54 protein-coding genes, 1 tRNA gene, 1 pseudogene and 1 riboswitch (1 of these 57 running past the window's edge) are annotated in these 56,963 nt (G+C 66.2%); of the genes and pseudogenes, 35 read left to right on the forward strand and 21 right to left on the reverse strand.

Annotated elements, in window-relative coordinates; all coding sequences use genetic code 11:
- Both JYA52_RS16195 and JYA52_RS16200 read right to left on the reverse strand, forming a co-directional pair.
- Nucleotides 1-754, reverse strand: a 754-nt coding sequence (locus tag JYA52_RS16195; protein ID WP_372433888.1) for a hypothetical protein, incomplete at its 3' end; no start/stop codon positions are given.
- A gap of 90 nt (nt 755-844) precedes the next feature.
- Entirely contained in the window at nt 845-1,945 is a 1,101-nt protein-coding gene (locus JYA52_RS16200; protein WP_205654198.1) for a hypothetical protein, read from the reverse strand.
- Between the two features lie 340 nt (nt 1,946-2,285).
- Between JYA52_RS16200 and JYA52_RS16205 the strand changes: the two genes are divergently transcribed.
- Entirely contained in the window at nt 2,286-2,789 is a 504-nt protein-coding gene (locus tag JYA52_RS16205; RefSeq protein ID WP_205654199.1) for a GNAT family N-acetyltransferase, read from the forward strand.
- A gap of 6 nt (nt 2,790-2,795) precedes the next feature.
- On the opposite strand, the gene JYA52_RS16210 is transcribed toward JYA52_RS16205, so the two are convergent.
- The 7 genes from JYA52_RS16210 to JYA52_RS16240 form a co-directional block, all read right to left on the reverse strand.
- Nucleotides 2,796-3,866: a Gfo/Idh/MocA family protein gene (locus tag JYA52_RS16210; protein WP_205654200.1), complete on the reverse strand. Its 1,071-nt coding sequence runs from the start codon at nt 3,864-3,866 to the stop codon at nt 2,796-2,798.
- 127 nt (nt 3,867-3,993) lie between these two features.
- Nucleotides 3,994-4,728, reverse strand: coding sequence for an ABC transporter ATP-binding protein (locus tag JYA52_RS16215; RefSeq protein WP_205654201.1), 735 nt, complete (start codon nt 4,726-4,728; stop codon nt 3,994-3,996).
- A gap of 2 nt (nt 4,729-4,730) precedes the next feature.
- Complete coding sequence (locus JYA52_RS16220) at nt 4,731-6,170, reverse strand: ABC transporter permease (protein ID WP_205654202.1); 1,440 nt, start codon at nt 6,168-6,170, stop codon at nt 4,731-4,733.
- Between the two features lie 360 nt (nt 6,171-6,530).
- Nucleotides 6,531-7,631 (reverse strand): substrate-binding domain-containing protein, encoded by a 1,101-nt coding sequence (locus JYA52_RS16225; RefSeq protein ID WP_205654203.1) that lies wholly within the window; start codon nt 7,629-7,631, stop codon nt 6,531-6,533.
- Between the two features lie 54 nt (nt 7,632-7,685).
- Nucleotides 7,686-8,963 (reverse strand): multiple monosaccharide ABC transporter permease, encoded by a 1,278-nt coding sequence (gene mmsB / locus JYA52_RS16230; RefSeq protein WP_205654204.1) that lies wholly within the window; start codon nt 8,961-8,963, stop codon nt 7,686-7,688.
- A 44-nt stretch (nt 8,964-9,007) separates the two neighbouring features.
- Nucleotides 9,008-10,567, reverse strand: a complete 1,560-nt coding sequence (gene mmsA / locus JYA52_RS16235; RefSeq protein WP_205654205.1) for a multiple monosaccharide ABC transporter ATP-binding protein — start codon at nt 10,565-10,567, stop codon at nt 9,008-9,010.
- A gap of 129 nt (nt 10,568-10,696) precedes the next feature.
- Nucleotides 10,697-11,887 carry an ROK family transcriptional regulator gene (locus JYA52_RS16240; protein WP_205654206.1) on the reverse strand — a complete coding sequence of 397 codons (1,191 nt, stop codon included), beginning with the start codon at nt 11,885-11,887 and terminating at the stop codon, nt 10,697-10,699.
- A gap of 209 nt (nt 11,888-12,096) precedes the next feature.
- Between JYA52_RS16240 and JYA52_RS16245 the strand changes: the two genes are divergently transcribed.
- The gene (locus tag JYA52_RS16245) at nt 12,097-12,924 is read left to right on the forward strand and encodes a nitrilase-related carbon-nitrogen hydrolase (RefSeq protein ID WP_205654521.1); all 828 of its coding nucleotides are present in this window, start codon (nt 12,097-12,099) and stop codon (nt 12,922-12,924) included.
- Here JYA52_RS16245 and JYA52_RS16250 read toward each other — a convergent pair.
- Together JYA52_RS16250 and alr are read right to left on the reverse strand one after the other, a co-directional pair.
- A complete protein-coding gene (locus tag JYA52_RS16250) occupies nt 12,921-14,546 on the reverse strand; it encodes a PucR family transcriptional regulator (RefSeq protein WP_205654207.1) in 1,626 nt (541 codons plus the stop codon). The genes JYA52_RS16245 and JYA52_RS16250 overlap by 4 nt on opposite strands.
- Nucleotides 14,536-15,768, reverse strand: a complete 1,233-nt coding sequence (gene alr / locus JYA52_RS16255; RefSeq protein WP_205654208.1) for an alanine racemase — start codon at nt 15,766-15,768, stop codon at nt 14,536-14,538. Before alr ends, JYA52_RS16250 begins: the two co-directional genes overlap by 11 nt.
- 101 nt (nt 15,769-15,869) lie before the next feature.
- Between alr and JYA52_RS16260 the strand changes: the two genes are divergently transcribed.
- Both JYA52_RS16260 and JYA52_RS16265 read left to right on the forward strand, forming a co-directional pair.
- Nucleotides 15,870-17,411, forward strand: coding sequence for an amino acid permease (locus JYA52_RS16260; protein ID WP_205654209.1), 1,542 nt, complete (start codon nt 15,870-15,872; stop codon nt 17,409-17,411).
- Entirely contained in the window at nt 17,408-19,153 is a 1,746-nt protein-coding gene (locus JYA52_RS16265) for a flavin monoamine oxidase family protein (protein ID WP_205654210.1), read from the forward strand. Before JYA52_RS16260 ends, JYA52_RS16265 begins: the two co-directional genes overlap by 4 nt.
- Nucleotide 19,154: 1 nt before the next feature.
- Here JYA52_RS16265 and JYA52_RS16270 read toward each other — a convergent pair whose 3' ends face one another.
- The 4 genes from JYA52_RS16270 to purU all read right to left on the reverse strand — a co-directional run bounded on the left by JYA52_RS16270 (nt 19,155) and on the right by purU (nt 21,717).
- Nucleotides 19,155-19,676: a gamma carbonic anhydrase family protein gene (locus JYA52_RS16270; RefSeq protein ID WP_205654211.1), complete on the reverse strand. Its 522-nt coding sequence runs from the start codon at nt 19,674-19,676 to the stop codon at nt 19,155-19,157.
- 31 nt (nt 19,677-19,707) lie between these two features.
- Nucleotides 19,708-20,067 carry a class I SAM-dependent methyltransferase gene (locus tag JYA52_RS16275; protein WP_205654212.1) on the reverse strand — a complete coding sequence of 120 codons (360 nt, stop codon included), beginning with the start codon at nt 20,065-20,067 and terminating at the stop codon, nt 19,708-19,710.
- A gap of 76 nt (nt 20,068-20,143) precedes the next feature.
- Complete coding sequence (locus JYA52_RS16280) at nt 20,144-20,824, reverse strand: class I SAM-dependent methyltransferase (RefSeq protein WP_205654213.1); 681 nt, start codon at nt 20,822-20,824, stop codon at nt 20,144-20,146.
- Between the two features lie 32 nt (nt 20,825-20,856).
- On the reverse strand, nt 20,857-21,717 hold the full coding sequence (gene purU, locus JYA52_RS16285; RefSeq protein ID WP_205654214.1) for a formyltetrahydrofolate deformylase: 861 nt from the start codon (nt 21,715-21,717) through the stop codon (nt 20,857-20,859).
- A gap of 42 nt (nt 21,718-21,759) precedes the next feature.
- Nucleotides 21,760-21,845, forward strand: a riboswitch (ZMP/ZTP riboswitch).
- Between the two features lie 172 nt (nt 21,846-22,017).
- Between purU and glyA the strand changes: the two genes are divergently transcribed.
- The 10 genes from glyA (at nt 22,018) to JYA52_RS16335 (ending at nt 31,444) form a co-directional block, all read left to right on the forward strand.
- Nucleotides 22,018-23,325, forward strand: a complete 1,308-nt coding sequence (glyA, locus tag JYA52_RS16290; RefSeq protein ID WP_205654215.1) for a serine hydroxymethyltransferase — start codon at nt 22,018-22,020, stop codon at nt 23,323-23,325.
- Between the two features lie 3 nt (nt 23,326-23,328).
- Nucleotides 23,329-24,231: a bifunctional methylenetetrahydrofolate dehydrogenase/methenyltetrahydrofolate cyclohydrolase gene (locus tag JYA52_RS16295; RefSeq protein ID WP_205654216.1), complete on the forward strand. Its 903-nt coding sequence runs from the start codon at nt 23,329-23,331 to the stop codon at nt 24,229-24,231.
- 190 nt (nt 24,232-24,421) lie between these two features.
- Complete coding sequence (locus JYA52_RS16300; protein WP_205654522.1) at nt 24,422-25,375, forward strand: ABC transporter ATP-binding protein; 954 nt, start codon at nt 24,422-24,424, stop codon at nt 25,373-25,375.
- A 22-nt stretch (nt 25,376-25,397) separates the two neighbouring features.
- Nucleotides 25,398-26,258: an ABC transporter permease gene (locus JYA52_RS16305; RefSeq protein WP_205654523.1), complete on the forward strand. Its 861-nt coding sequence runs from the start codon at nt 25,398-25,400 to the stop codon at nt 26,256-26,258.
- Nucleotides 26,255-27,088: an ABC transporter permease gene (locus JYA52_RS16310; protein WP_205654217.1), complete on the forward strand. Its 834-nt coding sequence runs from the start codon at nt 26,255-26,257 to the stop codon at nt 27,086-27,088. The genes JYA52_RS16305 and JYA52_RS16310 overlap by 4 nt, the downstream gene beginning before the upstream one ends.
- Before the next feature lie 105 nt (nt 27,089-27,193).
- Complete coding sequence (locus tag JYA52_RS16315) at nt 27,194-27,757, forward strand: hypothetical protein (protein WP_205654218.1); 564 nt, start codon at nt 27,194-27,196, stop codon at nt 27,755-27,757.
- A 10-nt stretch (nt 27,758-27,767) separates the two neighbouring features.
- On the forward strand, nt 27,768-28,601 hold the full coding sequence (locus JYA52_RS16320; protein ID WP_205654219.1) for an exodeoxyribonuclease III: 834 nt from the start codon (nt 27,768-27,770) through the stop codon (nt 28,599-28,601).
- Nucleotides 28,602-28,619: 18 nt separating this feature from the next.
- Entirely contained in the window at nt 28,620-29,729 is a 1,110-nt protein-coding gene (gene trpS, locus JYA52_RS16325) for a tryptophan--tRNA ligase (RefSeq protein WP_205654220.1), read from the forward strand.
- Nucleotides 29,730-29,733: 4 nt separating this feature from the next.
- Nucleotides 29,734-30,342: a 2'-5' RNA ligase family protein gene (locus tag JYA52_RS16330; RefSeq protein WP_205654221.1), complete on the forward strand. Its 609-nt coding sequence runs from the start codon at nt 29,734-29,736 to the stop codon at nt 30,340-30,342.
- A gap of 37 nt (nt 30,343-30,379) precedes the next feature.
- Nucleotides 30,380-31,444 (forward strand): YihY/virulence factor BrkB family protein, encoded by a 1,065-nt coding sequence (locus JYA52_RS16335; protein WP_307869425.1) that lies wholly within the window; start codon nt 30,380-30,382, stop codon nt 31,442-31,444.
- Here the strand turns inward: JYA52_RS16335 and JYA52_RS16340 are convergent.
- From JYA52_RS16340 to sdhC, 5 genes are all read right to left on the reverse strand, one after another.
- Nucleotides 31,401-32,171 carry an alpha/beta hydrolase family protein gene (locus JYA52_RS16340; protein ID WP_205654222.1) on the reverse strand — a complete coding sequence of 257 codons (771 nt, stop codon included), beginning with the start codon at nt 32,169-32,171 and terminating at the stop codon, nt 31,401-31,403. The two genes, JYA52_RS16335 and JYA52_RS16340, sit on opposite strands and share 44 nt — an antisense overlap.
- A 105-nt stretch (nt 32,172-32,276) precedes the next feature.
- On the reverse strand, nt 32,277-33,059 hold the full coding sequence (locus JYA52_RS16345) for a succinate dehydrogenase iron-sulfur subunit (protein ID WP_205654223.1): 783 nt from the start codon (nt 33,057-33,059) through the stop codon (nt 32,277-32,279).
- Between the two features lies 1 nt (nt 33,060).
- Entirely contained in the window at nt 33,061-34,860 is a 1,800-nt protein-coding gene (sdhA, locus tag JYA52_RS16350; protein ID WP_205654224.1) for a succinate dehydrogenase flavoprotein subunit, read from the reverse strand.
- A gap of 102 nt (nt 34,861-34,962) precedes the next feature.
- Nucleotides 34,963-35,463 (reverse strand): succinate dehydrogenase hydrophobic membrane anchor subunit, encoded by a 501-nt coding sequence (locus JYA52_RS16355; RefSeq protein WP_240460439.1) that lies wholly within the window; start codon nt 35,461-35,463, stop codon nt 34,963-34,965.
- 3 nt (nt 35,464-35,466) lie between these two features.
- Nucleotides 35,467-35,847, reverse strand: coding sequence for a succinate dehydrogenase, cytochrome b556 subunit (gene sdhC, locus JYA52_RS16360; RefSeq protein WP_082178227.1), 381 nt, complete (start codon nt 35,845-35,847; stop codon nt 35,467-35,469).
- 258 nt (nt 35,848-36,105) lie between these two features.
- Between sdhC and JYA52_RS16365 the strand changes: the two genes are divergently transcribed.
- From JYA52_RS16365 to JYA52_RS16465, 21 genes and pseudogenes are all read left to right on the forward strand, one after another.
- Nucleotides 36,106-37,239: a mannose-1-phosphate guanylyltransferase gene (locus tag JYA52_RS16365; RefSeq protein WP_205654225.1), complete on the forward strand. Its 1,134-nt coding sequence runs from the start codon at nt 36,106-36,108 to the stop codon at nt 37,237-37,239.
- Nucleotides 37,240-37,327: 88 nt separating this feature from the next.
- A complete protein-coding gene (locus tag JYA52_RS16370; RefSeq protein ID WP_205654226.1) occupies nt 37,328-38,548 on the forward strand; it encodes an amidohydrolase in 1,221 nt (406 codons plus the stop codon).
- A 133-nt stretch (nt 38,549-38,681) separates the two neighbouring features.
- Complete coding sequence (locus tag JYA52_RS16375; protein WP_205654227.1) at nt 38,682-39,116, forward strand: MarR family winged helix-turn-helix transcriptional regulator; 435 nt, start codon at nt 38,682-38,684, stop codon at nt 39,114-39,116.
- Nucleotides 39,117-39,153: 37 nt separating this feature from the next.
- The gene (locus tag JYA52_RS16380) at nt 39,154-39,585 is read left to right on the forward strand and encodes an organic hydroperoxide resistance protein (RefSeq protein ID WP_205654228.1); all 432 of its coding nucleotides are present in this window, start codon (nt 39,154-39,156) and stop codon (nt 39,583-39,585) included.
- Nucleotides 39,582-40,610: an NADP-dependent oxidoreductase gene (locus tag JYA52_RS16385; protein WP_205654229.1), complete on the forward strand. Its 1,029-nt coding sequence runs from the start codon at nt 39,582-39,584 to the stop codon at nt 40,608-40,610. The genes JYA52_RS16380 and JYA52_RS16385 overlap by 4 nt, the downstream gene beginning before the upstream one ends.
- Nucleotides 40,611-40,988: 378 nt before the next feature.
- A pseudogene (locus JYA52_RS16390) lies at nt 40,989-41,222 on the forward strand (ABC transporter permease); the annotation flags it as partial.
- Nucleotides 41,223-41,227: 5 nt separating this feature from the next.
- A complete protein-coding gene (locus JYA52_RS16395; RefSeq protein ID WP_205654230.1) occupies nt 41,228-41,665 on the forward strand; it encodes a cytidine deaminase in 438 nt (145 codons plus the stop codon).
- Nucleotides 41,662-42,984, forward strand: coding sequence for a thymidine phosphorylase (locus tag JYA52_RS16400; RefSeq protein ID WP_205654231.1), 1,323 nt, complete (start codon nt 41,662-41,664; stop codon nt 42,982-42,984). The genes JYA52_RS16395 and JYA52_RS16400 overlap by 4 nt, the downstream gene beginning before the upstream one ends.
- A gap of 4 nt (nt 42,985-42,988) precedes the next feature.
- Nucleotides 42,989-43,606, forward strand: coding sequence for a DedA family protein (locus tag JYA52_RS16405; protein ID WP_205654232.1), 618 nt, complete (start codon nt 42,989-42,991; stop codon nt 43,604-43,606).
- Between the two features lie 101 nt (nt 43,607-43,707).
- A complete protein-coding gene (locus JYA52_RS16410; RefSeq protein ID WP_307869403.1) occupies nt 43,708-44,448 on the forward strand; it encodes a DedA family protein in 741 nt (246 codons plus the stop codon).
- 64 nt (nt 44,449-44,512) lie between these two features.
- Nucleotides 44,513-45,661, forward strand: coding sequence for an adenosine deaminase (locus JYA52_RS16415; protein ID WP_205654233.1), 1,149 nt, complete (start codon nt 44,513-44,515; stop codon nt 45,659-45,661).
- 124 nt (nt 45,662-45,785) lie between these two features.
- A complete protein-coding gene (locus JYA52_RS16420; protein ID WP_205654526.1) occupies nt 45,786-46,421 on the forward strand; it encodes a MazG nucleotide pyrophosphohydrolase domain-containing protein in 636 nt (211 codons plus the stop codon).
- Nucleotides 46,422-46,543: 122 nt separating this feature from the next.
- Nucleotides 46,544-47,824 carry a phosphopyruvate hydratase gene (gene eno, locus JYA52_RS16425; protein WP_205654234.1) on the forward strand — a complete coding sequence of 427 codons (1,281 nt, stop codon included), beginning with the start codon at nt 46,544-46,546 and terminating at the stop codon, nt 47,822-47,824.
- 125 nt (nt 47,825-47,949) lie between these two features.
- Nucleotides 47,950-48,663, forward strand: coding sequence for an FtsB family cell division protein (locus JYA52_RS16430; RefSeq protein ID WP_205654235.1), 714 nt, complete (start codon nt 47,950-47,952; stop codon nt 48,661-48,663).
- A 74-nt stretch (nt 48,664-48,737) separates the two neighbouring features.
- Nucleotides 48,738-49,403, forward strand: coding sequence for a DUF501 domain-containing protein (locus JYA52_RS16435; RefSeq protein WP_205654236.1), 666 nt, complete (start codon nt 48,738-48,740; stop codon nt 49,401-49,403).
- Nucleotides 49,400-50,347, forward strand: coding sequence for a Ppx/GppA phosphatase family protein (locus JYA52_RS16440; protein WP_205654237.1), 948 nt, complete (start codon nt 49,400-49,402; stop codon nt 50,345-50,347). Before JYA52_RS16435 ends, JYA52_RS16440 begins: the two co-directional genes overlap by 4 nt.
- A gap of 33 nt (nt 50,348-50,380) precedes the next feature.
- The gene (locus JYA52_RS16445; RefSeq protein ID WP_205654238.1) at nt 50,381-51,781 is read left to right on the forward strand and encodes a S8 family serine peptidase; all 1,401 of its coding nucleotides are present in this window, start codon (nt 50,381-50,383) and stop codon (nt 51,779-51,781) included.
- A 34-nt stretch (nt 51,782-51,815) separates the two neighbouring features.
- Nucleotides 51,816-53,279, forward strand: a complete 1,464-nt coding sequence (locus JYA52_RS16450; RefSeq protein ID WP_205654239.1) for an NAD(P)/FAD-dependent oxidoreductase — start codon at nt 51,816-51,818, stop codon at nt 53,277-53,279.
- 177 nt (nt 53,280-53,456) lie between these two features.
- Nucleotides 53,457-54,455, forward strand: a complete 999-nt coding sequence (locus JYA52_RS16455) for an N-acetyltransferase (protein WP_307869405.1) — start codon at nt 53,457-53,459, stop codon at nt 54,453-54,455.
- Nucleotides 54,446-54,519: transfer RNA gene (locus tag JYA52_RS16460), tRNA-Leu, on the forward strand. Before JYA52_RS16455 ends, JYA52_RS16460 begins: the two co-directional genes overlap by 10 nt.
- 273 nt (nt 54,520-54,792) lie before the next feature.
- Nucleotides 54,793-56,139, forward strand: a complete 1,347-nt coding sequence (locus JYA52_RS16465) for an ABC transporter substrate-binding protein (RefSeq protein ID WP_205654240.1) — start codon at nt 54,793-54,795, stop codon at nt 56,137-56,139.
- Between the two features lie 193 nt (nt 56,140-56,332).
- Here JYA52_RS16465 and JYA52_RS16470 read toward each other — a convergent pair whose 3' ends face one another.
- On the reverse strand, nt 56,333-56,963 hold the 3' portion of the coding sequence (locus JYA52_RS16470; RefSeq protein ID WP_205654241.1) for an ABC transporter ATP-binding protein. It continues 146 nt past the right edge of the window; the window shows 631 of its 777 coding nt (coding positions 147-777); its start codon lies beyond the right edge, outside the window; the stop codon is at nt 56,333-56,335.

The following is a 56,963-nucleotide window of genomic DNA, read 5'->3' on the forward strand; positions in this document are numbered from 1 at the left end:
CTGCGGTGGTGCCGGCGCCTGTGGCGTTGCCGAGGTTGACGTCGACGACAGCATCCGCGGTCGTGCCGTTACCGGGGGCGGTTCCGGTACCGGTGTTGCCGAGGTTGACGTCGACGAGGGCGTCGGCGGTTGTGCCGTTGCCCGTGGCGGTTCCGGTTCCGGTGTTGCCGAGGTTCACGTCAACGACGGCATCTGCGGTGGTGCCGGCGCCTGTGGCCTTGCCGAGGTTGACGTCGACGACAGCATCCGCGGTCGTGCCGTTACCAGTGGCGGTTCCGGTACCGGTGTTGCCGAGGTTGACGTCGACGAGGGCGTTGGCGGTGGTGCCCGTACCTGTTGGGGCGGCTGCGGTGTTGCCGAGGTTGACGTCGACGAGGGCGTCGGCGGTGGTGCTGTTGCCGGTGTTGCCGAGGTTGACGTCGACGAGGGCGTCGGCGGTGGTGCCGGCGCCTGCGGTGTTGCCGAGGTTCACGTCAACGAGGGCGGCCGTGGTGGTGCCCGTACCTGTTGGGGCGGCTGCGGTGTTGCCGAGGTTGACCTCGGCGACGGCCGCAATTTCGGAAGACCCCGACGTCGTTGGACCACCCAGCAGGCCCAACGACGTCGAAGCAATGACGTCCGCCGAAACGGACTCGGATTCTACGGCCACAGTGCCGGTGACGGTTGTGTCCGCGTTGGCCGCTGTGGCGCCTAGGGCCAATAGACCTCCGGCAAAGAAGGTGCCTAGAAGGCCCCTGCGAAGTTTCTGATGCATTTTGATGTCTCCTGAACAGTTGTTGTCGGGCGCTCAAGGCGGCCCGAAATTGGCCGTATTTCTGCACAATGGATGGCAGAAGGGGCCCAACTAGTCAGGAGAGGAACCGGGGTCAATAGCCACCGGTGAGGGGAGATGCTGAAGCGGGCCACTGGCAGGCACAAGGCCCACGAGCGGAAGGTAGTCGAACGGACTGGTCAGCCAGGCGGCGGACAGGGAGGGCCCGCCGGGAGATTGGACGTTACCCGATCCGGAGCCTGCAGGCGGAGCCGGGTGCGGGGCTCCCGGCGGGTCCGCCTCGCCCTTGGAAGGCAGTCCTCCTCCCGCGGACATGCCGGGCGAGGACTGGGAAGCTCTGGCTGGGACTAATGAGGGCAGGGCAGCCGAATGCGGCGATGGCTTTAGGCCAGGGAGTCCAGCGGGTGCCGGAGCCAAGACGGGGGAGTGCCCCTTGGACACGCGGACGCTGTCGGCGCTGTCCGAGGAAGCCGATCCCGGGACTGCGGGGAGCGGCAGAACGACGTCGGGCACATGCGGCGTGGCGAGGTTCTCAACGACCTCCACCACAGGTGCAAGGGCCGGCGCCGCGAGCGGCGGCGTCTCTGAGAGTACATCGGTAATGGATTCGAGCGGCGCTTCCAACGCAGGTGCCGCATCCGCGACCGGCCGAACAACGGTTCCTGTGAGGGTCTCAGCAATGCCACCGACTGCTTTGTCCGCCAATGCGGTCACCGGGGCAGTCAGCTGCGTCGCAGTGCCGGCCGGGGGCACCTTGGCGGACGGCAGGGCGTCCGTGACTGCCTCCGCCGGGGCAGCGAGCTCATGCACCAGCGAGGGCAGGGCGTGCGGCGCGGCTACAGGAGCAGAACTCGCCGGCTCCGGCTGAGGCTGTGGAATGAGGGCAGAGGCGCGGGCCGGAACGGTCACAGCACCCGCATGTCTGGCAGGCACTGCGGCCACGGCATGAACGGCTTTCTGGACTCCAGGAGCAACGCTGGCAGTGCCGGCCTCGCTGTCGAGTGTCGAAGAAACCGTGGAAGCGATCCCGCCGAGCAGGGACTCCTGGCTGTGCTGGGTGCTTGCACCGGCGGCCGGGGCTGCAAAGGAAAGCCAAGCTACGGCTGCTGCACCAGCAATGAGAACCGGACGCAAGGGGCGGAGCGCGGACCAAGACAATGCAGTGCTGGCCATGCTCGACACCCCCCCGGCTTACGAACAATCTGACGATCTTTTACAGCGTATGCCTCGTTGAAAGGCAGAGTCCAGTGTTAGACGAATATAAATCCATCGAATCGACGGGGAGGTTTCCGCCGTCGTCGTAAAACTGACCAAAAGGAGTGGTGGTGAGGCCCGTCAGCGTTGCCCCCGGGCGGCACAGTCAGCCGTGTCGGCGTCCCCCAGCATGAGGATGCCCCGACTGACCTCTGCTCCAGGTTGGGCCCGAACATCACCCTTACCGGAACGGCGTCGGCCATCCCTGCGGTCAATCGCGGACCTGAGCCTTGGAGGACGCATCTGATTGACTGGGCGCATGATCAGGGAAGCAAGAACAGAAGACCTCCCGAAAATGCGCGACATCGAAGTCGCAGCCGGCGAAGCCTTCCGCACGCTCAACATGGGTGCCATCGCTGATGATGCGCCACCCAGCCTCGAAGCCTTGACTGTGTACCAGCAGGACGCCAGGGCATGGGTTGCCACCGATTCCGGTGACGAGGCGGTGGCTTACATTTTGATCGAGGTGGTGGAGCCGTTTGCCCATATCGAGCAGGTGACCGTCCACCCGCTTCATGCGCGGCAGGGTCTTGGCCGAAAACTCATCGACAAAGCCGCTCTCTGGGCGGCAGCTCGAGGACTGAAAGGGATGACCCTGACAACCTTCGAAAGAGTCCCCTGGAACGCGCCTTACTATGCCCGCCTGGGATTCCACCCGGTGCCGGAACACCAGTGGCCGGACGCTGTGCATCAGATCGTGCAGTCAGAGCGTGCACGTGGCCTGGACGACTGGCCACGAGTCGTCATAAAAAAGAACCTCTAAGGAGGGTCAGCGGGCATCGTTGGGGTAGGTGACCCCCAGTTGTGCCCGGACGCCGTCGAAAAGCCGCATGGTGTTCAACGAATCCTCCAGCGGCATGACCGGGCTTTCGGTCAGACCCTGCTGGATGCAGCGAGTCACCTCGCGAAGCTCGTAGGTGTAGCCCAGGCCTGCTACATCGAAGTGCTCTGTGCGGAGCGGTTCGCGCCCGATTCCGACAACGAGCTGCTTGGGGTTGTTAATGGAGCCCAGCGATTGAAGATAGCCCAGGCTTCCGGCCACGGTTGCGGCGCGGGGGCCGTAAGCCAGCAAAGACGAGGTCAGTTGTGCCTGCGCCCCGTGGTGATACTCCAGTGTTAATGCGTTCTGAGTGTCCACGCCGTCGTCATTAAGGGCCCCCGTGGCACTGACGGCCTGCGGGAACCCCAGGGTGCCCAGAGCCCACAGCAGGGGGTAGACGGTCAGGTCGAGGAGTGCACCGCCGCCGTCCTTGACGGCCCACAGGCGCGCGGTGGGGGAGTACGGTGCCGGGAAGCCGAGATCCGCGGTGACCCACTGTACGGTGCCGAGTTCGCCAGATCGAGCGATTTCAAAAGCCCGCTGCATGCTCGGAAGGAAGCGGCTCCAGACGGCTTCCATCAGGAACAGGTTCTTGTCGCGGGCGACGGCAATGAGCTCGGCGGCCTCCCGGGCATTGATGGTGAAGGCTTTTTCGCACAGGACGTGCTTTCCCGCGTTGAGGGCAGCCAGCACCATCTGGTGATGCTGGGCGTGAGGCGTAGCCACGTACACAACGTCCACCGCGTCGTCGGCGAGGAGTCGCTGGTAGCCTTGCTGGCCGTTGTCGTCCCCGTACGCCCGGGAGAAGGCGAATTCCGAGGCAAACGCGTCCGCTGCCGCCTGCTGGCGTGAACTGACGGCATACAGTTCGGCGTCACTGAGCAGTGCCAGATCCCGGGAGACCAGTGAGGCGATCCTGCCGGTGGCGATCACTCCCCAGCGCAACGCCGCACCGGTAGCGGCGCGGGGATCCTGGTTGGGCTGACTGAAAAGCCACGGCGTGGCGATGGGCAAAGTCATGACGCCATCCTCTCACCCGGCTGCGGGAGGGTTGCGGCAATTCGGGCGGGAACTGCGGGAGGGTTTGGGAGTGGGCGGCGGGAAGTGCGGGAGGGTTTGGCGCCGACCCGCACCTGCCCCCCCGCACCTACACCGCCGCGGTCCCGACCCCGGCCTCCACCCCTGCAGCCGCACCTGCGCGGTCACGGGCGGGTTCCTCGGTCAGCCTGCCTTGCTGCAGCCTGAAGCGGCGGTCGGTCTTGTTGGCGAGCTGGCGGTCGTGCGTGACCACAAGGATGGTGGTGTTGTGGTCCCTGCTGAGCGAGCTGAGGAGTTCGATGATGTGCTCGCCGGTCTGCTCGTCCAGGTTGCCGGTGGGCTCGTCAGCAAGGATCAGTTTGGGCTCGTTGGCCAGGGCCCGGGCGATGGCAACGCGCTGCTGCTCGCCGCCGGAGAGACGGTTGATGCGGCGGCCGTGCTTCTCCGGGTCGAGCTGCACCTGCTGGAGGAGCTCGCGTGCCCGCTGGTCGCGCATCGGCTTCCGCACGCCCGCGAACTCCATGGGCAGCATCACGTTGTCCAGCGCCGAGAGGTTGGGGATCAGGTTGAACTGCTGGAACACGAAGCCGATGTCCCGGCGCCGGTACTCCGTCAGCTTGCCGTCCGGCATCCCTGCCAGGCTGACGCCGTTGACGACGACGTCTCCGCTGGTGGGTTTGTCCAGGGCGCCGAGAAGGGACAACAGGGTGCTTTTGCCACTGCCGCTCTTCCCGACGATGGAGGCCAGCGTTCCCTCCTCCAGTTCGAAGCTGACGCCGTTGACCGGCTTGATGGTGCGGTCCCCGGTCTTGAACGTGCGGACGAGGTTCTTGACTTCAATCATGGCTATTCTCCTCGGAGGACTTCGATGGGACGGATACGGGCGGTGAGCAGGGCCGGAACCAGGGCTCCGATGATGGCGACGCCGAACACCGCGGCGATGCCGGCGGCGATCACGCCGGGGGAGGCGCTCGCCGTGACGGAGGTCAGCAGCTGGGAGGCGCCGCCCAACGGGCCGCCGCCGGGCAGGCCTGCGCCCCCGCCCGGGAAGCCCGTGCCGCCCGGAACGCCGGCGCCGCGGCCGGCAACCGCCGTCGTGCTGGTGTTTGAACTGACCAAAGCACTGGCGATTCCGCCGCTGGCAAAGGAAGCGATCGCGGCGCCCACCGCGCTGCCGAGCGCCACCAGAACCAGTGCTTCCAGGACGAACTGGAGCCCGATGGTGCGGTTGCGTGCACCGATCGCCTTCAGGACCCCGATCTCCCGGCGGCGCTCGCGGACCAGCATCACCATGATCAGCAGGATGATCAGGCCGGCGGTCCCGAGCGCGGCAACAAACGCAACGAAGGAGATGTTCTTGACGCTGTCCAGCGAGCTGACGGCCGTTTCGAGGTTGCGCTGGCCCTGCGTGACATCGGCCTTATCCGACCCGAGGGCTTCCTGCAGCGCAGATTTGGCAGCGTCCACGTTTTCCATGCTGTTGACGGTGACGATCATGGTGGAGAGTTCATCGGGCAGTTCCGCGAGCGCCTGCGCCGCCGGCAGGGTCACGTAGAGCGCGTTGTTGCCGAAGGCCGTGCCAGCGTCGAACAGTCCCACCACAGTGAACGTGGTGCTGTTGATGGTGAACGTTGACCCGACGGCGAGGTTGTTCTTCTCGGCGAGGGTGGTGCCCAGCAGCGCCTTGGTGGAGGAAACGGTGTAGTCGCCGAGACCGGTACCCTCCGTCAGCTCGAGCGCTTTGCCTGTACTGTCCACCTCAGCCCCGATGCCGGTCGCGGTGAGGGGAAGGCTCCGCACCGGCTGCGTGGTTCCCGTTGCACCGGTTGTTCCGGTCTCTTGGTTACGGTTGCCGAGCGTTCCGGCATCGACCGCGACGGTGAGGCTCGTGGTCAGCGTGGCTGACTGCCCGCCGGGACCGCCGAAACCGCCGCCCGGGCCGCCTGTCTGGCCTGCCGCCGTCTGGGCCGCTGCTTCGGTGGCGTTGCGCAGCCGCAGCGCTTTGGTTCCGACGACGGCGGTTACGTTGGGTACGCCGGCAGCCCTTGCGGCCTGTGCCGGGGTCAGCGGCTCGCCGCCGCCCTCAAAACCCTGGCCGCCGGCGGGGTTGACGGTAAGCACTGTCCCCACCGACGCATTCAGCTCCTGGACTTTGGCGCCCACGGCCTGGTTGGCCACAAGCATGGCCAGGGCCAGTCCGATTGCTACGGCAAGAACGGCCACGACGGCGGCCGATCTGACCTTGTTTCTGAAGGCATTGCCTACACTCCGGGCGAGGACGCTCACCTGTACTCCTTGAGATCATGTGCCGGCGGAATGGCCGGCTTCGGATCCCACTGTTGTCCGTGGCGCTGTGCGGAGGACCAGCCGAAGCTATGCATGCGCTGTGAAGCACTAACGTGCGAAAGGTGAGGGAGCGTCGGGTGGGGGCGTGTGAAAGGTGAGGGAGCGTCGGGTGGGGGCGTGCGAAAGGTGAGGGAGCGTCGGGTTGGGACGTGCGAAAGGTGAGGGAGCGTCGGGTTGGGACGTGCGAAAGGTGAGGGAGCGTCGGGTGGGGACGCCAAGAGCCCCGGCCCTCCCTCGCGGGGGAGCCGGGGCTCTTGGATGCAGCGTCTGGCTTTACTCTGGCCTTACACCGTCAGTGGGCTACTTGGTGATCGGTCCGAGGACCGGATCGTCCACGTACGCCGTCTTGACGTTCTCCTGGGTCACGATGACCGGCTCCAGCAGATAGGCCGGAACGGTCTTGACCTTGTTGTTGTAGGACTTGTCGTCGTTGATCTCAGGCTTCTTGCCGGCCTGGATGTCCTTGACCATGACGATCGCGTGCTCTACGAGCTTGCGGGTGTCCTTGTTGATGGTGGAGTACTGCTCGCCGGCCATGATGGACTTGACGGACTCAACCTCGGAGTCCTGGCCGGTGATGACGGGCAGCGGCTTGCCGGCACCCTTGACCGCGGTCAGGACAGCCCGGGCCAGCGTGTCATTCGGGGACAGCACGCCGTCCAGCGAAGCGCTGCCGTAGCTGCCGGTCAGCAGCGTGTCGGCGCGGCGCTGGGCGTTTTCTGCCTTCCAGCCCTGGGTGACGGCCTGTCCGAACGAGGTCTGGCCGGAAACCACCTTGAGGGTGCCGTCGTCGATCTTCGGCTGGAGCACGCTCATGGCGCCGTCGAAGAAGACCTTCGCGTTGGCGTCATCCGGGGAACCGGCGAAGAGCTCGATGTTGTACGGGCCCTGCGGCTTCTTCTTCTGCATGCCTTCGAGGAGTGCCTGGCCCTGCAGCTCACCCACCTTGAAGTTGTCGTAGGCCACGTAGTAGTCCACGTTCTCGGTGTTCAGCAGCAGGCGGTCATAGGCGATGATCGTCGCGCCGGCGTCCTTGGCCTGCTTGAGCTGGGTGCCCAGCTGTGCACCGTCGATCGCGCCGACGATGATGACCTTGGCGCCCTTGGTGATCATGGCACTGATCTGGTTCTGCTGCTCGGAGACGCCGCCGTTGGCGAACTGCACGTCGGGCTTGAAGCCGGCGTCCTTGAGCCCGTCGTTGAACAGCTTTTCCGCCAGGACCCAGTTCTCACTGGTCTTCTGCGGGAGCGCGACGCCGATCGAGGAGTCCTTGGGGAAAGCCTCGCCGCCTGCGGTGCCACCGCCCGTGGTGCCGGTGTCGGAACGGCCGCAGGCTGTCAGCGCCAGTGCCGCAATGGCAGCGACTGCTGCCGCCTTTCCTGCTTTACCAATCATTCGCATTGCTTGGTTCACTTTCTATAGGGGTGGGAAATGCGTCCGGGGAGCGGTCGGTGCTCAGGCTTCCCGGGCGATGGTTTCTTTGGTCGAGGTCACTTCATCGGGCTGAAGCGGTGCTCCGCCGCTGGGGCGGTTGAAGTTCTGGGTCAGCAGGCCGATGATGGACCGCTTGCCCTGGCTCTTGTTGTAGACGTCGAAGGCCACGGCGATCAGGAGGACCAGGCCCTTGATGATCTGGGTAAGGTCGGCGCCGACGCCGAGGAGCTGCAGGCCGTTGTTCAGCACGGCCATCACCAGGCCACCGACGATCGAACCGATCACGGTGCCCACGCCGCCGGTCACCGCCGCGCCGCCGATGAAGACAGCCGCAATGGCATCGAGTTCCCAGCCGACGCCGTCGAACGGGCCGGAGGCCGTGGAACGGCCAACGAAGATCATGCCGGCAAGGCCGGCCAGGATGGCCATGTTCATCATGACCAGGAAGTTGACCTTCTTGGACTGCACACCGGAGAGCTCTGCAGCGTGGCGGTTGCCGCCCACTGCGTAGACGTGGCGGCCAACGACCGTCTTGGAGGAAATGAAGCCGTAAACAAGGACCAGCACGGCCAGGATGAGGCCGGGGATCGGGAAGGACGTGCCCGGGCGGCCGGTGGCAAACAGGTACGTGGCGTAGAGGATGGCGCCGCAGACGAGGGCCAGCTTGGTGCCCATGACCCAGCCCTCGGGTACCTCTGCGCCGAGCGCCTTGGCGGTGCGGCGGGCGCGGAGTTCGCTGAAGACCACGAAGGCGACGCCCAGCAGGCCCAGCAGCAGGGTGAGGTTGTTGAAGCCGGTGTTCGGGCCAACCTCCGGCAGGTATCCCGAGCCGATGTACTGGAAGTCGGCGGGGACCGGAATGGTGTTGGACTTGCCGACGAACTGGTTGAAGCCGCGGAACAGGAGCATGCCGGCCAGCGTGACGATGAACGCGGGGATTCCCACATACGCTGTCCAGAACCCTTGCCAGGCGCCGATCAGGACGCCAAGGCCGAGGCCGAGCAGGATGCCCGCGTACCAGGGTATTCCCCAGTCCCGGATGGCCAGGGCAACAGTGACGCCGACGAACGCCGCCACGGAGCCGACTGACAGGTCAATGTGGCCGGCGATGATGACCAGCACCATGCCGATGGCCAGGATCAGGATGTAGGAGTTGCCGTTGAAGAGGTTGATGACGTTGCCGGGAGTGAGCGTGCGGCCGTCGGTGGCGAATTGGAAGAAGACAATCAGTGCAACCAGGGCGAAGATCATGCCGAATTGGCGGGTGTTGCCGCCAAAGAGCTTCTTGAGCGCGTTCATTGTGTCAGTCCTTGTTCTGGAAGGTTCTGGAGGATTCCAGAGGGTCAGGCGGCGGCTTTGCGGGCGGAGGTCATCAGTTTCATCAGGCTTTCCTGACTGGCCTCGTCTTTGTTCAGGACACCTGTGATGGCGCCTTCGAAGATGGTGTAGATGCGGTCGGAGAGGCCCAGCAGTTCAGGCAGTTCGGAGGAGATGACGATGACACCCTTGCCCTGGTTGGCCAGCTGCTGGATGATGCCGTAGATCTCGTACTTGGCCCCGACGTCGATGCCGCGGGTGGGTTCGTCCAGGATCAGCAGGTCAGGATCCGTGAACATCCACTTGGCCAGGACCACTTTCTGCTGGTTGCCGCCGGAGAGCTTGGCCACGCCCTCCTCCACGGACGGCGTCTTGGTGCGCAGGGACTTGCGGTACTGCTCAGCCACCGTGAATTCCTTGTTGGCATCCACCACGAAGTGCTTGCTGATCTTGTGCAGCGCCGCCGAGACGGTGGTGGTCTTGATGTCATCCAGGAGGTTCAGGCCCAGGGATTTCCGGTCTTCTGTGACGTAGCCGAGGCCGGCGTCGATGGCCTGCTTGACGCTCTTGAGGTGGAGTTCCTTGCCGTTTTTGTAGATGCTGCCGGTGATGAAGCGGCCGTAGGAACGGCCGAACACGGAGCGTGCCAGTTCGGTGCGGCCGGCTCCCATGAGCCCGGCGAAGCCCACGATTTCGCCGCGGCGGACGAAGAAGTTGGAGCCCTTGCAGACCAGCCGGTCCTGGACCTGGGGGTGCCCGACTGTCCAGTTCTTGACCTCGAAGAGCACCTCGCCGATCTTGGGTTCGTGGTCGGGGAAGCGCGACTCCAGGGTACGGCCCACCATGCCCTTGATGATCCGGTCCTCGTCAACGCCGTCGGCCTTCACGTCGAGCGTCTCGATGGACTTGCCGTCACGGATGATGGTGATGGAGTCCGCGATCTGCTCGATCTCGTTGAGCTTGTGGGAAATGATGATGGACGTGATGCCGCGGCCCTTCAGGCCGAGGATCAGGTCCAGGAGGTGCTGGGAGTCGGATTCGTTCAGCGCCGCGGTGGGCTCGTCGAGGATGAGGAGCTTCACGGACTTGTTCAGCGCCTTGGCGATCTCCACGAGCTGCTGCTTGCCGACGCCGATTTCCTTGATGGGGGTATCCGGGTCTTCGCGCAGCCCCACCCGGGCGAGCAGTTCGCGGGTCCGGGTGCGGGCCTCGGCCCAGTCGATCACGCCGCGCTTGACGGGCTCGTTGCCCAGGAAGATGTTCTCCGTGATGGAGAGCTCCGGGATGAGGGCGAGCTCCTGGTGGATGATCACGATACCGGCGTGCTCGCTGGCCCGGATGTCCTTGAACTGCTGGACCTCGGCCTGGTAGACGATGTCGCCGGTGTAGGTGCCGAACGGGTACACGCCCGAGAGGACCTTCATCAGGGTGGACTTGCCGGCGCCGTTCTCTCCGCAGATGGCATGGATCTCTCCCGCCTTCACCCGCAGGTTCACATCGGCCAATGCTTTAACGCCGGGAAATTCCTTGGTGATGGAGCGCATCTCGAGGATTACGGGATCTTTGTGCGTGTTCTCGGACGTCATGTGCCCTTACGCCTCCAATGCTGACTTCGTTGTCCGCCCCGCAAACCGCAGGGCCGTCTGATGAAAAAGTAAACTGGATCACAGCCATTGTCGTCAAGTCTTTAACGCAACAGCCAGATAACGAAAAGCTTACGAACGCCTGATTCCGGCATGCTGGAAGACCAGGGCGGCGGCCCCCAGGGCCTCGGCACGGTTACCCAGGGAGGACATGGTCAGGGTTGTGGTTTCCCCGATCACGGGCACGGCATGCCGCACCAGGCCCCTCCGGATGGGGTCGAGCAGCAAGTCGCCAAGCCCGGCCAGTGGGCCGCCCACAACGATCACCTCCGGATTGATCAGGTTGGCAACATTGCCCAAGGCGCGGCCGACCGCCAGGCCCGCGTCGTCGATCACACGCAGCGTGGCGGAGTCCCTGGCCAGGGCTTTCCGGACGATGTCCTCCGGGGCCATCGGCGTGTCCTTGCCCCGGCCCAGCAGCTCGATCATGGTGGTGGTGGATGCGATGGTCTCGAGGCAGCCCCTGTTGCCGCACCGGCAGATCAGTCCGTGTTCGTGAATGGTGGCGTGGCCGATTTCGCCCGTGATTCCCACGCTGCCGTAGTAAGGGGCGCCGTTGAGGATGAGGCCGGCGCCGATGCCCGAACCGATCTTCATGAACATGAGGTTGCTGACCCCGCTGTGCGGACCCCAGGTGACCTCTGACAGCGCGCCGAGATTGGCGTCATTATCGATAAAAACCGGAAACTGCAGCGTGCTTTCGAGATGCTCCAGGATGTTGATGCCGACCCATTCCGGCAGGATGGCGCCCTGCGCCACCGTGCCGGTCCGCCTGTCGATGGGACCGGGAATTCCGACGCCGGCGCCCACTATGGCGCTGCGCTCCACTCCGCTGTCCGCCAGCAGTTTATCCAGCAGCGCGACGGCTGCATCGATGCCCTCGTCCGCGTGGTGGCCCAGCGGCAGGAGGACCGATTCCTCGGCGATGATGTGGTAGCTCAGGGAGGCCAGCACTACGCGCAGATGCCGGCGGCCGAAGTCGATGCCCACCGCCACGGCGCCGTTGCTGTTCAGCCGGACATTGAGGGCCCGCCGTCCGGAACTGGTAATCGGCTCCGTCGATGCCAGCCCCGAGTCCTGCATGATCTTGACGATATTGGACACGGTCGCGGTGGACAGGCCCGTTTGCCGGGCGAGCTCCGCCTGGGTGGAGGGGCCGTTGAGCAGGCACTCGATGATCCGTTGCTGGTTCAGGTGCCGGAGTGCGGACTGTGACCCCGGGTTTTTGGTTCGGCTCCTCGTTGAGCGCGATGTTGAGGGCATGCTTAGAAGAGTGCACCATCGGCGCGTTGCAGTCAAGAAGTTAACGCAACTGCGCGGTTGCCCCGCTCTCGGGAGTGGGCGGACAATACGTCCCGCAACTGCCGCCGCGAAGTGCAAATGGCCCGGCGCGGAGGGCGGAAGCCGGGGCTACGCTGAGGAGGAAGGCGGTCCGGAAACCGCGGACATTTACGGAATCTCTTGAGGTGATCATGGTGTTGCTGGCGCTGATGCAGGCAAACTCCGCTGTTTTGGATGTTGACGGAAACTGCAAGGCGGTGGATCAGGCGGCGCGCGATGCCGCGGCGGCCGGCGCGCGCGTGTTGCTGACGCCCGAGCTGTTTCCGGTGGGCTATGCGCCGCTGCGGGTGCGCACCGAACTGGACCCGTCCGGCCTTCCGGCAATCCGGCGGACCCTGGCGGGCATCGCGAAGCGCCACGGGATCGCCGTCGTCTACAGCCTGCCCGCCGTCACGGCCGGCGGGCAGTGGCAGATTTCCGCAACACTCGTCAGCAGCCGGGGGGAGGAGCTGCTCAGCTACTCCAAAGTGCATCTGTTTGGCGCGGAGGAGCGAAAGGCGTTCAGCCCCGCCGACGCAGCCCCCGCCGTCGTGGATCTGGACGGGATCAGGACATCACTGGCTATCTGCTACGACGTGGAATTTCCCGAGACCGCGCGGGCGGCCGCCGCCCGCGGCGCCGAACTGCTCCTGGTTCCCACAGCTCTCGCGCACGGCTTCGAGGAGGTGCCCCAGATCCTGCTGCGGGCGAGGGCGCTGGAAAGCCAGCTGACCGTCGCCTACGCCAACCACTCCGGTTCGGAAGACGGCTGCGAGTTCCTCGGCGGCAGCGTGATAGCCGCTCCGGACGGCTCCCTGCTCGCCGCTGCCGGGCCCGGCCCGGAACTGCTGTTCGCCGAAGTCAGCGCAGAGGCGGCCCGGGACGCGAGGGACGCCGTGCCGTACCTTGCCGAGCGCCGTCCGGGCGTCTACCGTGCCTGGGAAGACAGCCTGCGCCAGGAACGCCCGGCAAAGTTCTAAGGCTTCGGCAACAGTTCGTCCACATACTGCAGGGCGATCCACAGCTCGGCCCGCACCTGCGCCTGGTTGAGATCAGTGTCCAGCAGCTCCGCCACGGCATTGACCTGGCGCCGCACGCTGTTGCGGTGCAGCCCCAGTACCTTGGCTGTGGCGTCCCAGCTACCGTTTTCGCCCAGCCACGAGCGCAGGACAGCCAGCTGCGCGTCCCGCCGCTCCGGCTCCTGGCTTAGCAGCGGCTCGAGCAGCCGGCCCGCCAGCATGGTGCCGGCCTCGCGGCCGAGGAGCCCGGCCACCGTCCACGACACGTCATCCACCCTCGCGCTCTTGCCGGTGTTCCGGACCCGGGACCGCAGGGACGTCACACGCTGGTACGCTCCGGCCAGCCCCGCCAGTTCGGCGGCATCCCCGATGACCAGGCGCCAGCCGAGTTTCTCCACTTCGCCGACGAGTGCATCATCGACCTTCAGCCGGGTGACCGCGGCGAAGCCGTAGTCAGTGATCTCCACGAGTTTGGTGTCGAACAGCCGCCGCCACTGCAGCAGCTCCCGGACGGGACTGTCGCCCGCGGGCCACGTGCCCTGGTCCGCTTTGATGCCCTGCACCACCCGCAGCGGGGCGGAGCGGGTGGAGGAGGTGCTTTGGGCCAGCAGGTCCCTGAGCCCGTTGACGTGCCGGGTTCCGCCGCTGGACAGGCTGTCCGGATGCAGCAGCAGCGCCGTGGCCAGCTGGCTCGGCGCGAGGGATCCGCTGGTCCGCTGCCGCACCAGGAGTTCCAGCAGCCCGACGGCGGATGAGACCACGCTGTTCTGCGACGGCGTCAGCGGCTGGTCCGTCCCGAGAATCAGGGCGCCGAGGTTGGCGTCCCGCGTGCTGCGCAGCGGGTGCCCGAACACCAGGGCAGAGCCGGGAACGTCGAAGGAATCCATTTCCACCCGGGGGCCGCTGCCACCGAGCAGCCGCTCGAGGATCTCCTGCAGGGCGGAAAGCTCGACGCCGGTGCCCGCCCGGGCGCGGACCCTGCCGTCCGCGCCGACCAGCACAGCCCACACCGGGACCCGCTGGGCCAGGGCGGCCAGGAGTTCATGCTCGGGGCGGGCGGAGAGGACCGCGCGCATCAGTTGCCGGTTGGTGTCGGCCAGCTGCCGGAAGACTTTGGCGTTATCTGATTCGAGCAGCTGCGAGAATTCCAGCCCGATGGCAGCGAACGGCACCGTGTCCGGCACCTCCACCAGCGTCAGGTTGTGCCGGACGCAGGCCTTGACGAGTTCCTCCGGCACTGCATCGAAGTAGGGTTCGAGCCCGAAGCCCAGGGCTCCCACGCCGGCTCCCACCAGGCGCCGGATGTAGGCGTCCACCCGTGCTTCGTTGCCTGCCTCGCCCACGAACGGCAGTCCCGCCGTGAGGAGGAACTCGCCGTCGAGCAGGTACGGCGTGGGGTCCTCCAGCTCGCTGGGCTCCACCCAGCGCAGCAGGCCGGAACCGTTGCCGCCGTCGTGAAGGAGGGTCAGCTGCGGCGGCAACTTGTCCAGGAATTCCTTCAAGGTGACGGCGCTCAGCCGCTCGGCACCTGTCCCCGTTCCCGCGCCCCTGGTTCCCGGGCCGGCGGCAGCCTCAGGCGACATGCGGCACACCGTCTTCGGGGTCCTGGTAGTCGGGGCACTCATAGGCCGTGGGCAGGTCATAGGTCCGGGGAAGACGGGGCGCGATCCGGTTGATGATTTCGTCGCCGTGGCTGCCGATGGCCGAGCCCCATTCGTCCGCGCTCGCCGCCCCGGTGTCCGGATCACCGAACAGCACGGCGGTGTCGCCGACGGACACGCCGCAGGCTTCCGGGCCGAGGTCCACCATGAACTGGTCCATGCACACCTTGCCGATCACGGGCACCCGCCTGCCGCCCAGCTGGACAATGCTGCGACCCGAAACGCCTTTCGGGATACCGTCCGCATAGCCGAGGGGTATCAGCCCCAGATACCTTGCCTCATGGGTGATGGCCTGGTGTTCATAGCTCACGCCGGTGCCGGCCGGAACTTTCTTCACGAGCACCACGGGAGCGGTGACGGTCAGGGCCGGACGCAGCCCGAAATCCGCGGGGTCAAGATGGTCGGCAGGGGCCAGGCCGTAGATGGCCAGCCCGGCCCGCACCATGTCGAAGGCAAACTCGGGGCGGTCCAGGATGTTGGCCGAGCTGGACACATGCCTCAGTTCCGGGTCCAGGCCGCCTTCCCGGGCCTCCCGTACGGCGTTCCCGAAGGCCTCCACCGCTGCGGCGTTCCCGGGATGGGCCGGCACATCGGCCCAGGCCAGGTGGGTCCAGATGCCCCGGACAGTGAGGGTCCCCTCGAGCTCGGCATTGCGTGCCGCGGCCACGAGGCCAGGCCAGTCCTCTGTGCGGGCGCCGCCGCGGCTCAGCCCGCTGTCCAGTTCAAGGTGGACCGCGGCGGGCCGTCCGAGTGTGCGGGCAATGCCGGCCACGACGTCCAGCTGGGCCGGGCTGCCCAGGGACATGTCGACGTCGTTTTCCACCGCTTCGCGGATGATCCCGCTGGATGCTGTGGCGAGGTACAGCCAGGACAGCACCGGCGCCGTGATGCCGGCGCGGCGCAGCGCAAGAGCCTCGGTGAGCTGTGCCGTGCCGAGCCAGTCGGCGCCGCCGGCGAGGGCCGCCTGCGCCACCTCGACAAGCCCGTGGCCGTAGGCGTTGCCCTTCACCACCGCCATGAAATGCGGCGCGGGAGTGAGTGCCCGTAGGGCCCGGACATTGTCGGAAATCGCGGTCAGATCAACGCTGACCCGGCCGGAAAGCACCGCCGAAGGCGTGCTGGTCTGTTGTGCATTACGTCTCATGCCAGAACACTATAGGTCATTTTGCACAACCGTGAGAGGTGGCTCACAGGCCTAGGCTGGGGCGAGGGAAAACGACAACAACTCACGAACGGACGTCAACGATGACTGTGCCCACCACCACAGAACGGCGGCCGGCACCGCCTGCCGGCCGGCCCGGCCTGGCCGCGCAGCTGCTGCGCCGCAAGCCGATCGGACAGATGGTCAACGAAGCCGAAGCAGGCCACGGCGGCACCCGGCTGATCCGCAGCTTCGGCGTTTTCCAGCTGACCATGATCAGCGTCGGCGCGACCCTGGGAACCGGCATCCTGGTGATCCTGGGCGAATCGGTTCCGCTGGCCGGGCCGGCCATCTGGATCTCCTTCGCCATCGCCGGACTCGCCGCACTGCTGTCCGCAGTGTCCTACGCCGAAATGGCCGGCCTGGTTCCGGTGGCAGGCTCGAGTTACTCCTACAGCTACGCCACCTTGGGCGAGGGCATGGCCTGGATCTGTGGCTGGTGCCTCGTGCTCGAATACGCCGTCTCGGTCGCGGCCGTGGCGGTCGGCGCGGGCCAGTACGTGAACGAGTCCCTGGCGGTCTTCGGCCAGATCCTGCCCGACGCAATCTCCCAGCCGCCCGGAGACGGCGGACTCGTGAACATTCCGGCGATGGTCATCGTTCTGCTCGCCATGATCCTGCTGGTACGCGGCGCCAAGGAAAGCGCCTGGATCAACACCGCCATCGTGGTGGTCAAGGTGGGAATCCTGATCTTCTTCTGCGCCGTGGCATTCACCGCCTTCAACGCCGGCAACTTCGAGCCTCTCCTTCCCATGGGCGCAGCCGGGGTCTCAGCTGCCGCGTCCAGCGTCTTCTTCTCCTACATCGGCTTCGATGCGGCCTCCACAGCCGGTGAGGAAGCGCGCAACCCCAAGCGGGACCTGCCGCGGGCCATCATGCTCTCCATGCTGATCGTCACCACCATCTACGTGCTGGTGGCCGTGGCCGCAATCGGCGCCCGGCCCTGGGGCTGGTTCGACGGCACGGAAGCTGCCCTGGTCAAGATCCTCGAGGAAACCACCGGTCAGCCGTGGATCGCGCTGGTCTTCGCCGTCGGCGCCGTCCTTGCCATCGCCAGCATCGTCCTGACGGTCCTCTACGGACAGACCCGCATCCTTCTCTCCATGGCCCGCGACGGGCTCATTCCCGGGATTTTCGGCCGCGTCTCCGCGAGGACCGGCACGCCGGCTGCCGGCACCCTGATCGTCGGCATCCTCGTGGCAGTCACGGCGGGCCTGGTTCCGCTCGGCGCCCTGGCCGACGCCACGAGCATCGGCACCCTCTTTGCCTTTGGGCTGGTGAACGTTGCCGTCCTCTACCTCCGCCGCGTGCGGCCCGAACTCAAGCGGACCTTCCGGGTCCCGCTGTTTCCGCTCACGCCCATCCTCGGAGCGCTCATGTGTGCATACCTGATGGCTAACCTCGGGGGGGATACCTGGATGACCTTCGGCATCTGGATGCTGGTGGGTCTCGCGGCGTACTTCGGCTATGGCCGCCGCAACTCAAGGGTGGCTTCCCTGACTCACGAGGAATACCGTGAACTGTCCAGCCGTGAACTTTCGAGCACCCCGTCAAACCCCGAAACCATGAAGGCAGAGCTTCCATGACAACCGCTACCGAATTGCCGGCTTCCGATCCGTCCAGCACGGCCACGTTCGCTCCCTCCGCCGGCGCCGCGACGGCCGCCGCGGACACGCTGGGCCAGGCACCCATCACCATGCTGAATCCGGACTTCCCGTTCAGCTACGACCATTACCTCGACCACCCGGACGGCTTGGGCTCGGTACCGCCCGAGCTCTACGGCACTGAGGTGGCTGTGGTCGGGGCCGGCCTTTCCGGACTGGTCACGGCCTACGAACTCATGAAGCTGGGGCTGCGCCCGGTGGTCTACGAGGCCGACCAGATCGGCGGCCGGCTGCGCACTGCCGGCTTCCCCTCCGCTCCCGGTGTGGTGGCGGACCTCGGCGGCATGCGCTTTCCCGTCTCCGGCAAGGCCTTCTACCACTACGTGGAGCTGCTGGGCCTCGAAACCCAGGACTTCCCCAACCCGCTCGCACCCGCCACCTCCAGCACGGTGATCGAACTTGCCGGGGAGAAGCACTATGCCAGCACCGCGGCGGACCTGCCGCCGTTCTTCCGCGAAGTGGCCGAGGCTTGGAAAGCCGCCGTGAACGACGGCGCCAAGTTCAGCGAGATGCAGGACGCGATCCGGGCACGCGACACAGCCCGGATCAAGGAACTCTGGAACGAGCTGCTGCCGCTGCTGGACGAGCAGACCTTCTACGGCTTCATCGCCGCGAGCGAGTCCTTCCGGGAAGCGGGCTTCGCCCACCGCGAGGCTTTCGGCCAGGTGGGCTTCGGCACCGGCGGCTGGGACACGGACTTCCCCAACTCCATCCTCGAGATCCTGCGCGTCGTCTACACCGACGCCGACGACCAGCACCGCCTTATCGCCGGGGGAGCGCAGCGGCTCCCCGAGGCACTGTGGCACCACACGCCGTCGGGCATGGCCCACTGGCCGAAAGGGACGTCCCTGGCGTCACTGCATTCCGGCTCCCCGCGGGGAGCCGTGGACCGGATCAGCCGCGACGCGAACGGCGACCTGCGCATCCGCGAGCGGTGGGGGCGCGAATCGGCCTACCCGGCCGTGGTGACCACCTGCCAGTCATGGCTGCTGTCCACCCGCATCCACACCGAAGAGGCGCTGTTCCCCGCCGAGCTGTGGACGGCGATCGAGCGCTCGCACTACATGCAGTCCTCCAAGACGTTCGTGATGGTGGACCGGCCGTTCTGGAAGGACATCGATCCCGCCACCGGCCGGGAGACCATGTCCATGACGCTGACGGACCGCCTGAACCGCGCCACCTACCTGCTGGACAACGGCCCGGACCAGCCCGCCGTGATCCTGCTGTCCTACACCTGGAACGACGACGCGCTGAAGTGGCTCGCCCTCGACGCGGACCAGCGGGTTGAACTGATGCTGCACTCGCTGGAGCAGATCTATCCGACCGTGGACATCGCGAGCCACATCGTGGGCCAGCCAATCACCGTGTCGTGGGAAGCGGATCCCAACTTCATGGGCGCGTTCAAGGCGAACCTGCCCGGGCATTACCGTTACCAGCAGCGGCTTTTCACCCATTTCAAGCAGGACAAGCTGCCGGAAGCGCAGCGCGGGATCTTCCTGGCCGGCGACGACGTCTCGTTCACCGCGGGCTGGGCCGAAGGCGCCGTGACTACCGGGCTCAACGCGGTCTGGGGCGTGGTGAACCACCTCGGCGGTTCATCTTCCGCAGCGAACCCGGGCCCGGGCGACCTCCTCGACGCGCTGGGACCCATCAGCCTGGACTGAGTCAGTCGGCGTGGACCTCGCGGTGTGCCTGCGCGAGGTCACGGTAGTTCGCCGCGTTGCGCTTCACGCCGTCGAACTCCTCATCCGTGAGTTCCCGGCGGACCTTGGCGGGGACCCCGGCCACGAGGGAGCGCGGCGGAACCACGGTGCCCTCCAACACCACGGCGCCGGCCGCCACAAGCGAGCCGGCGCCGATCACCGCGCCGTTGAGGATGGTGGCGCTCATGCCGATGAGGCAGTCGTCCTCAACGGTGCAGCCGTGAACCACCGCGCTGTGCCCGACGCTGACCCGCGCCCCGACGCTGCAGGGGAATCCCGGGTCGGCGTGCAGCACCACGTTGTCCTGCAGGTTGCTGCCGCTGCCCACGCTGATGGTTGCGGTGTCGGCGCGTACGGAGACTCCGTAGAAGGCGCTGGCGTCCTCGGCGAGCGTGGCGCGGCCGATGATGGACGCCGTCGGAGCAACGAAGACGGAGGCGTGGATGTCCGGCGTGTCGCCGGCGAAAGAGTAGATGGGAGCCATGCCCCCAGCCTAAGACACAGTGGAGTGCCGCTCAGGGGAGGACGACGGCGATCGGCGCGCCCGGCTCTGCTACCCGCTCAAGCTCCCGCACGATGCCGTCCGCCTGGTCCGCCGTGAGGCCCGCCAGCGACTCGACCGCCCAGACAGCCGGGAAGGTGTTGTCCGCGAAGGGCAAGCGCGCGGGCTCCGCCACCGACACGCTCAGGCGGCGGGCGACGGCATAACGGACGTTCCCGTCGAAGGGATCAACGCCCGTGTAGTGGATTCCTGCCTGGACAAACCTGATGCCGTCATCGCCCGGACCGCAGCACACGTCCAGGACTGCGTGCCGCCCCTCGGCCTTGAGCAGGGCGATGAAGGGTTCCAGTGAGGTGTCCGTCAACAAAGGCATGGTGTTAACCAGTCTCAGTTAAAACGCGGCCGCTGTGAACCGCCGGTCGCTTCTGTCAGGCCGATCGGCGCGCTACCTAATTACGCCGTGGAGCGCGGAGGATCAGGAACTGGTAATGCTGCGTCCAGTGGCCAGCGCCAGGGCCGGACTCGGCGCCAGTGCCTTCCGGCCACGTGACGAATTCCTCAATCTTGCCGTGACGGCCGAAGATCTGCCGCAGCGCGGCGTCACTTCGACGGCTGAAAAATCGCCGCGGCTGGATCTGGTCTTCGGGGTTGAGCACCTCTTCGTCCTCCCCGGACCAGAGGCCGACGGCGATCGGCGCACCCGGCGCGGCCACCCGCACGAGTTCACGGACGACGCCGTCGATGTCCCGGTTGGGGATGTGCAACAGCGTGCTCATGCTCCACAGCGCAGGGAACGCGCCGTTGGCGAAGGGAAGGTTCCGGGCGCTGGCAACCGAGACGTTCAGGCCCTTGGCTGTGGCGATCCGCACCTGCCCTTCGGACAGGTCAACGCCGGTGTACTGGATGCCCGCCTGGACGAACTTCAGACCGTCGAGCCCCGGGCCAGTGCCGATTTCCAGAACGCCGCGCCTGCCCTCAGCTTTCAGCCGGGCGATGAATAGCTCCCGCTGCTCCGCACGCTGTGGGGTCAGCGGATGCTCCGGGTGCAAGACGGCGCGCTGGTTGTAGAACTTTGCCAGCCTGTCCTCGCCGCTGTCCTGCGGAGCTGGGTCCTCCCCGGCCGGCGCCACGTCCTACTCCCTGGATCCTGGCTACACGGAGGCTAGTTGAAAACCACGGTCCGGTTGCCGTCCAGGAGCACCCGGTGCTCGGCGTGCCACTGCACTGCCTGGGCGAGGGTCCGGCCCTCAACGTCGCGGCCCATCTGCACGAACTGCTCGGGAGTGCGCGCATGGTCCACCCGGATCACTTCCTGCTCAATGATGGGGCCCTCATCCAGCGCAGCGGTGACGTAGTGTGCCGTGGCGCCGATCAGCTTCACGCCGCGGGCATGGGCCTGGTGATACGGCTTCGCGCCCTTGAAGGACGGCAGGAAGGAATGGTGGATGTTGATGGCTTTGCCGGTCAGCTCCGCGCACAGATCATCCGAGATGATCTGCATGTAGCGGGCCAGGACGGTCAGCTCAATGCCTTCCTCCGCAATGATCTTCCGCAGCCGGTCCTCCGCCTGGACCTTGGTGTCGGGGGTGACCGGAATGTAGTGGAACGGAATTCCATAGAACTCTGCGAGCCCGGCCAGGTCGTTGTGGTTGGAGACGATGGCCGGAACCTCGATCGGCAGCGTGCCGGAGCGCTGCAGGAACAGCAAATCGTTCAGGCAGTGCGCGGATTTGCTCGCCATGAGCAGTGTGCGGACCTTCTGGCCCACCGGGTGGAGGCTCCACTGCATGCCGAAGGCCTCGGCAACGGGTTCCAGGGCAGCCTGGACCTCGGCCCGGGAGGCGGACGTGGTGGCCTCGACGCGCATAAAGAAGGTTCCGGTGGACTGGCTGCCGTACTGCTGGGAGTCCGTAATATTGCAGCCCGCCACGAGCAGGGCGCCGGCCACGGCGTGGACAATTCCGGGGCGGTCCGGGCAGGACAGGGTTATTACGTACGCTTTGGCGAGCTGGTCTTCAATCACGAAGAACAGCCTACCCGCGCCGGCGGCCGGCTTTTGGTAGTCTGGTGGGGTCGCAACTGGCGTTGGGTGGCTAACCACCAGGGAGCGGCAATCACGAAGACCACGGATCGTACGCCTGGGCCGAGGGTCATGTTTTGCCGGTTGAGCGCTGCGCTTCCTGAAGTGCGCGGTCTCCCGGGTGCGCTGCGGCGCCCTGAACGGACGATTGCGGGCCAGTCCCGGATTGTCATCAGGGGCGGAGCCGCGCCCCCAGCCGGTAGCCTGACCTTAGCAGTGCCCATCCCTAGCCAGGAGTTCTTCGTGACTACTTCACCGACTTCCGTCAGCACTTCCGCCACCGTCAGCAACCAGCCGCTGGCTGAACTCGACCCCGAGATCGCCGCAGTCCTGGACCAGGAGCTCGGCCGCCAGCGCGGCACCCTGGAAATGATCGCCTCCGAAAACTTCGCGCCGCGCGCCGTGATGGAAGCCCAGGGCTCCGTCCTGACCAACAAGTACGCCGAGGGCTACCCGGGCCGCCGCTACTACGGCGGCTGCGAATACGTCGACGTTGCCGAGCAGTTGGCAATCGACCGGGTGAAGACCCTGTTCGGCGCCGAATACGCCAACGTCCAGCCGCACTCCGGCGCGCAGGCCAACGCTGCCGCACTCTCCGCCATGATCACCCCGGGCGACAAGATCCTGGGCCTGTCCTTGGCGCACGGTGGCCACCTGACCCACGGCATGAAGCTTAACTTTTCCGGCAAGCTCTACAATGTGGCGGCCTACCAGGTGGAGCAGGACAACTTCCGCATCGACATGGACAATCTGCGCGAGCAGGCCATCGCCGAAAAGCCGCAGGTCATCATCGCCGGCTGGTCCGCCTACCCGCGCCACCTCGACTTCGCCGCGTTCCGCTCCATCGCGGACGAAGTGGGCGCCCTCCTCTGGACGGACATGGCGCACTTCGCCGGCCTCGTGGCGGCCGGACTGCACCCGAGCCCGGTGCCGCACTCCGACGTCGTCACCTCCACCGTGCACAAGACCCTCGCCGGCCCCCGCTCCGGCGTGATCCTGGCCAAGCAGGAGTGGGCCAAGAAGCTCAACTCCAACGTCTTCCCCGGCCAGCAGGGCGGACCGCTCATGCACGTGATCGCGGCGAAGGCTGTGGCCTTCAAGATCGCCGGCACCGCAGAATTCAAGGAGCGCCAGGAGCGCGTCCTCGAAGGTGCGAAGATCATCGCCGACCGCCTGAACCAGTCCGACGTCGCCGAGGCCGGCGTCTCGGTCCTGACTGGCGGCACGGATGTGCACCTGGTGCTGGTGGACCTGCGCAACTCGCAGCTGGACGGCCAGCAGGCCGAAGACCTCCTGCACTCCGTGGGCATCACCGTCAACCGCAACGCCGTGCCGTTCGACCCCCGCCCGCCGATGGTCACCTCCGGCCTGCGCATCGGAACGCCGGCACTGGCCACCCGCGGCTTCGGCGCCAACGAATTCACCGAGGTCGCCGAGATCATCGCCACCGCACTGAAGGCCGGCTCCGGCACCGACGTGGAGGCGCTGCAGGCCCGCGTGGACAAGCTCGCCGCCGACTTCCCCCTGTACCCGCAGCACGAGCAGTGGTAACCAATGACCGCTGATATCGCGAAGACCGCCCAGATCCTTGACGGCAGGGCCACCGCCGCCGCCATCAAGGCCGAACTGACTGAACGTGTGGCCGCACTCAAGGCCAAAGGCGTCACACCGGGACTGGGCACCATCCTCGTCGGCTCCGATCCGGGCAGCATGTGGTACGTGGGCGGCAAGCACAAGGACTGCGCCGAGGTAGGCATCACGTCCATCCGCCGCGACCTGCCCGAGGACACCAGCCAGGAGGACCTCCTGGCAGTGGTCCGCGAGCTGAACGAGAACCCGGATTGCACCGGCTACATCGTCCAACTGCCGCTGCCCAAGCACATCGACCAGGACGTCATCCTGGAGGCCATGGATCCGGACAAGGACGCCGACGGCCTGCACCCGATGAACCTGGGCCGGCTCGTGGCCAACATCAGCGGGCCCATGAAGTCCCCGCTGCCGTGCACACCCAAGGGCTGCGTGGAGCTGCTGACCCGCCACGGCATCGACCTCAAGGGCAAGCGCGTCCTCGTGGTGGGCCGCGGCGTCACCATCGGTCGTCCGGTGGGCCTGCTGCTCACCCGCAAGGACGTCAACGCCACCGTGGTCCTGGCCCACACCGGCACCGTCGACCTGCCCGCCGAACTCCGGCAGGCCGACGTCGTGATCGCCGCTGCGGGCTCGCCGCACATGATCAAGGCTGAAAACCTGAAGCCGGGCGCGATAGTGCTCGACGTCGGCGTCAGCCGCGTCGATGACGGCACCGGCAAAGCGGTGGTCACCGGGGACGTGCACCCGGATGCTGCCGACGTCGCCGCCTGGCTGTCCCCGAATCCGGGCGGCGTGGGTCCGATGACCCGCGCCATGCTCCTCGCCAACGTGGTGGAGACCGCGGAACGCCACGCCGGCCTGGCCTAGGTTGGGCAAGCTCAACCAGCGGGGCCTCCGCTGATCGAAGCGCAGGGCGCCCTCTCCTCCGGGAGCGGGCGCCCTGCGGCGTTTGGCGGGCGCAATCTTTTGAGACCGAGCTATTCCTTTGGCCCCGGACGGGTATTAGCGTAATGGGGTGCCCGAACTCCACTCTTCCGAAGAAACGTCCGAAAAACCTGTGTCCAGCGAGGAATCCGGGCCGGTCCCGCGCCCGTTCGTCATCAAGGCTGAAAACCTGACCAAAACCTACGGCGACGTCACCGCCGTCGACGGCATTTCCTTCAGCGTTCCCGCGGGGGAGTCGTTCGGGCTGCTGGGACCCAACGGCGCCGGCAAATCGACAACCATGAAGATGATCGGCGGGGTGGCCCAGCGCACCTCCGGCAGCCTGACCATCATGGGGCTGGACCCGGAGCAGCACGGGCCGGAAGTCCGTGCGCACCTGGGCGTCGTGCCGCAGCAGGACAACCTGGACGAAGAACTCAGGGTCCGGGACAACCTGCTGGTGTACGGGCGCTACTTCGGGCTGCCGATGAGCTACCTGCGGCCGAAGGCGGATGAACTGCTCGAATTTGCGCAGCTCACGGACAAGGCCAAGTCCAAAGTGGATGCGCTGTCTGGAGGCATGAAGCGGCGCCTCACCATCGCCCGCTCGCTCATCAACGAGCCCCGCATCCTGCTCCTCGACGAGCCCACCACGGGCCTCGACCCGCAGGCGCGACACATCCTGTGGGACCGCCTGTTCCGGCTCAAGGAACAGGGAGTCACGCTGATCCTCACCACCCACTACATGGACGAGGCCGAGCAGCTCTGCGACCGGCTCATCGTCGTGGACAAGGGCCGGATAATGGCGGAGGGCTCCCCGGCCAGCCTGATCCGCAACTATTCCACCCGCGAGGTCCTGGAACTGCGCTTCGGTTCGGAACGGAACGCCAGCATTGGCGGGGAACTCGAAGGAATCGGCGAGCGGCTGGAGACCCTGCCGGACCGCGTCCTGATCTACACCCACGACGGCGAGGCGGCCCTGGAGGAAGTCTCCGCCCGCGGCCTGCGCCCGCTCACCTCGCTGGTGCGCCGGTCCTCGCTGGAGGACGTCTTCCTCCGGCTCACGGGCAGGAGCCTCGTTGACTGAGCCGCTGTCCGGAAAAGACCCACTGTCAGGGGACCTTGCAGAACGTCCGACGGCGGGTTCCCCCCTGCACGCCCACCCACCGGAGGTGTCCGCCGCCAAGGCGCGGCGCTGGGGCGCGTTCTATTTCGCCGAGCAGGTCCTGCGGGTGATGAAGGGCTACGGCTGGTCCATCTTCCTGTACAGCGTGGGACAACCGGCCGCCTACCTGTTTGCGATGGGCGTCGGCCTTGCCACACTCGTGGAGGCCAGTGCCGCCGGGGCGTTCGGCGGGGTGAGCTACCTCGCGTTCATCGCCCCCGCGCTGCTGATTTCGGCCGCCGTCATGACGGCCGCCACGGAATTTACCTTTCCGGTGATGGACGGCTTCAAATGGCGCCGGGTCTACTACGGGCCACATGCGTCACCGCTGACGCCCGAGCAGATCGCCGGCGGCCAGATCATTGCCGTGACGGTGCGCTTCTTCGTGCAGTCGGTCATCTACTTTGCGATCGTGGCGCTGTTCGGTGCCTCGCCCAGCGGCTGGGGGTGGATCTCCATCCTCGTGGCCACCCTGGCGGGCCTGTCCTTCGGGCTGCCGCTGATGGCGTACGCCGCCACCATCAAGGAGGACAAAGGCCAGTTCGCCATGGTCATGCGGTTCATCGTGATGCCGCTGTTCCTTTTTTCCGGCACGTTCTTCCCGCTGGACACGCTGCCTGTCCTGGTGCGCTGGGTTGGCTGGATCTCGCCCATCTGGCACGGGACGGAACTGGGGCGGGTCCTGAGCTACGGCTATGACGAACCGCCCGTGCTGACCATCATCCACATCGTCTTCCTGCTGGGGCTCGCCTGGTTCGGCTGGGTGCTCACCAAGCGCCAATTCGTGAGGAGGATGGGGCAATGACAGTCCTGACCCAGGGCCACAGTGTCACCGAGGAGGCACGCAACAGGCGCTTCGGACCGCTGTACTCCCGCAACGCCAAGGCTGTGATCGGGCGCGGGCTGATGGCCACCAAGAGCAGCAACTGGCTGGTCATGCTGTCCGGATTCTTCGAGCCGGTGCTGTTCCTGCTCTCCATGGGCATCGGGATGGGTGCCGTGGTGGGCACGGTCCAGGGACCGGGCGGACAGGAGATCAGCTACGCGGCCTACATCGCCCCCGCCCTGCTGGCGGTTTCGGCCATGAACGGCGCCGTGTACGACTCCACCTGGAATGTCTTCTTCAAGATGAACTTCGCCAAGCTCTACCAGGGAATGCTCTACACGTCGCTGGGCCCGCTGGACGTGGCGATGGGGGAGATCTTCCTGGCCCTGCTGCGCGGACTGCTCTACGCCACCGGCTTCACGGCCGTGATGGGCCTGCTGGGGCTCATCACCACGCCATGGGCGTTGCTCATGATCCCGGCCTCGGTCCTTATCGCCTTCGGTTTTGCCAGTTTCGGCATGGGCATCACCAGCTTCATGAAGACGTTCCAGCAGATGGACTGGATCAACTTCATCATGCTGCCCATGTTCCTGTTCAGCGCCACGTTCTATCCGCTGAGCGTCTACCCGGAGTACATCCAGTGGATGATCCAGGCGATGCCGCTGTGGCACGGCGTTGAGCTGCTGCGACAGATCAGCGCGGGAGCCTTCACCCCGGCGACCGCCATCCACATCGGCTATTACCTGGTGATGATCGTGCTCGGCCTGATGCTGACCACCGGCAGGCTGCGGAGTCTGTTCCTGAAGTAACAGTCCTGCGCTGACTGCCGGTGCTGTGCGCCGGTGTCTGCCGGCGCTGTTCGCCTCCGGTGGAAGCGTTCCTGGCCACGCCCGCAGGTTTGAGACAATGGCACCATGCAATCTCTGGGCAGCTCCAAATCTTCCTCCCACCCGGCCAAGGGCGGATTTTCCATGTTCCGCATCAGCGGCCCCGGCCTCCTGGTCCTGATCACGGCGTTCCTGGTAGCCGTCATCTTCGCGGCAAACCAGAACGACGTCGTCGGCTGGGTCGTGGCTGTCATCGCACTGTTCTGGCTCCTGCTGGCATCGTTCGTGGTGTTCAGCATCCAGAAGGCAGCCAAGAAGGCCGGAGCGAAGCTCAACGAGGCGCAGAATGCGTTCAACGCGGCGGCCGGCCGGGCGCCGTCGCACACCTCCGCGGACCATGGCGGAACCCGTCTGGTGCGTGAACGCGGCGAAGCCGAGGAAGTCCGCGACCTGAAGCTGGACCACTCCTTCAAAATCGTCCAGGTGCAGGTCCGGGTGGTGGAGCAGGAACGCGCCAAGGGTGCCGCCGCAGACCAGGAAACCATCCGCCGCGCCCTCGAGACCATCGAAATCACGGCGACCAACGCCAGGGACATGATCAAGTCCTCCGGCGGCCCGGGTGAGCCCGTTACCGGAACCATCATCGACTAGAGTGGAGCGGGTGAGCTCGGCATTGAAGAAGGACCACCTTCGCATCGCAACAGTCAACGTCAACGGCCTCCGCGCTGCCTACAAGAAGGGCATGGCGGAGTGGCTGGCGGACCGCGAGGTGGACATCCTTACCCTGCAGGAAGTCCGCGCCCCGGACGCCATCGTCCACAAGCTGCTGGGCGAAGGGTGGCATGTCCTGCACGCCGAGGCTGAGGCCAAAGGCCGCGCCGGCGTCGCCATCGCTTCCCGGGAGGAGCCGCTCGAAACCCGGGCCCACATCGGAGACGACTACTTCGCCACTGCCGGCCGCTGGGTGGAGGCCGATTTCCGCGTCCGGGACGCCGCGGGCAACCCCTCCCAGCTGACCGTGGTGAGCGCCTACGTGCACTCGGGCGACGTCGGGACGCCCAAGCAGGTGGACAAGTACCGCTTCCTGGACGTCATGACCACACGCCTGCCCGAACTGTCCAAGCACAGCGACCATGCCCTGGTCACGGGTGACCTGAACGTCGGCCACACCGAGCTGGACATCAAGAACTGGAAGGGCAACGTCAAGAAAGCCGGCTTCCTGCCCGAGGAGCGCGCCTACTTCGACCGTTTCTTCGGCGAGGAAATCGGCTGGAAGGATGTCCACAGGGGCCTGGCGGGCAACGTCAACGGCCCCTACACCTGGTGGTCCCAGCGCGGCCAGGCCTTTGACAATGACTCTGGCTGGCGCATCGACTACCACATGGCTACCCCCGCCCTCGCCGCCGCAGCTGTATCGGCGGTCGTGGACCGCGCGCCCTCGTGGGACACCCGTTTCTCTGACCATGCACCGCTGGTAGTGGACTACCGGCTCTAGTCTTAAGGCCTCCGACGAATGACCTCCACCCCCATCGTGACCAACTCCGCGGGCTCCGGGCAGCCTGATGCCGCCGCCACCCTCCAGCAGGCGACCGGGACCGGGCAGGACGCCGGGATCCGCCACCGCATCCTGTCGGGGATGCAGCCCTCCGCGGACTCGCTGCACCTTGGCAACTACCTGGGCGCCCTCGTCAACTGGGTGAGGATGCAGGAGGAGTACGACGCCATCTTCTTCATCCCGGACCTGCACGCCATCACCGTTCCGCAGGACCCGGCCGAACTGGCACGCCGCACCCGCGTCACGGCCGCGCAGTACATCGCCGGCGGGGTGGACGTGGACAAGTGCACCCTGTTTGTCCAGTCCCAGGTGCCCGAGCACGCGCAGCTGGCCTGGGTCCTGAACTGCATCACGGGCTTCGGCGAAGCGTCCCGCATGACGCAGTTCAAGGACAAGGCGCTGCGGCAGGGCTCGGACGCCGCCAGCGTGGGCCTGTTCACCTATCCCGTTCTGCAGGCCGCGGACATCCTGCTGTACCAGCCGCACGGTGTTCCCGTCGGCGAGGACCAGCGCCAGCACGTGGAGCTCAGCCGCGACCTCGCAACCCGGTTCAACACCCGCTTCGGCCAAACGTTCACGGTGCCCAAGCCCTTCATCCAGAAGGAATCCGCGAAGATCTACGATCTGCAGCAGCCCACCGTCAAGATGTCCAAGTCGGCTGAATCGCCGGCCGGCCTGATCAACCTGCTCGACGAGCCCAAGGTCACCGCCAAACGGATCAAGTCCGCGGTGACCGACGCCGAAACCGAGATCCGTTTCGACCGCGAGGCCAAGCCGGGCGTGTCCAACCTGCTGACCATTTACTCGGTCATCACTGGCCAGAGCGTGGAACAGCTGGTCGCGGCCTACGAGGGCAAGATGTACGGCCACCTCAAAGTGGACCTGGCCGAGGTCGTGACAGAGCGCCTGACGCCGATCCGCGACCGCGCCAACGAACTGCTCGCAGATCCGGCTGAGCTGGACCGGCTCCTGGCCCACGGGGCGGACAAGGCTCGTGAAATTGCCACGGCCACCCTCCAGGACGTCTACGCCAAGGTCGGCTTCCTCCCATACGCCGGAGCCCGCTAATCCGATGCCCGCTCGGAAGCCTGCCACCAGCGAAGCCAGCTCCGCGATGAGCCTTGGGGTCATCCTGGGCTTTCCGCCTGGAATCGCCGAGGAACTGCAGCGGTGGCGGGCGTCCTTTGGGGACCCCATGGCCACGGTCATTCCGGCGCACATCACCCTCATCACCACCACGCCCACCCAGGACTGGGAGGCCGCGCGGGAACACGTCCGCGAAGTGGCGCGCACCCAGACACCCTTCATGGTCACGATCGCCGGCACGGGCTCCTTCCGGCCCGTGTCCCCGGTGGTCTTCATCAACGTGGAAGAGGGGTTCGAGGAGTGCGTCGAGCTGCACGAAAAACTGCAGACCGGCCCCTTGGAACGTCAGCTGCCCTTTGCCTACCACCCCCACGTGACCGTCGCGCACGATGTGGCCCCGGAAAGCCTGGACGAGGCCGAAACGGTGCTCAAGGACTACAGGGCGACCTTCCCTGTGGTTAGCATGGGACTCTACGAGCACGATACTGACGGTATTTGGCAGCTACGGGAAGAGCTTGACTTTGGTACCGAACCTGACGACGAACGAGAGCCGCTCCGAGCCGCAGATGCCGGAGGAGCCACCTCTTCCCACTGACCGGGCACGCCTGAAGCTCGAGGTCATCCGCAAGAAGGTGGAGTGGGGCAAGACGCGCCGGTCGGGCAAGGGGCCGGTGCCCCAGCTCATGGCTATGCTCCAGTGGCTGCTCGCCCGGCTGAACGCCTTCCGACCGATGCGCGCATGGCAGCACTACACGCGGCAGCACGGACCGCTGATGAGCGCCGGCAGCGGGTTCAACATGTTCTTCTCGATCACCGGCCTGCTGGCCACCGGGTTCTCCGTCGCCGGCCTGGTGCTCCGTGGCCAGCCCGCCCTGCTGGACCGCATCATCGCCAGCGTGGCAGAAAGCGCCCCGGGCCTCCTGAAGGTCAACGGCGGTGACGGACTGGTGGATCCCAAGGACCTCCTGAACCCCGAAGGCCTTGGCTGGACCGCCGTCATCGCCGCCGTCGTCACGGTGGTCACCTCGCTGGGCTGGATCGCCGGCCTGCGGGAAGGCCTGCGCGGGGTCATGATGCTGGGCCCGCTAAAGCTCAACCCCGTGGTCCTCAAGCTGCGCGACGCCGGAACGCTGCTGCTGCTCGGTGTCGCCCTCGTGATCAGTTCCGGTGCCTCCCTCGTGTTCGGCACGGCGGCCGGCTGGGTGATCGAGCAACTCCGCCTGGATCCGGCAGTGGGCGGGCGGCTGGCCGCGCTGATCAAGATCGCCGTGCCCCTGCTGCTGAACTGGGTCACCGCAGTCATCATGTTCCGTCTGGCCGGGGGGCTGAAGCTGTCCCGCCGGGCGCTGCTGGAGGGAACCATTCTCGCCGGTGTGGGCACGGCCGTGCTCCAGGTGTTCAGCACCGAACTGCTGGCGGGCGCCGGACGCAACCCCATCCTGGCCCCGTTCGCCATCATCATCGGGCTGCTCATCTGGTTCAACCTGGTGAGCCAGGTCTATCTCGTGGCCGCGGCCTGGTCCGTCATCCGCCAGGAGGACCTGAAGGCCGCTCCGGCAGCGAAAACCACCGGCTGGGGGTCACGGCAGGTGCAGCCCGGGAAAACGCCCGTCGAGAAGCACCACGCGGCCGAGCGGCCCCGTCCCGCCGGGATCACCGCCCGGCGTCGAGGTACTGATCGGCCCACGCCGCGATAATCTTCGCTGCCCTGGCGGCCTGGCCTTTGCCGGTGAGCAGATGGTCGCTGCCCTCCAGGGACACGAAGTTCCGCGGGTGGCGGGCGGTTTGAAAGATGGTGCTGGCATTCTCGATTCCCACGGTGTTGTCGGTGGGGGAGTGGAGCACCATCAGGGGCTTGTGCAGCCGCTTGATGCAGTCGGTGAGGTCGGCGTTTTCCAGGTCCTCGACAAAGTGCCGGCGGATCTCCACGCGCTTGCCGCCGAGGTCCACCTCCGCGCTGCCTTCGCTGAGGATCTTGTCCAGGGCGGCGTCGAAGACGTGGGCCACATGCTTCGGCGAGAACGGGGCAGCGACGGTCGCCACGGCGTCGAGTTCGGGAATCTCGGAGGCTGCGGCGAGGACGGCGGCGCCGCCGAACGAGTGGCCCACCAGGAGGGAAATCGCCCTGCCCTCGGCACGCATGAACTCGGCTGCCCGGACCGTGTCGGCCACCTTGTGGCTGAAGGACCCCTCGGACCACAGGCCGGCCGAATCGCCCAGGCCCAGATTGTCGAAGCGGAGCATGCCGATCCCGTTGTCCGCCAGGGCCTTGCAGATCCGGGACGCCGCCGGGCTGTCCTTGCCAAGGGTGAAGCCGTGCGAGAACACACCCCAGCCCTTGACGGCGCCCTCGGGCACGTCAACGATCCCCGAGAGCATCTCGCCGGTGGAGCCTGCGAAGGTGACTTTTTCGGAACGTGACATGACGCTCCCCTTTCGTTGGGAGATCTACGACGACGGCGCCCCCACCGGAAGGTGAGAGGCGCCGTCGTCGTCAATACTGGGGTGGACCTTGCTAGCTGCCGGACACTAGATCTTGCGGGACAAAATTGCCTGCTTGACCTCGGCAATCGCCTGCGTGACCTGGATGCCGCGCGGGCAGGCTTCGGAGCAGTTGAAGGTGGTGCGGCAGCGCCACACGCCTTCCTTGTCGTTCAGGATTTCCAGGCGCATGTCGCCGGCGTCATCGCGGGAGTCGAAGATGAAGCGGTGCGCGTTCACGATGGCGGCCGGTCCGAAGTACTGGCCGTCTGTCCAGAACACGGGGCAGGACGACGTACACGCGGCGCACAGGATGCACTTCGTGGTGTCGTCAAAGCGCTCACGGTCCTCGGCGGACTGCAGGCGCTCCTTGGTGGGCTCGTGGCCCTTGTTGATCAGGAACGGCATGACTTCGCGGAAGGACTGGAAGAACGGCTCCATGTCGACGATCAGGTCCTTCTCCACCGGGAGGCCCTTGATGGGTTCCACCGTGATGGGCTTGGACGTGTCGAGGTCCTTCAGGAGGGTCTTGCAGGCAAGGCGGTTGCGGCCGTTGATGCGCATGGCGTCGGAGCCGCACACACCGTGCGCGCAGGACCGGCGGAAGGAGACGCTGCCGTCCACTTCCCACTTGATCTTGTGCAGGGCGTCCAGCACGCGGTCCGTGCCGTACATGGTCAGCTTGAAGTCATCCCAGCGGGCTTCCTCGGAAACCTCCGGGTTGTAGCGGCGGACGCGCAGGGTGATGTCGAACGTGGGGATTTCCCCGCCGCCGCCGACGCCGGCGGGCAGTTCAATCTTTGATGCTGGCTCAGCAAGTTCAGCGGACATTTTAGTACTTCCTCACCATCGGCTCGTAGCGCGTAAATACAACCGGCTTGGTGGCAAGCCGAATCCCGGCAATGCTCTCCGCGGAACCGTCCGCGGGAGCGTGCTCGTCCTTGTACGCCATGGAGTGCTTCATGAATTTTTCGTCGTCGCGGTCGGGGAAGTCCTCGCGGAAGTGGCCGCCGCGGGATTCCTCGCGGTGAAGGGCAGCAACCGTCATGACCTTCGCCAGTTCCAGCAGGAAGCCGAGTTCGACGGCCTCGAGGAGGTCCAGGTTGAAGCGCTTTCCCTTGTCCTGGACGTTGATGCGCTTGTAGCGCTCCTCGAACGAGGCGATGTCCTTCAGGACCTGGTTGAGCGTCTCGGCCGTGCGGAACACCTGCATGTTGGCGTCCATGGTGTCCTGGAGTTCCTTGCGGATCACGGCCACCTTTTCGTCACCGGTGCCCTTGCGGGCAATGTCCAGCAGTTCCAGGGTGTACGCCTCCGGATCCTCCGGGAGTTCCACGAAACCGGCCGTCTTGGCGTATTCAGCGGCTGCGATGCCGGCACGCTTGCCGAACACGTTGATGTCCAACAGCGAATTGGTGCCCAGGCGGTTGGAGCCGTGGACCGAAACACAGGCCACCTCGCCGGCGGCGTACAGGCCGGGAACCACGGTGTCGTTGTCCTGGAGGACCTCGGTGTTGATGTTCGTGGGGATGCCGCCCATGGCGTAGTGGGCTGTCGGGAAGACGGGGACCGGCTCCGTGTAGGGCTCCACACCGAGGTAGGTGCGGGCGAACTCGGTGATGTCCGGCAGCTTGGCGTCGATGTGCGCCGGCTCAAGGTGCGTCAGGTCAAGGAGGACGTAGTCCTTGTTCGGGCCGCAGCCGCGGCCTTCGCGGACTTCGTTGGCCATGGAGCGGGCCACGATGTCACGCGGGGCAAGGTCCTTGATGGTGGGGGCGTAGCGCTCCATGAAGCGCTCACCTTCGGAGTTGCGCAGGATGGCGCCCTCGCCTCGCGCGGCCTCGGAAAGCAGGATTCCCAGCCCGGCAAGGCCGGTCGGGTGGAACTGGAAGAACTCCATGTCCTCCAGCGGAATGCCGCGGCGGAAGGCGATGCCCATGCCGTCGCCCGTGAGGGTGTGGGCGTTGGACGTCGTCTTGAAGACCTTGCCGGCGCCGCCGGAGGCGAACACCACGGACTTGGCCTGGAACACGTGCAGCTCGCCGGAGGCGAGGTCGTAGGACACGACGCCGGCAACGCGCTTCTGCTTGTACGCCGTGCCGTCCTCGCGCACTGCGTCTTCCTCGACGGTGAGGAGGTCCAGGACGTAGTACTCGTTGTAGAACTCGACGTTGTGCTTGACGCAGTTTTGGTACAGCGTCTGCAGGATCATGTGGCCCGTGCGGTCGGCTGCGTAGCAGGCCCGGCGGACCGGAGCCTTGCCGTGGTCGCGGGTGTGGCCGCCGAAGCGGCGCTGGTCGATCCGGCCCTCGGGCGTGCGGTTGAACGGCAGACCCATCTTCTCGAGGTCCAGCACTGCGTCGATGGCCTCCTTGGCCATGACTTCGGCGGCGTCCTGGTCAACCAGGTAGTCGCCGCCCTTGATGGTGTCGAACGTGTGCCATTCCCAGTTGTCTTCTTCGACATTGGCCAGGGCCGCACACATGCCGCCCTGGGCCGCACCCGTGTGGGAGCGGGTGGGGTAGAGCTTGGTCAGTACTGCTGTTCGCGCACGCTGACCGGATTCGATCGCGGCGCGCATCCCGGCGCCACCGGCACCGACGATGACGACGTCGTACTTATGGACCTGCATACCAGACGCTCTTTCTCTCAAAATTCGCAATAAAACAACGGGCGGGCTGAGGCCTGCTCCGCAAACAGAAGCCCGCCGGACGGGGCGGGCAGCCGCGGTCCGCTACGCGGGGCAGAAGCCGCCGGGGAGCTGGACGCCGTCAACGACAGGGCACGGGTTGAAGGTGAAGATCACCAGGGTGCCCAGGATGATGATGACGGTGGTGGCGGCGTAGAGGACCATCTTCAGCCAGAAGCGGGTGGAATCCTTCTCGGCGTAGTCGTTGATGATGGTGCGGACGCCGTTGGTGCCGTGCAGCATGGCCAGCCAGAGCATGGCGAGGTCCCAGAACTGCCAGAACGGGTCAGCCCACTTGCCGGCAACGAAGCCGAAGTCGATGGCGTGGATACCCTCACCCACGAGCAGGTTGACGAACAGGTGTCCGAAGATCAGGACAACCAGCACCACGCCGGAGAGGCGCATGAACAGCCAGGCCAGCATCTCGAAGTTGCCGCGGGCGCTGCCGTTGCGGCGGTACTGCGGGGCGATCCTGCCGCTGTCACCGCTGCTGGACTGTCCACGGTCATTTCCACTGCGCGGGGACTGGATCTGTGTTGCAGTCATGGCTTAGTGACCTCCGAGTGCGAGCGACAGGTGGCGGATGGAGAAGGCGACCATGGTGACGACCCAGAGGCCGAGGACAACCCAGAGCATCTGTCGCTGGTACTTGGCGCCCTTCTTCCAGAAGTCGACGGCGATGATCCGCAGGCCGTTGAAGGCGTGGAATACGATCGCTGCGACAAGGCCCGTTTCACCCAGGGCCATCAGCGGGTTCTTGTAGGCACCGATTACCGCGGTGTAGGCCTCCGGCGACACCCTCACAAGGGAGGTGTCCAGCACGTGGACCAACAAGAAGAAAAAGATCACAACACCGGTAATGCGGTGTCCAACCCAGGACCACATGCCTTCACGGCCGCGGTACAAGGTGCCAGCTGGTTTCGTCGGCACTGAATAAACCTCCCTGCAACACAGCGGCGCTGGCACGGGATCCATGCGGGGGGAACGCCTGCTGTGAGAGCACTCGTAGCTCAGGCCTAAATCTAGGCTTCGCTCACAGCTTATTCAATTTAGGCATTCCTCGGCTGCCGCCTACTGTACGGTTTTGGGTCCTTTTTTGAGACGAACGCCACATCTTGTTTCCCGTATTTATGTCCTGTGCGCCCGTCACAGGAGCACCTTGAGGCTCGTCAGCTAAAGTAGGCCGTGATGAGTAAAGACAAAGTGACACGCCAGGATTCACCTCTCAGCCGTTTTATTGCTGTGATTCCTGCAGGTGGGGTGGGGACCCGCCTCTGGCCTCTATCGCGTGCAGCAGCTCCCAAATTCCTTCACGACCTCACAGGCTCGGGGAGCACGCTTCTGCGTGCCACCTATGACCGGCTTGAGCCCCTGGCGGGCAACCGGGTCCTCGTTGTCACCGGCAACGCGCACCGTGAGGCGGTCTGCCGCCAGCTGCCCGAGGTTCAGGACGCCGACCTCGTGCTGGAAAGCGAGCCCAAGGATTCCGGCGCCGCCATCGGCCTGGCCGCAGCCATCCTGCACCAGCGGGACCCGGACATCATCATGGGCTCGTTTGCCGCCGACCAGGTGATCAGCCCGAACGACCTTTTCCAGGACGCGGTCCGGGAGGCCATCCACACCGCCGCGGCGGGCAAGATCGTCACCATCGGAATCAAGCCCACGCACCCTTCCACCGGGTTTGGCTACATCCGCTCCGGAGCGTCCCTGCACATCCCCGGCGCACCGAGCGCCCAGGCAGTGGTGGAATTCGTGGAAAAGCCGGACGAGGAAGTCGCCCAGCAGTACGTGGACAGCGGCGAGTACGTCTGGAACGCCGGCATGTTCGTGGCGCCCGTCTCCCTGATGCTCAAGCACTTGGAAGCGAACCAGCCGGAGCTGTACAACGGCCTGCAGGAAATCGCCGAGGCCTGGGACACGCCGAACCGTGACGAGGTCACGGCCCGAATCTGGCCCACCCTGCCCAAGATTGCCATCGACTACGCGGTGGCCGAGCCCGCAGCGGCAGCCGGGGACGTCGCCGTCGTGCCCGGAACCTTCCGCTGGGACGACGTCGGCGACTTCGCCTCGGTGGGGCGGCTCAACAGCGCCAGGGAAGTGGACGAGGTCACCGTCCTGGGCGTAGGCGCACGCGTCTTCACCGAAAACGCCAGCGGCGTGGTGGTGTCGGACACCAAGCGCGTCATCGCGCTGATCGGGATCAAGGACGTGGTCATCGTGGACACTCCGGACGCGCTGCTGGTCACCACCAAGCAGCATTCCCAGCGCGTGAAGCAGGCCGTGGACGCCCTCAAGGCCAGCGGCGACTTCGACGTGCTGTAGCCCCGGGAACCTGGATTCGTGAGCGGCAGTTCCGTAACGCGGCGAAGGCGAATGCCGCTATTCCTACGGCCCTCGCTAGAGTTGTGATGTGCGCAATTACACTACTGAAGCTGAGCCCACCGCGCTGGTGGGGCCGTGGCTCGAGCCGCTCCTGCCGGAACTGATCGATTTCCGCCGGGACCTGCATGCGCACCCCGAACTGTCCTTCAAGGAATTCCGGACCACGGACAAGCTCGTGGAGCGACTGGTTGAGGCAGGACTGGAACCGCGCCGCCTGGACGGCACGGGCCTCACCGTGGACGTCGGAGAGGGCCCCATCGCCACCGCGCTGCGCGGCGACATTGACGCCCTGCCGATCATCGAAGAAACGGGCCTGCCGTTCGCGTCCAAGAACCACGGTGTGACCCACGCCTGCGGGCACGACGTCCACACCACCACCATGCTGGGCATCGCCCTGGTGCTGCACCGCATGCACCAGGAATCGCCGCTGGGCGCCACAGTCCGGATCATCTTCCAGCCCGCGGAGGAGACCATGCCGGGCGGCGCCCACTCGTGCATCGAGCAGGGTGTCCTGGAAGGCGTGCCGCGCATCCTGGCGCTGCACTGTGACCCGCGGATCAACGTGGGCAAGATCGGCACCCGGATCGGTGCCATCACGTCCGCCTCGGACACCATCAAGATCGAGCTCAGCGGACGCGGCGGCCACACCTCGCGCCCGCACCTCACCGAGGACCTCGTCTTCGCCCTGGCACAGATCGCGGTGAACGTCCCGGCAGTGCTTTCCCGCCGCGTGGACGTCCGCAGCGGCGTATCGGTCGTCTGGGGCCAGATCAACGCCGGGTCGGCCCCGAATGCCATTCCGGGAACCGGCTACATGTCCGGGACCATGCGGTGCCTGGACCGCGACGCCTGGCACAGCGCCGGCGAACTCCTGGACGAAGTGGTCCATCAGGTGGCCGAGCACTATGGCGTGGACGTGCACCTGGAACACACCCGTGGCGTGCCCCCGGTGGTGAACTCGGAGCACGAGACGGCCCTCATCGAGGCAGCGGCCCGCGCCGAGATCGGCGAAGGCGCCGTGGTCCTGACCCCGCAGTCCATGGGGGGCGAGGACTTCGCCTGGTTCCTGGCCGAGCTGCCCGGGGCCATGATGCGCCTTGGCACCAAGACCCCGGGTGGAGAAGAGTACGACCTCCACCGCGGCGACTACATCCTCGACGAACGTGCCCTCGGCTACGGCATCCAGGTGCTCACCGCCGCGGCCCTCCGCACCATCCGCGACCTCGACCCAGCGCCAACGGACACTTAAGCCCCTCCGCCCGAGCGCGAACCGGCAGCTAATTCCCTTAATCTCCGGATTTGAGGGCATCAGCTGCCAGTTCGCGCTTACCTTTTGGCTAGGTAAGTTGTGCACAATTGAATTGTGGGCTACCGTTATGGTCATGACCGACGCCCCCCGCCTGGACCGCCAGGTGTGCTTTGCGCTCTACTCCGCATCCCGCGCCGCCACCGCCGTCTACCGGCCGTTGCTGGACGAGCTGGGGCTGACCTACCCGCAATACCTCGTGATGCTGGTGCTCTGGGAAAACGAACCCCGCGGCGTGCGGGAGCTGGGCGACGAGCTGGGGCTCGATTCCGGCACGCTCTCGCCCCTGCTCAAACGGCTCGAGGCGCTGGGCTTCGTGAAACGGCGGCGCTCCGGCGAGGATGAGCGGCGCGTCGCAGTCCACCTCACGGACACCGGCCAGGCGCTCAGCGGCAAGGCATCCCGCATCCCCCAGCGGCTGGCCGACGCCGCGGGCCTGTCCCCGCGCGAGCTGGAGCAGCTCCGCGAAACCCTGGGCAAGCTCACCGCCGCGCTGCACGGCGCGCACTGACTCCCACCCCAACCAGAACCACCAGAACGGAACTGCTGTGAAGACTCTCTATACTGCCGAGGCACTTGCCTCCGGCGAAGGCCGCGATGGCTCTGCCCGCACCAAGGATGGGACGCTTGACCTGAACCTGGCCAGTCCCGTGGAGCTCGGGGGTGACGGGCAGGGCACCAACCCCGAGCAGCTCTTCGCCGCCGGCTATGCGGCCTGCTTCCACTCCGCCCTCCGCCTGGTGGGCCGCAAGGAACGGGCCGACCTGACCGACTCCGCGGTGGCGGCGAAGATCCACTTCGGCGCGCTCGACGGCGGCGCAGGCTACGGTCTCGCCGCGGAGCTGGAGATCGCCCTGCCCGCCCTGGACCGCACCACGGCGCAGGCGCTCATGGACAAGGCGCACCGGATCTGCCCGTACTCGAACGTGACCCGGGGCAACATGGATGTGGCCCTGACCCTCGTGGAGTTTGCGGCATGAGCGCCACCCAGGACACGCTCCTGCCCACAGCAACCCGCGAAATCCAGCTGGCCTCGCGCCCCGTGGGCCGCCCGGCGCCGGAGAACTTCCGGCTGGCGGAGACTCCGCTGCCCGAACTCCAGGACGGCCAGGTGCTGGTCCGCAACCAGTTCATCTCCGTGGACCCTTACATGCGCGGCCGCATGAACGACGTCAAGTCCTATTCAGCGCCCTTTGCGCTGGATAAAGCGCTCGACGGCGGGGCGGTGGGTGAGGTGATCGCGTCCCGGGCTGACAACCGCAAGGTGGGGGACGCCGTCGTACATCAACTCGGCTGGCGCGAGTACGCCGTGGTGGACGCCGGCGCAACGACGCGCGCCCGCACCGAGCTGGCCCCGGCCTCCGCATTCCTCGGCGCCCTCGGCATGACCGGCCTGACGGCGTACGCCGGCCTGCTGAAAGTGGCCGAGTTCAGGGCCGGGGACGCCGTGTTCGTCTCGGGCGCTGCCGGGGCCGTGGGCTCACTCGTGGGGCAGATCGCCAAGGCCATGGGCGCTTCCCGGGTGATCGGCAGCGCCGGTTCGCCTGAAAAGGTGGCGCGCCTCCTGGAACTCGGCTTTGATGCTGCCTTCAATTACCGCGACGCGCCTGTCCGGGACCAGCTCAAAGCCGCCGCCGGCGAGCAGGGGATCGATGTGTACTTCGACAACGTGGGCGGCGACCACCTCGAAGCGGCGCTGTCCGTCCTCAACGTCGGCGGCCGGGTTGCGATGTGTGGTGCCATCGCGCAGTACAACGCAACGGAACCGCCCGCCGCTCCCCGCAACCTTGCCTTGGCCATCGGCAAGCAGCTGACCCTCCGGGGCTTCCTCGTCAGCGGCCAGCGGCAGCATGCGGCGGAGTTCGCGGAGCGGATGGCCGGATGGCTGGCCGACGGCACCGTCAGCTATGACGAGACGGTGGTGGAGGGCCTCGAGAACGCACCCCGGGCGTTCATGGATCTGCTCGACGGCCGGAACACCGGAAAGATGCTCGTACGCCTCTGACCAGGCGAACCACCAGCGCGAACGGACATTTGAGGCCCTCCGTCCGGGCCCCAAGTGTCCGTTCGCGCTTTGCGTGCGCGGGGGCTGGATTAGACCGGCCTACTCGTAGGTAACAAGTTCTCAACAATCTTAAGTTACCGCGATTTGTGTGTTATTCGGACGTGGCGCAGGCCACTACAGTGGCTTGCATAAGTGCGCTTCGGCGCAGTGCTGCGAAACCATCAGTGAAAACAGAATTTCAGTGTGGAGCATTAGAATCGGACACTCATTGACTCTTCGTCGTGGCGCCTATCTCTCTTTCTTCCTGGAGGAAATTTGACGAACTCAGTGCGTGCAAACGTCAAGCGCGGTTCGTTAGCCGGCGCGGCTTCCGTGAGTGCAGCGGCCTTGCTGCTGACCTTCGGGCGCTGGAACCCCATCGGTGCGTTCTTCGCCTCCTTGCTGTTCGGCTTCGCGGACAACCTGCAGAGCATCGTGACCATCATCGGCACGCCGGTTCCCAGCCAGTTCATGGCCATGCTGCCGTACCTTGTGACCGTCCTGGCGGTGGCCGGCCTCGTCGGCAGGTCGCGTCCGCCGGCTGCCAGCGGCATTCCGTACGTCAAGGGTTGACGGACGTGGACAGGGCCTCGTCAAGCTCTACCGCCGGGGGCGAACAGTCCGACGTCGACTGGCCGGCATTGGCGGCCGCCGCCGCCAGTGCCATGAAGAACGCGTACGCTCCCTATTCGAAGTTCCCGGTGGGGGCGGCTGCGCTCACCGAGGACGGCCGGATCGTGAGCGGCTGCAATGTGGAGAACGCCAGTTACGGCCTGACGCTGTGTGCGGAGTGTGCGCTGGTGGGCAACCTGCGGATGACCGGCGGCGGGCTGCTGCGGGCGTTCTACTGCGTGGACGGCGGCGGCAACGTGCTCATGCCGTGCGGGCGCTGCCGCCAACTGCTGTACGAATTCCGTGCTCCGGGCATGGAGCTCATGACCACGCAGGGAATCAAGACCATGGACCAGGTGCTGCCCGACGCATTTGGCCCACAACACCTGGAGGAGACCCGGTGACTAGCACTTCACAGAAGGCCGAGCCGTTCGACGCCGTCGACGTCATCCGCACCAAGCGTGACAAGGGCGTCCTGAGCCCCGAACAGATCGACTGGACCATCCACGCCTATACACGGGGCGTCGTCGCCGACGAGCAGATGGCCGCGCTGAACATGGCCATCCTGCTCAACGGCATGGACCGGTCCGAGATCTCCCGCTGGACCGCGGCCATGATTGCCTCGGGGGAGCGGATGGACTTCTCCAGCCTCCGGCGCCCCGACGGCGGAGTGAAGGCCACGAGCGACAAACACTCCACCGGCGGCGTGGGGGACAAGATCACCCTTCCGCTGGCGCCTCTCGTGGCAGTGTTCGGTGTGGCCGTACCCCAGCTCTCCGGCCGCGGGCTTGGCCACACCGGCGGCACGCTGGACAAGCTCGAGTCCATCCCGGGCTGGCGCGCCGCACTGAGCAACGACGAAATGATGGCCCAGCTCCAGGACGTCGGCGCCGTCATCTGCGCAGCCGGTGCCGGCCTCGCCCCGGCGGACAAGAAGCTCTACTCACTCCGGGACGTCACCGGAACCGTCGAGGCGATCCCGCTGATCGCCTCGTCCATCATGAGCAAGAAAATCGCCGAAGGCACGGGCTCCCTGGTGCTCGACGTCAAGGTGGGCAGCGGCGCGTTCATGAAGGACGAGGCCCGCGCGCGGGAACTGGCAGAGACCATGGTGGCCCTCGGCAAAGACGCTGGTGTGAACACCGTTGCCCTCCTGACCAACATGAACACGCCCCTGGGCCTGACCGCGGGCAACGCCATCGAGGTGGAAGAGTCCGTGGAGGTGCTCGCCGGCGGCGGCCCGGAAGACGTCGTCGAACTCACCGTCCGGCTGGCGGAGGAGATGCTGGCCTGCGCCGGGGTCAGTGACGCCGACCCGGCAGCGGCTCTCAAGGATGGCCGCGCGATGGACGTCTGGAACCGGATGATCGCAGCCCAGGGCGGCGATCCGCGGGCGAAGCTGCCTGTGGCGAAGGAGTCAGAGACCATCTATTGCCCGGCCGACGGCGTCCTCGTGGAACTGGACGCTTTGGCCGTGGGCGTGGCAGCCTGGCGCCTCGGGGCGGGCCGCGCGCGGAAGGAGGACACGGTGCAGGCAGGGGCCGGCGTGCGCCTCCATGCCAAGCCGGGGGCGGCTGTGCGGGCCGGGGAGCCGCTCGTGACGCTGCTTACCGACACTCCGGAGAAGTTCGCCCGGGCCAAAGAGTCGCTCGAGGAAGCGTTCACGATTGCTCCGGAGGGGTCGCGCCCGGCACAGCAGCTCATCATCGACCGCATCGCCTAGCACCGTGCAGGCCATCAACGACTTCATCCTCGCTGCCGCGGGGCAGCCCTGGGTCCTGCTCATCGTCCTCGCCTGCTGCTTCATCGACGGATTCTTCCCGCCCATCCCCAGCGAATCCGTGGTGGTGGGGCTGGCGGCCGTCGCGTCGACGGCGGATGTCCCCAATCCGTGGCTCCTCATGGCCATCGCTGCGCTGGGGGCGTTCACCGGGGACAACACCGCCTACCTCATCGGCCGGGGTGTGGGGATCCGGCGCTGGCAGTGGATGCGGGGACCGCGCATGCAGCGGGCATTCCGCTGGGCCGGGCGCGAACTTCGGAAGCGGCCGGCGTCGCTGATCCTCGTGGCGCGGTTCGTTCCGATCGGCCGTGTGGCGGTCAACCTGACCGCGGGCGCCACTCACTATTCCCACACCCGCTTCGTCGCGCTGACTGTGCTGTCCGCGTCGCTGTGGGCCAGCTATTCCGTGGCCATCGGGCTGTTTTTCGGCCAGTGGTTCGAGGAAAACCATCTGCTCGGAGCGGCCATCGCGATCGTCTGCGCGATCGTGCTGGGCATCATCGTGGACATTGTCATCACCCGGCTGCGCGGGCGCATTCCCGAACCCTTGGCGGAGGAGTGATTTTCCTGGAGCGGGCGTAGCGGATATGCTCCGGCCATGCGACACTGAAGAGCGATTTACGTCACTTTCAGTTCTTGTCATTGTCAAGGAGCAGCACCCGCGTGGAGTTTATTAATGAGGCCGTGCTCCATGCAGCGGGTCAATGGTGGATTTATCCCATTTTGCTTTTGTTTTTCTTCGTTGACGGCTTCGCGATGGTGGTTCCCAGCGAAACGCTGATCGTGGCCCTGGCGGCGTTCTCCCGGCACAGCGGCGAGCCCAACCTCCTGATTCTCGGGGTGACGGCGCTCGCAGGCGCGATGGCTGGCGACAACATGGCGTACCTCCTCGGCCGGAAGATCGGCCTGGACCGCTGGAAATGGATGCGCCGCCCGAAGGTCCAGAAGGCTTTTGCCTGGGCACGCTATGAGCTGGAGAAACGCGGGGCGGTTCTGATCTTCACCGCCCGCTATATCCCTTGGGGACGCGTGGCGGTCAATTACGTCGCGGGAACCACGGGTTTCCCGCACCGGCGGTTCTTCCTGCTGGACGCATTTGCGTGCGTGACATGGGTGGGATATTCCATCGGCATCGGAATTGTGGCCAGCTCGTTCCCCTTGCTGCACCACAACCCGCTGCTCGGAGCCGGCATAGCGGTGGTCTTCGCCGTCATCCTGGGCATTGTCATTGACCATCTGCTGCGCTGGTGGCACAAGCGGCTCGGCCGCAACGATGTTGTTCCGGTGCAGCCGGGCGCCGAAGCCGAAGAAGCGCTTCACAATGCCCCAGAGGGGGGTGACGCCGGCCGGCTCACCGCCGCGCTGCCTGTTGCCATCACGGCCGATGTGGAACCGGGCCGCTGACGCGGCCCGCAGGGCGCCCGCCGGGCCGTTGGCGTTGTGCGCGGTGCAACCCTAGAGTTGGTACGTGACTGAGCCAATCGTTGACGCCGCCCCTGCCCTTGACTTCGACCTGAAGAGCCTCCCCAAGGTGTCCCTTCACGACCACCTGGACGGGGGTCTCCGCCCCGCAACCATCATCGAGCTGGCGGAGGCCGTTGGCCACACCCTTCCGTCGACCGACCCCGCCGCGCTGGGGGAGTGGTTCCGTGAGTCCGCGAACTCCGGCTCCCTGGTGCGCTACCTCGAGACCTTCGACCACACGGTCGCCGTGATGCAGACCAAGGAAGGACTGTTCCGCGTGGCCAAGGAATTCGTCGAAGACCTCGCCGATGACGGCGTTGTCTACGGGGAAGTCCGCTGGGCTCCGGAACAGCACCTCCAGAAGGGCCTGACCCTGGATGAAGTGGTGGAGACCGTTCAGGAAGGGCTTGAAGCAGGCGTGGACGCCGTGGCCGAGACGGGCCGCGAAATCCAGGTGGGCCAGCTGATCACCGCAATGCGGCACGCCGACCGCGGCCAGGAGATCGCGGAACTCGCCGTCCGCCACCGCGACAAGGGTGCCGTCGGTTTCGACATCGCAGGCGCCGAAGACGGATTCCTGCCGTCGCGCTTCCGCAATGCCTTCACCTACCTGGCCGAAAACAACTTCCCCGCCACGGTGCACGCCGGAGAGGCCGCTGGACTCGACAGCATCCAGTCCGCCCTGGTGGACGGGCGTGCCCTGCGCCTCGGCCACGGCGTCCGCATCGCCGAGGACATCATGGTTGAGTTCGAAGACAACGAAGACGGCGTTGACGATGACGACGACAACGTCGGCCTCGTAACCCTCGGCAACCTCTCCAGCTGGGTGCGCGACCGCGGCATCCCGCTCGAAATCTGCCCCTCCTCAAACCTGCAGACCGGCGCAGTGGCCGCGTTCGGCGAAGGCATTGAGAGCCACCCGCTGGACATGCTCTATCAGCTGGGCTTCAACGTCACCATCAACACGGACAACCGCCTCATGAGCGGTGTGACCCTCACGGACGAGTTCGAGCTCCTGGTGGAGACCTTCGACTACGACCTCGACGACCTGCTGGAACTCACGCTCAACGCCGCCGAGGCCTCCTTCCTCCCGCTCGAGGAAAGGGAAGCCCTGGTGGAGTACATCAACGACGCCTACGCGAACCTTGGCTGAACACTCCGCCGGCGGGGTGGGAGAGCTGCGGGGTGGGCCCACAGCAGCAGGAGTCCCCGAGCGAGCTTGCGAGCTGGGGGAGCTGCTGGGGATTATCGCGGCACTTCGCGAGCATTGCCCCTGGATGGGCGCCCTCACCCATGCGTCGCTGGTGGAGTACCTCCTCGAGGAGGCCTACGAGGTCGCTGAGACGATCGAGACCGGTGGGGACGAAGCGGAGCTGAAAGGCGAGTTGGGGGATGTGCTGCTCCAGGTTGTGCTGCACTCCCGGCTCGCCGAAGAGCGCGGCACCTTCGCGTTCACCGACGTCGTCCGGAGCCTCACCGCCAAAATGGTCCGCCGAAATCCGCACGTGTTCCGGCCGGACGGCTCCCTGCAGGACACTTTCCCTGCCACAGTGGAGGAGATTGTGCTCAAGTGGGACGCCGTCAAGAAGGCCGAAAAGCCCGATCGGGCGAACCATTTTGAGGGCATCCCTGAGGCCCTGCCGGCCCTGGCCCGGGCGCAGAAGACCCTGGACCGGGCTGCCCGGGCAGGGCTTCCGCCGCTGGCTGAGCCAGCCCCGCTGGTTGAGTCTGTCGAAACCCGCGCTGCCGGCACTCCGCTGGCTGGGCTCGTCGAAGCCTTCGACTCCGAGCACGAACTCGGTGAGCTCCTGCTCGCCGTGGTCGGTGCTGCGCGCAGTAAGGGTTTCGACGCCGAACGGGCCCTCCGCGGTGCCGTGCGGCAGTACCAGGACCAGGTTCCGCCGGGATCATGACGTCCGGGTGCTGGATAGGTTTCCGTAACGTGCACCACTCTCGACTACGCTAGTCCCTGACGAGGACGTCGAGATTTTCCGCTAGTTTCCCAGTAAATCGCTTCACCATAAGGAGCATATTCATGGCGCTTATCGATGCCATCCACGCCCGCGAGATCCTCGATTCCCGCGGCAACCCGACCGTAGAAGTTGAAGTTCTGCTTTCCGATGGCCAGATCGGCCGCGCGGCAGTTCCCTCCGGCGCCTCCACTGGCGAACACGAGGCCGTCGAACTCCGCGACGGAGACAAGGGCCGTTACCTCGGCAAGGGCGTCCAGAAGGCCGTCGACGCGGTCATCGACCAGATCGCACCTGCCCTGACCGGCTTCGACGCCACGGACCAGCGCAGCATCGACCAGGCCATGATCGACCTGGACGGTACCGCCAACAAGGGCAAGCTCGGCGCCAACGCCATCCTGGGCGTTTCCCTGGCCGTCGCCAACGCCGCTGCAGCCTCCGCTGACCTGCCCCTCTACAAGTACCTCGGCGGCCCCAACGCGCACGTTCTGCCCGTTCCGCTGATGAACATCCTCAACGGCGGCTCGCACGCCGACTCCGACGTGGACATCCAGGAATTCATGATTGTCCCGATCGGCGCCGAGACCTTCTCCGAGGGCCTGCGCTGGGGCGTTGAGGTCTACCACAACCTCAAGTCGGTCCTGCAGGCCAAGGGCCTCTCCACCGGCCTCGGCGACGAGGGTGGCTTCGCCCCGAACCTGCCGTCCAACCGTGCCGCCCTGGACCTGATTCAGGAAGCCATCACCAACGCCGGCTACACCCCGGGCAAGGACATCGCCCTGGCATTGGACGTCGCCTCCTCCGAGTTCTTCAAGGACGGCGCCTACCAGTTCGAGGGCAAGGCACTTTCCGCCACCGAGATGAGCGCCTACTACGCGGAACTCGTCGCCGACTACCCGCTGGTTTCCATCGAGGACCCGCTGGACGAAAACGACTGGGACGGCTGGAAGACCCTTACCGACTCCATCGGCGACAAGGTCCAGCTCGTGGGCGATGACCTCTTCGTCACCAACCCGGCCATCCTGCAGCGCGGCATCGACACGACGACCGCCAACTCGCTGCTCGTCAAGGTCAACCAGATCGGCTCCCTGACCGAGACGCTGGACGCCGTGTCGCTGGCCCAGCGCGCCGGTTACACCACCATCACCTCGCACCGCTCCGGTGAGACCGAGGACACCACCATCGCCGACATCTCGGTCGCCACCAACGCCGGCCAGATCAAGACCGGTGCCCCGGCCCGCTCCGAGCGTGTTGCCAAGTACAACCAGCTGCTGCGCATCGAAGAGGAACTCGACGACGCCGCACGCTACGCCGGCCGCAGCGCGTTCCCGCGTTTCAAGGGCTAATAGCCGGAATAACAACTGACCGGTGGCTATGGTGGAAAGACCGTAGCCACCGGTTTTGTTTATGGCCGCACGGTGGCGCAGCCCAGAATCCAGCCCAACCAGTGTCCCGCGTTTACAGGAGTGCCATGGCTACCCGCCGTCCCAAAGTTCCCCGGGCGACCCCAGCAGCCCGGCAGCCCGAGACCGGTACCTCCGGGGGAGATGTGATCCAGGCGGACTTCGGCGGTCACCGGCCCGTCGAGGGGGTCAGGGAGGCGGGCACAAAAAACGGCGGGGCCCGGGAAACAGGCGCGGGCAACGCGCCACCCCCGGGCAGCGCAGCAGCCGCGGGGAAGGCAGCATCACCGGGCAAGGCAGCGGCGCCCGGCAGCGGCTCCCCGCAGGAAGCTCCCGGAAAGAACGGCCGCAAAGGGTCCTCCGCCCATTCGCGAACCGATGAAAACCTCGACCCCATCCCCGCCAAGGCATTTTCGGGGCGCATGCTGGCACTGGCCGTCGTCATGATTGCCATCACCATCATGCTGGCTCCCACGGTGAAGATCTTCATTGACAAGCGCGCTGAAATCTCCGCCCTCGAAGCAGACATCGCCGCCAGCAAGGCGGACCAGGACGAGCTCAAGCGGCAGGTCTCACGCTGGCAGGATCCGAACTACGTCAAGCAGCAGGCCCGTGACCGCATTAACATGGTTATGCCGGGTGAGACCGGCTACTGGGTGTTCGGCAGCGATCTGCCTGCCGGCGAGTCGGCCGGACCGCCCGGTGCAGCAGCACAAGACCCCGCCAACCTGCCGTGGGTGGATTCCCTGTGGGAGTCCATCAGGCGTTCGGCTACAGACTAAAGCGGCGCCCGCCGCAGGACTGTCCCAGACACCTTTGGAACAGCCACATCCGGGCAGGAAGGACGGCCGCGCCAGTGGAAGAAAACACGGCACCTGCGCCGGTGGAATCCCGCCAGCCATCGGCACACGATCTTGAGGTGCTGAGCCGCCAGTTGGGCCGGCCGGTCCGGGACGTGGTGGAGATCCCGGCGCGCTGCGTGTGCGGCAACCCCCTCGTGGCTGCCACGGCCCCGCGGCTGAGCAACGGCACGCCGTTCCCCACCACGTTCTACCTGACGCACCCGGTGATCACGTCCGCTGTGTCGCGGCTTGAGGCAGCCGGTCTCATGAATGAGATGAACGACCGCCTCGCCGCGGACGCATCGCTGGCCGCGGCGTACCGCGCCGCCCACGAGGCATACCTGAGGGCCCGCGCGGAAATAGGTGGCCGTTCCGGCATCGGCGACGTACCCGAAATCGACGGCGTCTCCGCCGGCGGAATGCCCACCCGGGTCAAGTGCCTTCACGTTCTCGTGGGGCACTCGCTCGCCGCCGGCCAGGGAGTGAATCCTCTCGGCGACGAAGCCATCGCCGCCATCGGCGAGTGGTGGACCGCGGAACGCTGCTACTGCGACGGCGCCTGGGACACCGACGGCGAGGCCCCGTCCAGGGATCTCAGCCGGCATGGGCCCCAAGGCCTTCCGGCCATCGTGGGGCGGCCGGCTCCCGTGCGGAAGTCCAAGAAGGAGACCAGCGAATGACCAGGGTTGCAGCCATTGACTGCGGGACCAACTCCATCCGCCTGCTGATCGCCGATATCGACCGCGGCAGCGGGCCGACAAAACTCACCGACATCGTGCGCGAAATGCGCGTGGTGCGGCTGGGGCAGGGCGTGGACGCCACCGGCGAGCTCGCCCCCGAAGCCCTGGAGCGTACCTTTGCGGCCGCGGCGGACTACGCCGAGATGATCCGCGAGTACCGGGCTGAGAAAGTCCGCTTCGTGGCAACGTCGGCCACCCGCGATGCCCGTAACCGCCAGGTCTTCGTGGACGGCATCCGCGGCCTCCTGGGCGTGGAACCGGAAGTGATTTCAGGCGACGAGGAAGCGGCGCTCTCGTTCGCCGGGGCCAGCAGCGTGCTGCCGATGTCTGGTGCCGACCGCGTCCTGGTAGTGGACCTGGGCGGCGGAAGCACGGAATTCGTGCTGGGGGACCAGAACGGCGTGATCGCCGCGAAGTCAGTGGACATCGGCTGCGTACGGCTGACCGAACGCCACCTCACGAGCGATCCGCCCACCGCTGAACAGATCGCCGCGGCGGAGGCCGACGTCGACGCCGCCATCGCCGAAGCGGGACTGGACGTTCCGCTGGAACGCAGCACCGCCGTCGTCGGCGTTGCAGGCTCCGTTACCACCATCACGGCGCATGCGCTGAAGCTGCCGGAGTACCTGCCGGCCGCCATCCACGGTGCCGAGCTGTCCATTGGAACCATCGAGGATGCAGCCAGCGACCTGCTCGGCATGACCCGGGCCCAGCGGGCGGAGCTGCCCTACATGCACCCCGGCCGCGTGGATGTGATCGGCGCCGGCGCACTCGTTTGGCGGCGCATCCTGACCAGGATGCGCGGGCTTACCGCAGGAGAGGTCATTACGGCCACCGCCAGCGAACACGATATTCTTGACGGAATTGCCCTGAGCGTCAGCTAACGAGGCACCAGCCCACCGAGTATTGGATCTTGAATGACCAGAGCAACAGCCCGGTTCCGCCGGACGGTCTCGGCTCTGCTGTCGGCGGCGCTGGCTGGCGGCGTCGCTGCGGCAGCAATCGCAACAGCCCCAGCGGCGCAGGCCGACACCTGGCGCGACAAGGAATACTGGCTCAAGGAAGCCGGCATCACCAAGGCCTGGGAGGTCTCCAAGGGTACCGACGTCAAGGTCGCCGTCATCGACAGCGGCGTGGACGGCAAACATCCGGACCTGAAGGGCGCCATTGCCGGCGGGCATGATGTCTCGGGAGCGGGAACACCGGACGGACAGAAAAGCATCGGCGCCAAGCCCGAGCACGGAACGCTGGTGGCCACCATGCTGGCGGGCCGTGGCCACGAAGCGCCGCCCAAGAAGTCCACGGCCAGCGCCAAGCCGTCGCCGGTCCCGCCCGCGTCGAATTCCAGGCCTGACGGCATCATCGGCGTCGCCCCCGAGGCCCAGATCCTCGCCGTCTCCACGTGGCTCGGCTCCGAGAACCCCGGCGGCAAGAGCGATCAGGACCAGATTCCCGAGGCCGTCCGCTGGGCGGTGGACAACGGAGCCAAGGTCATCAACATTTCGTTGGGCAGCACCTCCCCGGAGTGGCCGCAAAGCTGGGACGCGGCCTTCCTGTACGCGGAGCAAAAGGACGTGGTGATCGTGGCGGCGGCCGGCAACCGGGTCGGCGGCAACGTCCAGGTAGGCGCGCCCGCCACCATCCCGGGCGTGCTCACCGTGGCGGGACTGGACCTCAACGGGCAAGCCAGTGTTGACTCCTCATCGCAGGGCATCAGCATTGGGGTGGCAGCGCCGGCTGAAAAGCTCGCCGGCGGGCTGCCCGGCGGAAGCTACGCGGAATGGGCCGGCACCTCTGGCGCAACGCCGATCGTCTCCGGCGTCGCCGCCCTGATCCGCTCCAGGTGGCCGGAAATGAGCGCCGAGCAGGTCGTCAACAGGATCGTTTCCACGGCGAAAGACGCCGGCGCACCGGGTAAGGATCCGCTGTACGGATTCGGTATGTTGGACGCCGAGGCCGCGCTGAAGGACGAGGTAGCGGAAACCCAGACCAATCCGCTGGGGTCCATTTCAGACTGGATCCGGGTCCACCGGCGCGGCAACCCTGCCACTCCCACAGCCCCTGCGGCTCCGCCCGCCGAGTCCCCGGCGGCGCAGCCCACCCTACCCGAGGCCACGGTGCCGGTCGCGGAGCCGCCGTCGCAGCTGGACAGTGCGCTTCCTGCTGCCGTCGTTATCGGTTTTGGCGGCCTCTTCATTGCCATCATCGTCGCCGGCGCCATACAGCTGAGCCGTGCGTACCGGGCGTCCGGGGGGAGCTCCGAAGAGCCCGACACCGGCGCGCTGAACAGCGTGGATTCCAGCGGTCCGGGCAGTTAGTGAAGATTTTCACAAACTACGGTATTCTGGATGCATGGCAACCACCCCTCAGCTCCAGGACCGTCCCAGGGTACTCGTCGTCGGCGGCGGGTACGTCGGCCTGTACGTAGCCCTCAAACTGCAGAAGAAGATCGCAAACGCCGGTGGCATCGTCACCGTCGTCGATCCGCTGCCCTACATGACCTACCAGCCGTTCCTGCCCGAAGTGGCCGGCGGCAACATCGAGGCCCGCCACGCCGTGGTCTCCCACCGTCAGCACCTCAAGCAGACCGAGCTCATCCAGGGCCGCGTCACGTCGATCGACCACGCCAACCGCACCGCCGTGGTTGCCCCGGCCGACGGCGGCGAAAACTTCGAGGTGCCCTACTTTGACGTCGTGGTCGCCGCAGGCGCCATCACCCGCACGTTCCCCATCAAGGGCCTGGCGGACAAGGGCATCGGCCTGAAGACCATCGAGGAGGCTGTTGCGCTTCGCAACAAGGTCCTCGAACGCATCGAAGTCGGCTCCACCATGACCGACCCCGTTGCCCGCGCCCGCGCCCTGACCTTCGTGGTTGTCGGCGGCGGCTTCGCCGGCATCGAGTGCATCACGGAGATGGAAGACCTCGCCCGCGCGGCGGTCAAGAACAACCCGCGCGTCAAGCAGGAGGAAGTCCGCTTCGTCCTCGTCGAGGCCATGGGCCGCATCATGCCCGAGGTCACCGAGAAGCAGGCAGTCTGGGTTGTGGAGCATCTCCGCAGCCGCGGCATCGAGGTTCTGCTCAACACCTCGCTGGAAAGCGCCGAGGGCGCCCTCAAGCTCATCAACCTGCCGGACAAGTCCCTGGCGCAGGAATTCGAGTCCGACACGCTCGTGTGGACCGCCGGCGTGCAGGCAAACCCGATGATCCGCTCCACCGATTTCCCGCTCGAGCCGCGCGGACGTGTCCGGGTCCTTCCCGACCTGCGCATCGCCGGCGACGAAGGCATCATCGAGAACGCCTGGGCAGCCGGTGACATTGCCGCGGTCCCCGACCTCACCGGCAGTGGCCTCCCGGACGGCACCTGCGTCCCCAACGCCCAGCACGCGCTGCGCCAGGCCAAGCGCCTTGCCAAGAACCTTTGGGCTTCCCGCTGGGAAAAGCCGCTGACCGACTACAAGCACAAGAACCTTGGTGCCGTGGCCGGCTTCGGCGAGTGGAAGGGTGTTGCCAACATCAACCTCCTGGGCCGCATCGGCCTCAAGGGCGGACTCGCGTGGCTGGCACACCGTGGCTACCACGGCATGGCCATCCCCACCGTCGAGCGCAAGATCCGCGTGATCTTCGGCTGGATCCTGAGCTTCATCATGGGCCGCGACACCACACAGCTGGAGGACCTCGACAACCCCCGCGGTGCTTTCATTGCGGCCGCCACGCCGGCCCCCAAGCCGGCGGCCGCTCCGGTTGCCCCGCCCGCGGCGAAGCCTTCCGACGCTGAAAATGCTTCCAAGGATGCTGTTCCGGCGAAAGCCAAGTAAAAAGCAGCAACTGACGACGGCGGCCGTTCCCTTCCGGGGAGCGGCCGCTTCGTCGTTTGGGCCCCCGGCCTCCGGCCTGATTCCAGGTCGGTTCCGCCCTGATTCCACCCTGTTTTCGCCTTGGTTCCGCCCGCCCGCGTCCCGGGAACGGGCTGCCGGGATGTCTAGACTGGCTGCATGACCGGCGAAACGAATCTCCAGACCCTCCTGGCCACAATGCATCCGGTACTCCGCAGCGGAGAATACGTGTACGTCCTCTGGCCTCATGGAAGGCCCCTGGCCCCCGGCATTGAGGCCGCAGTGCGCGAGGCCGAGGGGCTGACGGCGGTGCTGCCCCGCGCCGAGGCGGACGCCCTGGGGCTGAACTACGACTTCGTGGCCGCCTGGATCACGCTTGAAGTTCATTCGGAGCTCGAGGCCGTGGGCCTGACGGCGGCGGTGAGCCGGGCCCTCACGGACGCGCGGATCAGCTGCAATGTACTGGCAGGCTTCCACCATGACCACCTGCTGGTGTCTGTCGGGGACTCCGCCCGCGCCCTCGAAGTGCTGGCCGAGCTTTCCGCCGCGCACGCACCCGATCACGAACAAGTGCGCGAGGTGAAGCTGCGGAGCGAGAAGCCCGAAGACCGGGAGGCAATCCTCGCACTGACGGCGGAGGCATTTTCCGTCTCACCGGTCACTGGGTTGCCCGTGGACGGTGAACCGGTGGAGGTGGACCTTCTGCGCCGCCTCTTTGACTCCGACGAATACCTGCCGGAGCTCAGCGTTGTCGCCGAAGTCGACGGAGAGATCGTGGGGCACGCGATCAGCACCCGCGCGTGGGCGGACGGCCTTGAGCTGCTCGGCCTTGGACCCATTGGAGTCACTCCCAGGCTGCAGCGCCACGGCATCGGCTCGGCGCTGATGCGGGAAACGGTGATCCGGGCCAACGCGGCGGGGGAGAGGGGCATCGCCCTGCTCGGCAGCACGGACTATTATCCCCGCTTCGGCTTTGTCCCGGCATCGTCGATGGGCATCGAGGCGCCGGACAAGCGCTGGGGGACAGCTTCCAGTTCCTGCCGCTCGCGCTGTGGCCCGGCGGTGTTCACGGAACTTTCCGGTACGCCGAGCCTTTCTCCGCAACTGAAAGCAACGCCCGCGGCGGAAAGCGATAGCATGGACCGGGCGCCCCAGTAGCCCAATTGGCAGAGGCAGCGGACTTAAAATCCGCGTGTTGTGGGTTCGAGTCCCACCTGGGGTACACAGTTTGGCGTAGCCGGATGTGGCTGGCCGGAGGAGGACCGCCGGCACTGCGTCCCCGCTTGCGCGCCTGCCGTCTTCCCCGACGAGGCCGGTCGCTTTCTCATCTTTTCCCCCGCTTGGCGCGGGTGTCCCATATGCAACGAGTGTTATAAGGATGTGACCTTAGTCACTTATGTTCACGCCTAAATTGCACTAGCTTGAAACTAACTCAGGAACACCTGACCAATCGCATCAAAGGGCGTTCGCACCTTTCGATCGAGGAGACTCTCAAATGATTTCACTCCCCCAGGCGGCGCCCCGAGTCGCTAAGCTAACAGCGCTTAGCATCGGCGTCGCCCTTCTGGCTACGGCCTGCGGTGGCAGCCCCACCCCAAGCTCGACGGAAACGACCGCCGCGGCAGGGGGCATCGCCTGCCCGGCACCCAGTGCCACTGCAGGTGCCACGAGCACCGCAGCAGAGACTGGCTCCGTGCCTGCTTCGACCACCACCACCCCCACGCCGCTGAAAATTGGATCGCTCCTGCCGACAACGGGGTCGCTGGCGTTCCTCGGCCCGCCCGAGATCGCCGGTGTGAACCTCGGCATCAAGGAAGTTAACGACGCCGGCGGCGTCCTGGGCAAGCCGGTCCAGGTGATCCACCGCGACTCCGGCGACACGAAGACCGACATCGCAACGCAGTCCACTACAGCATTGCTGGGCCAGGGAGTCAGCGCCATCATCGGTGCAGCATCCTCCGGTGTGTCCAAGACCGTGATCAACCAGATCACCGGTGCAGGCGTAGTGCAGTTCTCGCCTGCCAACACCTCGCCGGACTTCACCACGTGGGAGGACAAGAACCTCTACTGGCGCACCGCTCCCTCCGACGTGCTGCAGGGCAAGGTCCTGGGCAACTACATGGCGACCTGTGGCGCACAGACCGTGGGCATGATCGTCCTGAACGATGCGTACGGCACCGGCCTGCAGAAGAACGTCAAGGAAGCTTTTGAAGCAGCAGGCGGACAGGTTGTGGCCGAGGAACTCTTCAACGAGGGCGATTCGCAGTTCAGCAGCCAGGTGGACAAGGTCATCGCGGCCAAGCCGGACGCCATTGCCCTGATCACCTTCGACCAGGCCAAGAGCATCGTGCCGCTGCTGACCGGTAAGGGTATCAAGCCCACGCAGTTGTTCATGGTGGACGGCAACACGTCCGACTACAGCAAGGACTTCAAGGCCGGCACCCTGAAGGGTGCCCAGGGCACCATCCCCGGCACGTTCGCCAAGGAAGACTTCAAGAAGAAGCTCCTCGCCATCGACCCCGCCCTGAAGGACTACAGCTACGCCGGTGAGTCCTACGACGCCGTGAACCTGATCGCGCTGGCCTCAGAGGCTGCCAAGAGCACCAAGGGCACCGAGATTGCCAAGCAGCTCAAGGGCGTTTCGGAAGTCGGGGAGAAGTGCAGTACGTTCCCGGCCTGCGTCACGCTCCTCCGTGAGGGCAAGGACATCGACTACGACGGCCAGTCCGGCCCGGTGACCTTCTCGGACAAGGGCGACCCCACCGAGGCCTACATCGGAATCTACGAGTACCAGGACGACAACAAGTACGCGCCGTCCAAGGAAGAATTCGGCAAGCTGTAAGCCGTTTTCCCCAGCTGGCATGAAGGCCCCCGTCCTGCAGGACGGGGGCCTTTTGCTGCGTACCGTGGCGTTCGGCCCCAGCTACCGGCTACGTGGCTGGCACCGGGCGTGAGTGGGCCGGTGGGGAGAAGGCACGCAGAAGGGCCGCCACCGGATCGGTGACGGCCCCTGAGCGTGTCGGAGGAGTGTGTGCCTACTTCTCGTGTTCGTCGGCCAGCGTTCCGAGGTACAGCTGGATGACCTTGGGGTCCTTCATGAGTTCCCGGCCGGTTCCCGTGTACGCATCCTTGCCCTGGTCCAGGACGTAGCCGCGGTCGCAGATCTGCAGGCAGCGGCGGGCGTTCTGTTCCACCATGATCACGGACACGCCTGCCCTGTTGATCTCATGCACGCGCAGGAAGGTCTCGTCCTGTTTGACGGGGGAGAGGCCTGCGGACGGCTCGTCCAGCAGCAGCACGGCAGGTTCCATCATCAGGGCACGGCCCATCGCCACCATCTGGCGTTCGCCGCCGGACAGGGAGCCGGCACGCTGGGCCCGGCGCTTGCCGAGCTCAGGGAACAGGCTCGTGACAAAGTCGAAGCGCTTGGCGAAGTCCTTGGGCCGCTGGAACATGCCCATCTGCATGTTCTCCTCGATGGTGAGGGAGGCGAACACGTTGTTGTTCTGCGGCACGAAGCCCACGCCCTGAGTGACGAGCTTGTTGGCCTTGAGCCCGGTGAGGTCCTGGCCGCGCACCACAACAGATCCTGAATGCACCTTCACGAGGCCGAACATGGCCTTCAGGAGCGTGGACTTGCCAGCTCCGTTCGGGCCGATGATTCCG

The sequence above is a fragment of the Arthrobacter pascens genome (genome assembly GCF_017052465.1).
In the GTDB taxonomy this organism is placed as follows: Bacteria; Actinomycetota; Actinomycetes; order Actinomycetales; family Micrococcaceae; genus Arthrobacter; species Arthrobacter pascens.

Bases quoted from the DNA above. Each gene is read 5' to 3' on its own strand.
- JYA52_RS16200 (WP_205654198.1), bottom strand. From the start codon at position 1,945: ATGGCCAGCACTGCATTGTCTTGGTCCGCGCTCCGCCCCTTGCGTCCG.
- JYA52_RS16205 (WP_205654199.1), top strand. From the start codon at position 2,286: ATGATCAGGGAAGCAAGAACAGAAGACCTCCCGAAAATGCGCGACATC.
- JYA52_RS16210 (WP_205654200.1), bottom strand. From the start codon at position 3,866: ATGACTTTGCCCATCGCCACGCCGTGGCTTTTCAGTCAGCCCAACCAG.
- JYA52_RS16215 (WP_205654201.1), bottom strand. From the start codon at position 4,728: ATGATTGAAGTCAAGAACCTCGTCCGCACGTTCAAGACCGGGGACCGC.
- JYA52_RS16225 (WP_205654203.1), bottom strand. From the start codon at position 7,631: ATGCGAATGATTGGTAAAGCAGGAAAGGCGGCAGCAGTCGCTGCCATT.
- mmsB (WP_205654204.1), bottom strand. From the start codon at position 8,963: ATGAACGCGCTCAAGAAGCTCTTTGGCGGCAACACCCGCCAATTCGGC.
- mmsA (WP_205654205.1), bottom strand. From the start codon at position 10,567: ATGACGTCCGAGAACACGCACAAAGATCCCGTAATCCTCGAGATGCGC.
- JYA52_RS16240 (WP_205654206.1), bottom strand. From the start codon at position 11,887: ATGCCCTCAACATCGCGCTCAACGAGGAGCCGAACCAAAAACCCGGGG.
- JYA52_RS16245 (WP_205654521.1), top strand. From the start codon at position 12,097: ATGGTGTTGCTGGCGCTGATGCAGGCAAACTCCGCTGTTTTGGATGTT.
- JYA52_RS16250 (WP_205654207.1), bottom strand. From the start codon at position 14,546: ATGTCGCCTGAGGCTGCCGCCGGCCCGGGAACCAGGGGCGCGGGAACG.
- alr (WP_205654208.1), bottom strand. From the start codon at position 15,768: ATGAGACGTAATGCACAACAGACCAGCACGCCTTCGGCGGTGCTTTCC.
- JYA52_RS16260 (WP_205654209.1), top strand. From the start codon at position 15,870: ATGACTGTGCCCACCACCACAGAACGGCGGCCGGCACCGCCTGCCGGC.
- JYA52_RS16265 (WP_205654210.1), top strand. From the start codon at position 17,408: ATGACAACCGCTACCGAATTGCCGGCTTCCGATCCGTCCAGCACGGCC.
- JYA52_RS16270 (WP_205654211.1), bottom strand. From the start codon at position 19,676: ATGGCTCCCATCTACTCTTTCGCCGGCGACACGCCGGACATCCACGCC.
- JYA52_RS16275 (WP_205654212.1), bottom strand. From the start codon at position 20,067: ATGCCTTTGTTGACGGACACCTCACTGGAACCCTTCATCGCCCTGCTC.
- JYA52_RS16295 (WP_205654216.1), top strand. From the start codon at position 23,329: ATGACCGCTGATATCGCGAAGACCGCCCAGATCCTTGACGGCAGGGCC.
- JYA52_RS16310 (WP_205654217.1), top strand. From the start codon at position 26,255: ATGACAGTCCTGACCCAGGGCCACAGTGTCACCGAGGAGGCACGCAAC.
- JYA52_RS16315 (WP_205654218.1), top strand. From the start codon at position 27,194: ATGCAATCTCTGGGCAGCTCCAAATCTTCCTCCCACCCGGCCAAGGGC.
- trpS (WP_205654220.1), top strand. From the start codon at position 28,620: ATGACCTCCACCCCCATCGTGACCAACTCCGCGGGCTCCGGGCAGCCT.
- JYA52_RS16330 (WP_205654221.1), top strand. From the start codon at position 29,734: ATGCCCGCTCGGAAGCCTGCCACCAGCGAAGCCAGCTCCGCGATGAGC.
- JYA52_RS16340 (WP_205654222.1), bottom strand. From the start codon at position 32,171: ATGTCACGTTCCGAAAAAGTCACCTTCGCAGGCTCCACCGGCGAGATG.
- JYA52_RS16345 (WP_205654223.1), bottom strand. From the start codon at position 33,059: ATGTCCGCTGAACTTGCTGAGCCAGCATCAAAGATTGAACTGCCCGCC.
- sdhA (WP_205654224.1), bottom strand. From the start codon at position 34,860: ATGCAGGTCCATAAGTACGACGTCGTCATCGTCGGTGCCGGTGGCGCC.
- JYA52_RS16355 (WP_240460439.1), bottom strand. From the start codon at position 35,463: ATGACTGCAACACAGATCCAGTCCCCGCGCAGTGGAAATGACCGTGGA.
- JYA52_RS16365 (WP_205654225.1), top strand. From the start codon at position 36,106: ATGAGTAAAGACAAAGTGACACGCCAGGATTCACCTCTCAGCCGTTTT.
- JYA52_RS16375 (WP_205654227.1), top strand. From the start codon at position 38,682: ATGACCGACGCCCCCCGCCTGGACCGCCAGGTGTGCTTTGCGCTCTAC.
- JYA52_RS16385 (WP_205654229.1), top strand. From the start codon at position 39,582: ATGAGCGCCACCCAGGACACGCTCCTGCCCACAGCAACCCGCGAAATC.
- JYA52_RS16420 (WP_205654526.1), top strand. From the start codon at position 45,786: ATGGGCGCCCTCACCCATGCGTCGCTGGTGGAGTACCTCCTCGAGGAG.
- eno (WP_205654234.1), top strand. From the start codon at position 46,544: ATGGCGCTTATCGATGCCATCCACGCCCGCGAGATCCTCGATTCCCGC.
- JYA52_RS16430 (WP_205654235.1), top strand. From the start codon at position 47,950: ATGGCTACCCGCCGTCCCAAAGTTCCCCGGGCGACCCCAGCAGCCCGG.
- JYA52_RS16440 (WP_205654237.1), top strand. From the start codon at position 49,400: ATGACCAGGGTTGCAGCCATTGACTGCGGGACCAACTCCATCCGCCTG.
- JYA52_RS16445 (WP_205654238.1), top strand. From the start codon at position 50,381: ATGACCAGAGCAACAGCCCGGTTCCGCCGGACGGTCTCGGCTCTGCTG.
- JYA52_RS16450 (WP_205654239.1), top strand. From the start codon at position 51,816: ATGGCAACCACCCCTCAGCTCCAGGACCGTCCCAGGGTACTCGTCGTC.
- JYA52_RS16455 (WP_307869405.1), top strand. From the start codon at position 53,457: ATGACCGGCGAAACGAATCTCCAGACCCTCCTGGCCACAATGCATCCG.
- JYA52_RS16465 (WP_205654240.1), top strand. From the start codon at position 54,793: ATGATTTCACTCCCCCAGGCGGCGCCCCGAGTCGCTAAGCTAACAGCG.